At 55.7% G+C, this 57,671-nt stretch carries 47 protein-coding genes and 1 riboswitch (2 of these 48 running past the window's edge); of the genes, 19 read left to right on the forward strand and 28 right to left on the reverse strand.

What is annotated here, in order from left to right; genetic code table 11:
- The 22 genes from secA to leuO all read right to left on the reverse strand — a co-directional run.
- Positions 1 to 2,019, reverse strand: partial view of a preprotein translocase subunit SecA gene (gene secA / locus CSE01S_RS14865; protein WP_042290036.1) — the 5' portion only. 687 nt of this gene lie to the left of the window's left edge; only the first 2,019 of its 2,706 coding nucleotides appear in the window; it begins with the start codon at positions 2,017 to 2,019; its stop codon lies beyond the left edge, outside the window.
- 61 nt (positions 2,020 to 2,080) lie between these two features.
- On the reverse strand, positions 2,081 to 2,587 hold the full coding sequence (gene secM / locus CSE01S_RS14870; RefSeq protein WP_042290039.1) for a secA translation cis-regulator SecM: 507 nt from the start codon (positions 2,585 to 2,587) through the stop codon (positions 2,081 to 2,083).
- Between the two features lie 275 nt (positions 2,588 to 2,862).
- Positions 2,863 to 3,780, reverse strand: a complete 918-nt coding sequence (gene lpxC, locus CSE01S_RS14875; protein ID WP_042290041.1) for a UDP-3-O-acyl-N-acetylglucosamine deacetylase — start codon at positions 3,778 to 3,780, stop codon at positions 2,863 to 2,865.
- Between the two features lie 100 nt (positions 3,781 to 3,880).
- Complete coding sequence (gene ftsZ / locus CSE01S_RS14880) at positions 3,881 to 5,032, reverse strand: cell division protein FtsZ (RefSeq protein ID WP_042290043.1); 1,152 nt, start codon at positions 5,030 to 5,032, stop codon at positions 3,881 to 3,883.
- Between the two features lie 62 nt (positions 5,033 to 5,094).
- On the reverse strand, positions 5,095 to 6,357 hold the full coding sequence (gene ftsA, locus CSE01S_RS14885) for a cell division protein FtsA (protein ID WP_042290046.1): 1,263 nt from the start codon (positions 6,355 to 6,357) through the stop codon (positions 5,095 to 5,097).
- Positions 6,354 to 7,184, reverse strand: a complete 831-nt coding sequence (ftsQ, locus tag CSE01S_RS14890) for a cell division protein FtsQ (RefSeq protein ID WP_042290047.1) — start codon at positions 7,182 to 7,184, stop codon at positions 6,354 to 6,356. The genes ftsA and ftsQ overlap by 4 nt, the downstream gene beginning before the upstream one ends.
- 1 nt (position 7,185) lies before the next feature.
- Complete coding sequence (locus CSE01S_RS14895) at positions 7,186 to 8,106, reverse strand: D-alanine--D-alanine ligase (RefSeq protein WP_042290049.1); 921 nt, start codon at positions 8,104 to 8,106, stop codon at positions 7,186 to 7,188.
- Positions 8,099 to 9,574, reverse strand: a complete 1,476-nt coding sequence (gene murC / locus CSE01S_RS14900) for a UDP-N-acetylmuramate--L-alanine ligase (protein ID WP_042290051.1) — start codon at positions 9,572 to 9,574, stop codon at positions 8,099 to 8,101. Before murC ends, CSE01S_RS14895 begins: the two co-directional genes overlap by 8 nt.
- Before the next feature lie 57 nt (positions 9,575 to 9,631).
- On the reverse strand, positions 9,632 to 10,699 hold the full coding sequence (gene murG, locus CSE01S_RS14905; protein ID WP_042290054.1) for an undecaprenyldiphospho-muramoylpentapeptide beta-N-acetylglucosaminyltransferase: 1,068 nt from the start codon (positions 10,697 to 10,699) through the stop codon (positions 9,632 to 9,634).
- On the reverse strand, positions 10,696 to 11,940 hold the full coding sequence (ftsW, locus tag CSE01S_RS14910; protein ID WP_042290057.1) for a cell division protein FtsW: 1,245 nt from the start codon (positions 11,938 to 11,940) through the stop codon (positions 10,696 to 10,698). Before ftsW ends, murG begins: the two co-directional genes overlap by 4 nt.
- On the reverse strand, positions 11,940 to 13,256 hold the full coding sequence (gene murD / locus CSE01S_RS14915) for a UDP-N-acetylmuramoyl-L-alanine--D-glutamate ligase (protein ID WP_042290059.1): 1,317 nt from the start codon (positions 13,254 to 13,256) through the stop codon (positions 11,940 to 11,942). The genes ftsW and murD overlap by 1 nt, the downstream gene beginning before the upstream one ends.
- A gap of 2 nt (positions 13,257 to 13,258) precedes the next feature.
- Positions 13,259 to 14,341, reverse strand: coding sequence for a phospho-N-acetylmuramoyl-pentapeptide-transferase (gene mraY, locus CSE01S_RS14920; protein WP_012904478.1), 1,083 nt, complete (start codon positions 14,339 to 14,341; stop codon positions 13,259 to 13,261).
- Entirely contained in the window at positions 14,335 to 15,693 is a 1,359-nt protein-coding gene (gene murF / locus CSE01S_RS14925) for a UDP-N-acetylmuramoyl-tripeptide--D-alanyl-D-alanine ligase (RefSeq protein ID WP_042290061.1), read from the reverse strand. Before murF ends, mraY begins: the two co-directional genes overlap by 7 nt.
- Positions 15,690 to 17,177: a UDP-N-acetylmuramoyl-L-alanyl-D-glutamate--2,6-diaminopimelate ligase gene (gene murE / locus CSE01S_RS14930; protein WP_042290063.1), complete on the reverse strand. Its 1,488-nt coding sequence runs from the start codon at positions 17,175 to 17,177 to the stop codon at positions 15,690 to 15,692. Before murE ends, murF begins: the two co-directional genes overlap by 4 nt.
- Positions 17,164 to 18,918 (reverse strand): peptidoglycan glycosyltransferase FtsI, encoded by a 1,755-nt coding sequence (gene ftsI / locus CSE01S_RS14935; protein WP_042290065.1) that lies wholly within the window; start codon positions 18,916 to 18,918, stop codon positions 17,164 to 17,166. Before ftsI ends, murE begins: the two co-directional genes overlap by 14 nt.
- A 152-nt stretch (positions 18,919 to 19,070) precedes the next feature.
- Positions 19,071 to 19,436, reverse strand: coding sequence for a cell division protein FtsL (gene ftsL, locus CSE01S_RS14945; RefSeq protein ID WP_012904474.1), 366 nt, complete (start codon positions 19,434 to 19,436; stop codon positions 19,071 to 19,073).
- The gene (gene rsmH / locus CSE01S_RS14950) at positions 19,433 to 20,374 is read right to left on the reverse strand and encodes a 16S rRNA (cytosine(1402)-N(4))-methyltransferase RsmH (RefSeq protein ID WP_042290070.1); all 942 of its coding nucleotides are present in this window, start codon (positions 20,372 to 20,374) and stop codon (positions 19,433 to 19,435) included. The genes ftsL and rsmH overlap by 4 nt, the downstream gene beginning before the upstream one ends.
- 1 nt (position 20,375) lies before the next feature.
- Positions 20,376 to 20,834, reverse strand: coding sequence for a division/cell wall cluster transcriptional repressor MraZ (gene mraZ / locus CSE01S_RS14955; protein ID WP_042290072.1), 459 nt, complete (start codon positions 20,832 to 20,834; stop codon positions 20,376 to 20,378).
- Between the two features lie 613 nt (positions 20,835 to 21,447).
- Positions 21,448 to 22,452 carry a catabolite repressor/activator gene (gene cra, locus CSE01S_RS14960; RefSeq protein ID WP_042290334.1) on the reverse strand — a complete coding sequence of 335 codons (1,005 nt, stop codon included), beginning with the start codon at positions 22,450 to 22,452 and terminating at the stop codon, positions 21,448 to 21,450.
- Positions 22,453 to 22,667: 215 nt separating this feature from the next.
- Positions 22,668 to 23,159 carry an acetolactate synthase small subunit gene (gene ilvN / locus CSE01S_RS14965; protein WP_042290075.1) on the reverse strand — a complete coding sequence of 164 codons (492 nt, stop codon included), beginning with the start codon at positions 23,157 to 23,159 and terminating at the stop codon, positions 22,668 to 22,670.
- Between the two features lie 2 nt (positions 23,160 to 23,161).
- Positions 23,162 to 24,886 (reverse strand): acetolactate synthase 3 large subunit, encoded by a 1,725-nt coding sequence (gene ilvI / locus CSE01S_RS14970; protein WP_042290076.1) that lies wholly within the window; start codon positions 24,884 to 24,886, stop codon positions 23,162 to 23,164.
- A gap of 327 nt (positions 24,887 to 25,213) precedes the next feature.
- Positions 25,214 to 26,164 carry a transcriptional regulator LeuO gene (gene leuO, locus CSE01S_RS14975; RefSeq protein ID WP_042290078.1) on the reverse strand — a complete coding sequence of 317 codons (951 nt, stop codon included), beginning with the start codon at positions 26,162 to 26,164 and terminating at the stop codon, positions 25,214 to 25,216.
- A gap of 656 nt (positions 26,165 to 26,820) precedes the next feature.
- Here leuO and leuL point away from each other — a divergent pair.
- The 5 genes from leuL (at position 26,821) to leuD (ending at position 31,679) form a co-directional block, all read left to right on the forward strand.
- A complete protein-coding gene (gene leuL, locus CSE01S_RS14980; protein WP_042290080.1) occupies positions 26,821 to 26,907 on the forward strand; it encodes a leu operon leader peptide in 87 nt (28 codons plus the stop codon).
- 90 nt (positions 26,908 to 26,997) lie between these two features.
- Positions 26,998 to 28,569, forward strand: a complete 1,572-nt coding sequence (leuA, locus tag CSE01S_RS14985; protein ID WP_042290083.1) for a 2-isopropylmalate synthase — start codon at positions 26,998 to 27,000, stop codon at positions 28,567 to 28,569.
- Positions 28,569 to 29,660 (forward strand): 3-isopropylmalate dehydrogenase, encoded by a 1,092-nt coding sequence (gene leuB / locus CSE01S_RS14990; RefSeq protein ID WP_042290085.1) that lies wholly within the window; start codon positions 28,569 to 28,571, stop codon positions 29,658 to 29,660. Before leuA ends, leuB begins: the two co-directional genes overlap by 1 nt.
- Positions 29,661 to 29,662: 2 nt before the next feature.
- Complete coding sequence (gene leuC, locus CSE01S_RS14995) at positions 29,663 to 31,063, forward strand: 3-isopropylmalate dehydratase large subunit (protein WP_042290087.1); 1,401 nt, start codon at positions 29,663 to 29,665, stop codon at positions 31,061 to 31,063.
- 10 nt (positions 31,064 to 31,073) lie between these two features.
- Positions 31,074 to 31,679, forward strand: coding sequence for a 3-isopropylmalate dehydratase small subunit (leuD, locus tag CSE01S_RS15000; RefSeq protein ID WP_042290089.1), 606 nt, complete (start codon positions 31,074 to 31,076; stop codon positions 31,677 to 31,679).
- Positions 31,680 to 31,767: 88 nt separating this feature from the next.
- On the opposite strand, the gene CSE01S_RS15005 is transcribed toward leuD, so the two are convergent.
- Both CSE01S_RS15005 and sgrT read right to left on the reverse strand, forming a co-directional pair.
- On the reverse strand, positions 31,768 to 32,946 hold the full coding sequence (locus CSE01S_RS15005) for a sugar efflux transporter (RefSeq protein ID WP_042290091.1): 1,179 nt from the start codon (positions 32,944 to 32,946) through the stop codon (positions 31,768 to 31,770).
- 117 nt (positions 32,947 to 33,063) lie between these two features.
- Positions 33,064 to 33,177: a glucose uptake inhibitor SgrT gene (gene sgrT, locus CSE01S_RS15010; protein WP_042290093.1), complete on the reverse strand. Its 114-nt coding sequence runs from the start codon at positions 33,175 to 33,177 to the stop codon at positions 33,064 to 33,066.
- Positions 33,178 to 33,270: 93 nt separating this feature from the next.
- Here sgrT and sgrR point away from each other — a divergent pair, with 93 nt between their 5' ends.
- From sgrR to thiQ, 4 genes are all read left to right on the forward strand, one after another.
- A complete protein-coding gene (gene sgrR / locus CSE01S_RS15015; RefSeq protein ID WP_042290095.1) occupies positions 33,271 to 34,926 on the forward strand; it encodes an HTH-type transcriptional regulator SgrR in 1,656 nt (551 codons plus the stop codon).
- A 33-nt stretch (positions 34,927 to 34,959) separates the two neighbouring features.
- Positions 34,960 to 35,084, forward strand: a riboswitch (TPP riboswitch).
- A gap of 32 nt (positions 35,085 to 35,116) precedes the next feature.
- Positions 35,117 to 36,100: a thiamine ABC transporter substrate binding subunit gene (gene thiB, locus CSE01S_RS15020; RefSeq protein ID WP_042290098.1), complete on the forward strand. Its 984-nt coding sequence runs from the start codon at positions 35,117 to 35,119 to the stop codon at positions 36,098 to 36,100.
- Entirely contained in the window at positions 36,076 to 37,686 is a 1,611-nt protein-coding gene (gene thiP / locus CSE01S_RS15025; RefSeq protein WP_042290100.1) for a thiamine/thiamine pyrophosphate ABC transporter permease ThiP, read from the forward strand. The genes thiB and thiP overlap by 25 nt, the downstream gene beginning before the upstream one ends.
- Positions 37,670 to 38,368 (forward strand): thiamine ABC transporter ATP-binding protein ThiQ, encoded by a 699-nt coding sequence (gene thiQ / locus CSE01S_RS15030; RefSeq protein WP_042290102.1) that lies wholly within the window; start codon positions 37,670 to 37,672, stop codon positions 38,366 to 38,368. The genes thiP and thiQ overlap by 17 nt, the downstream gene beginning before the upstream one ends.
- Before the next feature lie 85 nt (positions 38,369 to 38,453).
- Here thiQ and CSE01S_RS15035 read toward each other — a convergent pair whose 3' ends face one another.
- Both CSE01S_RS15035 and araC read right to left on the reverse strand, forming a co-directional pair.
- A complete protein-coding gene (locus CSE01S_RS15035) occupies positions 38,454 to 39,221 on the reverse strand; it encodes a DedA family protein (protein WP_042290105.1) in 768 nt (255 codons plus the stop codon).
- Positions 39,222 to 39,306: 85 nt separating this feature from the next.
- Positions 39,307 to 40,185, reverse strand: a complete 879-nt coding sequence (gene araC, locus CSE01S_RS15040) for an arabinose operon transcriptional regulator AraC (RefSeq protein WP_042290107.1) — start codon at positions 40,183 to 40,185, stop codon at positions 39,307 to 39,309.
- 339 nt (positions 40,186 to 40,524) lie between these two features.
- On the opposite strand from araC, the gene araB reads away from it, so the two are divergent.
- The 3 genes from araB to araD all read left to right on the forward strand — a co-directional run bounded on the left by araB (position 40,525) and on the right by araD (position 44,536).
- Positions 40,525 to 42,234 carry a ribulokinase gene (gene araB, locus CSE01S_RS15045; RefSeq protein WP_042290110.1) on the forward strand — a complete coding sequence of 570 codons (1,710 nt, stop codon included), beginning with the start codon at positions 40,525 to 40,527 and terminating at the stop codon, positions 42,232 to 42,234.
- Between the two features lie 10 nt (positions 42,235 to 42,244).
- Positions 42,245 to 43,747, forward strand: coding sequence for an L-arabinose isomerase (gene araA, locus CSE01S_RS15050; protein ID WP_042290112.1), 1,503 nt, complete (start codon positions 42,245 to 42,247; stop codon positions 43,745 to 43,747).
- A gap of 93 nt (positions 43,748 to 43,840) precedes the next feature.
- On the forward strand, positions 43,841 to 44,536 hold the full coding sequence (araD, locus tag CSE01S_RS15055; protein WP_042290115.1) for an L-ribulose-5-phosphate 4-epimerase: 696 nt from the start codon (positions 43,841 to 43,843) through the stop codon (positions 44,534 to 44,536).
- 38 nt (positions 44,537 to 44,574) lie between these two features.
- Here araD and CSE01S_RS15060 read toward each other — a convergent pair whose 3' ends face one another.
- A complete protein-coding gene (locus CSE01S_RS15060; protein WP_042290118.1) occupies positions 44,575 to 44,958 on the reverse strand; it encodes a DUF4751 family protein in 384 nt (127 codons plus the stop codon).
- A 431-nt stretch (positions 44,959 to 45,389) separates the two neighbouring features.
- On the opposite strand from CSE01S_RS15060, the gene polB reads away from it, so the two are divergent.
- From polB to rluA, 3 genes are all read left to right on the forward strand, one after another.
- Positions 45,390 to 47,741: a DNA polymerase II gene (polB, locus tag CSE01S_RS15065; RefSeq protein ID WP_042290121.1), complete on the forward strand. Its 2,352-nt coding sequence runs from the start codon at positions 45,390 to 45,392 to the stop codon at positions 47,739 to 47,741.
- A gap of 280 nt (positions 47,742 to 48,021) precedes the next feature.
- Positions 48,022 to 50,928 (forward strand): RNA polymerase-associated protein RapA, encoded by a 2,907-nt coding sequence (gene rapA / locus CSE01S_RS15070; RefSeq protein ID WP_042290124.1) that lies wholly within the window; start codon positions 48,022 to 48,024, stop codon positions 50,926 to 50,928.
- An 11-nt stretch (positions 50,929 to 50,939) separates the two neighbouring features.
- Positions 50,940 to 51,599 carry a bifunctional tRNA pseudouridine(32) synthase/23S rRNA pseudouridine(746) synthase RluA gene (gene rluA / locus CSE01S_RS15075; RefSeq protein ID WP_042290127.1) on the forward strand — a complete coding sequence of 220 codons (660 nt, stop codon included), beginning with the start codon at positions 50,940 to 50,942 and terminating at the stop codon, positions 51,597 to 51,599.
- Between the two features lie 48 nt (positions 51,600 to 51,647).
- Here the strand turns inward: rluA and djlA are convergent, their stop codons facing one another.
- Complete coding sequence (djlA, locus tag CSE01S_RS15080; protein WP_042290130.1) at positions 51,648 to 52,460, reverse strand: co-chaperone DjlA; 813 nt, start codon at positions 52,458 to 52,460, stop codon at positions 51,648 to 51,650.
- A 255-nt stretch (positions 52,461 to 52,715) separates the two neighbouring features.
- On the opposite strand from djlA, the gene lptD reads away from it, so the two are divergent.
- The 4 genes in view from lptD to rsmA are tightly spaced (at most 52 nt apart) and all read left to right on the forward strand, a layout consistent with a single transcriptional unit that may run on beyond the window.
- Positions 52,716 to 55,055, forward strand: coding sequence for an LPS assembly protein LptD (gene lptD / locus CSE01S_RS15085; RefSeq protein ID WP_042290133.1), 2,340 nt, complete (start codon positions 52,716 to 52,718; stop codon positions 55,053 to 55,055).
- Positions 55,056 to 55,107: 52 nt separating this feature from the next.
- The gene (gene surA, locus CSE01S_RS15090) at positions 55,108 to 56,394 is read left to right on the forward strand and encodes a peptidylprolyl isomerase SurA (protein WP_042290135.1); all 1,287 of its coding nucleotides are present in this window, start codon (positions 55,108 to 55,110) and stop codon (positions 56,392 to 56,394) included.
- Entirely contained in the window at positions 56,394 to 57,383 is a 990-nt protein-coding gene (pdxA, locus tag CSE01S_RS15095) for a 4-hydroxythreonine-4-phosphate dehydrogenase PdxA (RefSeq protein ID WP_042290137.1), read from the forward strand. The genes surA and pdxA overlap by 1 nt, the downstream gene beginning before the upstream one ends.
- Positions 57,380 to 57,671, forward strand: partial view of a 16S rRNA (adenine(1518)-N(6)/adenine(1519)-N(6))-dimethyltransferase RsmA gene (gene rsmA, locus CSE01S_RS15100; protein ID WP_042290139.1) — the 5' portion only. Its footprint extends 530 nt past the window's final position; 292 of the gene's 822 nt are visible here — the first part of the coding sequence; its start codon is at positions 57,380 to 57,382; the stop codon falls past the right edge of the window. The genes pdxA and rsmA overlap by 4 nt, the downstream gene beginning before the upstream one ends.

The following is a 57,671-nucleotide window of genomic DNA, read 5'->3' on the forward strand; positions in this document are numbered from 1 at the left end:
GCTCACATCAGAGACATCCAGCAGTTCGTTACGCTGGGTGTAGATCGCGCGACGCTGATCGTTGGCGACGTCATCGTATTCCAGTAACTGTTTACGAATGTCGAAGTTACGGCTTTCCACTTTGCGCTGGGCGTTAGCAATAGCTTTGGTTACCCACGGATGCTCGATGGCTTCACCCGGTTTCATGCCGAGCTTACGCATCATGCCGGACACGCGGTCAGAGGCGAAGATACGCATCAGCGCATCTTCCATTGACAGGTAGAAACGGGAAGAACCCGCATCCCCCTGACGGCCCGAACGACCGCGCAGCTGGTTATCGATACGACGGGATTCGTGACGCTCTGTACCAATAATATGCAGACCGCCCGCAGCCAGTACGGCATCATGACGCACCTGCCAGTCTGCTTTGATCTGCGCAATTTGTTCTGGCGTCGGATTTTCCAGCGCGGCGACTTCCGCCTGCCAGCTGCCGCCCAGCATGATATCCGTACCACGACCCGCCATGTTGGTCGCGATGGTCACGGCTGCCGGATACCCCGCCTGGGCAACGATAGCCGCTTCGTTGGCGTGGAACTTGGCGTTCAGGACGTTATGTTTGATGCCCGCTTTCGTCAGTTCATTAGACACCACTTCCGATTTCTCAATCGAGATGGTTCCCACCAACACCGGCTGGCCTTTTGCGGTACGCTCTTTAATATCTTCAATGATCGCCTGAATTTTTTCCGCTTCGGTCATGTAGACCAGATCCGGCATATCTTTACGGATCATCGGACGGTTGGTCGGCACCACCACGGTGTCCAGCTTGTAAATGGAGCTGAATTCGAACGCTTCGGTATCTGCCGTACCGGTCATACCGGCCAGTTTTTCATACAGACGGAAGTAGTTCTGGAAGGTAATCGAAGCCAGCGTCTGGTTCTCGTTCTGGATGTCCACGCCTTCTTTGGCTTCAACCGCCTGGTGCAGACCATCAGACCAGCGACGCCCCTGCATAGTACGCCCGGTGTGTTCGTCAACGATAATGACTTCACCGTCTTTAACGATGTAATCAACGTCGCGGGTAAACAGCGCGTGCGCGCGCAGCGCGGCGGTAACGTGATGCATCAGCATGATGTTGCCCGGAGAGTACAGCGACTCGCCTTCATCCATAATGCCTTCTTTTACCAGCAGTTCTTCAATCAGCACCAGACCGCGTTCGGTCAGGTTAACCTGGCGCGCTTTTTCATCCACCGAGAAGTGTCCCTCACCCTGGAAGGTGTCGGAGTCCTCTTTTTCCTGACGAATCAGGTGTGGGATGATTTTGTTCACTTTCTTGTACATTTCCGAGCTGTCTTCAGCCGGACCGGAAATGATCAGCGGAGTACGCGCTTCGTCGATCAGGATGGAGTCAACCTCATCCACCAGCGCATAGTGCAGTTTGCGTTGGACGCGTTCTTCAGGGCTGAACGCCATGTTGTCACGCAGGTAGTCAAAACCGTATTCGTTATTGGTGCCGTAGGTGATGTCAGCGGCGTAGGCTTCGCGCTTGGCGGGCGCAGGCATACCCGGCAGGTTAATGCCGACGGTCATGCCGAGGAATTCAAACAGCGGACGGTTGTTTTCGGCGTCACGCTGCGCCAGATAATCGTTCACTGTCACCACGTGTACGCCCTTTCCGCTCAGCGCGTTCAGGTAGGCGGGCAGCGTTGCGGTCAGTGTTTTACCCTCGCCGGTACGCATTTCTGCGATGCAGCGATCGTTCAGAACCATACCACCGAGCAACTGCACGTCGAAGTGACGCATACCGAATACGCGCTTGCTCGCTTCACGCACCACGGCGAACGCTTCCGGGATCAAGCTTTCCACGCTAGCGCCTTTCTCGAGACGCGCACGGAACTCTCCGGTCTTGGCTTTCAGCTCTTCGTCGGTGAGTTTTTCCATTTCCGGTTCCATGGCGTTGATCACGCCGACCACTTTACGCATACGACGCAGCGTGCGATCGTTACGGCTACCGAATACTTTAGTTAACAATTTGATTAGCATATTAAAATCTCAAACGCCCCGCACAGCGGAGTCATAATTATCAGAGGAAGGTTTTCTGTTTTTAGCTGAGGCGTTGAGGACCGGCACGAATACCCTGCGCCTGGCTTATCCAGGCAGGAACGGTAAAGACGGCCAGCGGCATGAAATGGGCGTACGCGACGCGCTGCGGAGTCGCAGCGGGCGTGCCTTCCTGAGTCAGCAGCGCGCTGAGCGTGTTCAGTAAGGCTAAATGATGCGCCTGAAGCGGCGACGGCTCTTCGACCACGGGCAATGCCTGCGGCGCCATGGCGAAGGAGAGATGGCGGATAACGGTGCGGATGGCGTGCTGATGCCAGTAATCGACAGTAAAATTAGGCCGACGGTTGGAGGCTTCCAGCAAAGCAAGCTGGCTGAAATTAACGCTGACCTGTTGATCGTGGCGACTGGCCGCCGCTTTAGCTGGCGTGTTGGGTTCCGCGGCATTGCTGAGCGCAGGCAGGCCAAGACTCGCCGCGACCATCCCTAATAAGAGATGCGGCCAGAAATAGCGTCTACCTAACTGTCGCCAACGCGTCAGTATTCCACTCACGTTAAAGCCATCCCATAAATGTTATTCAAACGTTTTTTGCGCACAAATCTTATCATTAATGCTCAGGTACTACAGCAGTATTGATGAGAAGATACGGTTAAAAACGCTTAAGAAACCAGCGTTCGCACAGCATTTTAGTGCAGAATGGGTTTTGACATTGAAGAAAGTCTGTTACCCATACCGGCCCGCTCAACGAGCAAAAAAAAAACGACTGGCTTACCTGGCCGGAGAGAGTGCCAGATTTACCAGTCGAATTTATGCGACAACGCGTGTCGTTATGCCAGTACGGTCGATGGTGCTTTGAAAGCCAACGGCAGTTCTGCGTCGTCTTCGAAGGTCACATATTCCCAGGCTTCCTGTTTTGCCAGAACAGCCTGCAACAATTTGTTATTCAATGCATGACCGGACTTATAAGCGGTAAATGCACCAATAATGTTGTGACCACACATGAACAAGTCACCAATCGCGTCAAGCATTTTGTGACGAACGAATTCGTCTTCAAAACGCAGGCCGTCTTCGTTCAGTACGCGATAATCGTCAACAACGATGGCACAATCGAAGCTGCCGCCCAGGCACAGGCCGCGGGACTGCAGATATTCGATATCACGCATGAAGCCGAAAGTACGCGCGCGGCTGATCTGACGCATAAACGCGTCAGCAGAGAAGTTCATCGCATAGCGCTGCGTGCTGGAGTCGATCGCCGGATGGTTAAAGTCGATGGTGAAATCCAACGTAAAACCATTGTATGGCTTGAACTCAGCCCACTTGTCGCCATCTTCGACGCGAACGGTCTCTTTGATGCGAACAAATTTCTTCGCGCTTTTCAGTTCTTCGATACCGGCGTCAAGGAGCAGGTAGACGAACGGCGCAGCGCTGCCATCCATGATCGGGATTTCCGGAGCATCGACTTCAATAACGATGTTATCGATACCTAAACCCGCCAGCGCCGCATTCAGGTGCTCAACGGTTGAAATCCGTACATCATGCTCGTTGACCAGACACGTACAGAGCATGGTATCACGCACAGATTTGGCATCGGCCGGAAAATCTACCGGTGGATTCAAGTCGGTGCGACGATAGATGACCCCGGTGTTGGCCGGCGCAGGGCGTAAGGTCAGGGTGACTTTCTTGCCGGTATGTAAACCGACGCCAGTCGCCTGAACGATACGTTTAAGTGTCCTTTGTTTGATCATCGTATAATCTCGCCAAATTACCTATCCAACCGAAGTGTACTATACATTCGGTGGGCCAGTTTAGCACAAAGAGCCGCGAATCCCAACTTCCAGCTAATTCTTAATCAGCTTGCTTACGCAGGAAGGCAGGAATATCCAGATAATCCGGCTCTTTCGCGGTCTGCGGCGTATTGTCGTTTACCACTTTTGCGGCTGGCTTCTGCTCCTGGGTCAGCGGCGCCATGCCGTGCTGCTGGTAACGATCCAGTACCGGCTGCTGTACCTGTTTGTTGGTCACCAGCGTGATTTCCGGACGTTTGTCCATACCAATTCCGGTCGCCACGACGGTAACGCGCAGTTCGTCGTTCATATCCGGGTCCAGAGAAGTACCGATAACCACGGTCGCGTTATCCGAAGCAAACGCACGGATGGTGTTCCCCACGGTTTCGAACTCATCCAGACGCAGGTCGAAGCCCGCGGTGATGTTAACCAGCACGCCGCGCGCGCCAGACAGATCGATATCTTCCAACAGTGGAGAAGAAATCGCCATTTCAGCCGCTTCTTCCGCGCGGTCTTCACCGCTTGCCACGCCGGAGCCCATCATCGCGTAGCCCATTTCGGACATCACCGTGCGCACATCCGCAAAGTCGACGTTCATCAGACCCGGACGGGTGATCAGCTCTGCGATACCCTGCACCGCGCCTTTCAGCACATCGTTCGCCGCGCCAAACGCGTCAAGCAGAGAAATACCGCGACCCAGCACTTTCAGCAGCTTGTCGTTCGGAATGGTGATCAGCGAGTCCACATGCTTGGACAGCTCAGTGATCCCCTGCTCCGCAAAGGCCATGCGCTTTTTGCCTTCAAAGTTGAAAGGCTTGGTCACCACGGCAACGGTCAGAATGCCTAAATCTTTTGCGACTTCAGCAACCACTGGCGCGGCGCCAGTACCGGTACCGCCGCCCATGCCCGCGGCGATAAACACCATGTCTGCGCCATCCAGCGCGGCACGCAAGGCTTCACGGTCTTCATCCGCTGCGTTGCGCCCCACTTCCGGGTTTGCGCCGGCGCCCAGACCTTTGGTGATTCCGCTACCAATCTGAATGGTCTGGCCAACCGCAGTTTTACGTAACGCTTGCGCGTCAGTGTTCACTGCGAAGAATTCGACACCCTCAATGCGCTCGCGCACCATGTGCTCAACGGCATTACCACCGCCGCCACCGACGCCGATGACTTTAATCACCGCGTCGTTGGTTAATTCCATTGGTTCAAACATAATCTCTCTCTCCGTTGTGCCTGTCGCCTGAGACCGTAATTTTCGCCGGTCTCATAAAAAAATTAAAACTCTTTACGCAGCCAGCTGTTGATACGCTTGATCCACGAGCCGACCGAAGCTGTTACGCGTTTTTCTACTTCAGCTTCACCATTTAAGTGGGACTCTTTCCCGTAGTGAAGCAGCCCCACCGCCGTCGAGTAATACGGCTCCTGAGCGTAATCCGTCAGACCAGTAATATTCAGCGGCGCACCGATACGCACCTGCGTATGGAACACGCGCTGGGCGCAGGCAGCAAGACCTTCGATCTGCGCTGCGCCACCGGTTAACACAATCCCCGCCGCAAGATGATGTTTCACCCCCTGCTGGCGAAGCTGTTCCTGTAATTGCAATATTTCTTCGTTGACCAGGTTGAGCAGCTCGGTGTAGCGCGGCTCAATAACCTCCGCCAGCGTTTGTCGCTGCAGACTGCGCGGCGGACGACCGCCCACGCTCGGCACTTCAACGCTTTCGTCTTTACCGACGATGGAACCCAACGCGCAGCCATGGCGAACTTTGATCGCTTCGGCGTCGCTTGGCGGTGTACCGAAAGCGTAGGCAATGTCGCTGGTGACCACGTTACCTGCATAAGGTATCACCTTGGTATGGCGCAACGCCCCGCCAGTATAAACGGCGATATCCATTGTACCACCCCCGATATCCACGACGCAGACGCCCAGTTCACGTTCATCTTCCGTCAATACGGAATAACTGGCCGCCAGGCCGGCAAATATCAGTTGGTCAACTTTCAGGCCACAACGTTCAACGGCTTTCACAATGTTTTTTGCCATATCGTTGTGGCAGGTGATCAAATGCACTTTCGCCTGCATTCGAACCCCGGAAAGACCGACAGGATTTTTGATGCCTTCCTGATAGTCAATCGCATATTCCTGCGGAATCACGTGCAGCACACGGTGCTCATCGCGTACGCGCACCGACTTCGCGGTATGCACGACGTTTTCCACGTCTTCCTGCGTCACTTCTTCTTCGGAAATCGGCACCATGCCGATTTCATTCTGACAGCTAATGTGCTTGCCGGAAAGCGCCAGATACACAGAGGAAATCTGGCAATCCGCCATCAGTTCTGCCTGGTCGATAGCGCGCTGTACGCACTTCACTACCGACTCAAGGTCATTAACCCCGCCTTTATCCATACCGCGCGACGGGCAACTGCCCACGCCAATGATATTGACCATACCGTCGGGCAGAACTTCCCCTACTAAAGCGGCAACCTTCGCGGTGCCAATCTCCAGTCCAACTACCAGTTTTCTGTCCGTCGCCTTGATCATTGTTGTTCTGCCTGTGCCTGATTCTGTTGCTGAGTAGATTCCTCAGGCGGTAAGGGCGCCCACCCTACTGCCGCACCTGAGTCATAACGCAAATCAACGTAGCTAATCCGTTTGCCATCGGTTTGCGCCTGCTGCTGTAAAACCGGATAGAGTTCTACAAAGCGAGCCAAACGTTTCATCGTGTCGCCCCTGCCAAGGTTGAGCTTAATATCGTTATTCAGCGTCAACTGCCAGGAACGACGTGCGGTCATCGCCGCTTCCTTCAGAGTAAATCTGTCCTTCGCCAGTATCTGTCCCATCTCGCGATAGCCCTGCAACACTTCACTTGCGCTGCCTTCCGGGCCATACAGCATCGGCAGGACCTGTTTGCTGGTACGTTCTGACGGCACGCTGAAAGCATTTCCTTCGGCGTCCACCATATGCTGATCATTCCAACGCGCTATCGGCACATATTCAACCAGATGAATCTTCAATTCATCGGGCCATTGCTTTCTGACGCTGGCCTGCTTGATCCACGGCAGGCGTTCAATCTGGTTCTGAATGATATTGACATCCTGCGTCATGAAGGTGCCGGGCGCGCCCAGCGCCAGAATTGACTGCCGGATATCATCATTTTTCGTGTAGTGCCGCTCGCCGGTTAACACCAGTTTTGACAGCGGTAAACGCTGCGCGTCTTCCATCCAGCCCAACACCACCCAGCCGCTGACAAACACGGTACACAGCACCGTCAGCAGAAATAAAATTCCTGCAAGACGCGTTCCATTATTGCGACGTGATGAAGACACCTCTTCGTCACTGTTTCGCGTGTTCAGCGCCGCCTGCGACATATCAGTCCGCCAACTCCAGAATACGTACCACTAACTGCGAGAAGCTCATCCCGGCCTGTCGCGCCGCCATCGGCACCAGACTGTGACTGGTCATACCCGGTGAGGTATTCGCTTCCAGCAGATAAAACTGCCCATCGCTATCCAGCATGGCGTCAATACGCCCCCAACCTTCGCAACCTAACGTTGACCATGCTTTTTGCACTAAAGCGCGCAAATGGGTCTCCTGATCGGATTCCAGACCCGCCGGGCAGAAATATTGTGTCTCATCAGAGAGATACTTCGCCTCATAATCATAGAAGGTTCCGGCGGGTTGGATACGTATCGACGGTAAAATTTCTTCACCCAGTATCGCGACGGTAAATTCCGGTCCGCTAAGCCATTTTTCAATCAATACTTCTTCATCATGCTGAAATGCCAGCGCTAAGGCGCTATGTAAACCATCATATTCCGAAACTTTCGACATGCCGACGCTGGAACCTTCGCGGCTGGGCTTCACGATCAGCGGTAAACCGAGCGCAGAAATTTCCGTGACGACCGCCTCGCTGAGGCCTTTCTCAAACTGGGTGCGAGTCAGCGCCACCCATGGCGCAACGGGTAACCCCGCGCCCTGCCACAGCAATTTACTGCGCAATTTATCCATGGAGATGGCAGAAGCCATCACGCCGCTACCGGTATACGGCAGGCCGATCAACTCCAACAATCCCTGTAAAGTACCGTCTTCGCCCCCACGACCGTGCAGCGCGATAAAGACTTTCTGAAACCCCATCGCTTTCAGTTGCGTCACGTCGGTCTCTTTCGGATCGACAGGATGCGCATCCACGCCGCCTTCACGCAACCCGGCGAGCACCGCCGCGCCGGAATTCAGCGACACGTCACGTTCAGCGGATGTCCCCCCCAGCAGGACCGCGATTTTATCAGCCATGATGCTCGTCCTCCTGAATTTGCGGCTTCAGTTTGATTTCAGCTAAGGAACGCGCGATTTTGCCGATATTTCCCGCACCCTGCACCAGAATTAAATCATTGCCGGTTAAGACCGGCGCCAGCATTTCAGCGACCTGCGCCGGATCGGGAACCAGAATCGGGTCGATCTTACCGCGCCCGCGAATCGTGCGGCACAGCGAACGGCTGTCAGCGCCCGGAATCGGCGTTTCCCCGGCGGCATACACATCCAGCATCAACAGTGCGTCAACCTGAGTCAGCACGTTGGCAAAGTCGTCGTACAGATCGCGGGTACGCGTAAAGCGGTGCGGCTGAAACAGCATCACCAGGTTTTTATCCGGCCAGCCCGCGCGAGCGGCTTTGATAGTCGCGTCCACTTCCGTCGGGTGATGACCGTAATCATCCACCAACATCGCCGTTCCGGCCTTGCCATTTACTGGCTCAAGCGGGAATTCCCCGAGGAAGTCGAAGCGGCGACCGGTGCCCTGGAAACTTTCCAGCGCGCGTAAAATAGCGTCGTCGGCAATGCCCTCTTCCGTCGCCACCGCCACGGCAGCCGCGGCGTTCAACGCATTATGACGCCCCGGTGCGTTCAGGGTTACACGCAGCTCAGGCATCCCCTGACGCAGCAACGTAAAATGCCCCTGCGGACCGATCTGCTGATAATCTTCCACGCGAACGTCAGCATCATCGCTAAAGCCGTAAGTCGTGGTCTGACGCCCGACGCGCGGCAACAGCTCGCGGATCACCGGGTCGTCAACGCACATCACCGCACGACCATAAAACGGCAGGTTATGCAGGAAATTAATGAACGTCTGCTTTAAATTTTCGAAGTCGCCATGGTAGGTATCCATATGATCGGCTTCGATGTTAGTGACAATCGCCACCATCGGTTGCAGGTGCAGGAACGATGCGTCGCTCTCATCTGCTTCCGCAATCAGATAACGGCTATGCCCGAGACGCGCATGCACGCCCGCCGCTTTCACCAGACCGCCGTTGACAAAGGTGGGGTCCAGGCCCGCTTCCGCGTATATGCTGGAAACCATCGCGGTGGTGGTTGTTTTGCCGTGCGTCCCGGCAATTGCGATACCATGACGAAAACGCATCAGCTCCGCCAGCATCTCCGCGCGGCGGATCACCGGTATGCGCGCTTCATGCGCCGCCACGATCTCCGGGTTATCGGCGGAGATCGCGCTGGAGACCACCACCACGCTGGCGTCGAGCACGTTTTCCGGACGATGGTTAAAGTAAATCGTCGCTCCCAGATTGGTAAGCTGCTGCGTCACCGGGTTTGGCGCTAAGTCGGAACCACTGATCTGATAACCTTCGTTAGCCAGAACTTCGGCAATACCGCCCATACCGGCACCACCGATGCCGACAAAGTGAATGTGCCGAACGCGACGCATTTCGGGCACGATGGAACGCAGTTTTGCCAGTTGTTGTGTATTCATTCTTTACGCCATTAACTACTTCAAAAAATTCGTGCAGCGCAACACGCGCTGCGAGGGTTAAGCCCGGGCTGCCAGGCTGACTTCTTTCGCCACCCGTTCAGTGGCATCCGGGATGGCCGTCGCGCGCGCGCGTTGCGCCATCTCCAGTAATACGTCCCGATCCCACCCGGACAGGGTGTTCACAACGGCATCCACGGTAAACTGCGGCTGCTCAAGGATTTTAGCGGCGCCCGCTTTTTCCAGCGGTAGCGCATTCCAGTACTGCTGCCGGTCTTTGTGCTGGAACGGCACAAACAGCGCAGGTAAACCGGCTGCGGCGATCTCACTGACCGTCAGGGCGCCTGAACGACATACCACCACATCGGCCCATGCGTAAGCGGCGGCCATATCATCTATAAATTCAGTCACTTTATGCTGCGGTTGCCCGGCGCTGGCGTAAGCCTGTTTGACCGTCTGCTGCCCACCTTTTCCGCTTTGATGCCAGATGGTCACGGCATTACCGAGTTTCGCGGCAACCTGCGGCAGCGTTTGATTCAGTACGCGCGCCCCCTGGGAACCACCGACCACCAGTATGCGAATCGGGCCAACACGCCCTGAAAGGCGATCCTGCGGCAGCGGTAACGCCAGCACGTCAGTCCGAACCGGGTTCCCTACCACTTCCGCATTCGGGAACGCGCCCGGGAAAGCCTGCATAACCTTGGTGGCAATTTTCGCCAGCCATTTATTGGTTAGCCCGGCAATGCCGTTTTGTTCGTGCAGCACCACCGGAATACCCAATGACCACGCGGCAAGGCCGCCGGGGCCGGAAACATAGCCGCCCATCCCCAGCACGACGTCAGGCTTAAATGACTTCATGATCGCGCGCGCCTGACGCCACGCATTGAAAATACGCAGCGGCGCGGCCAGCAGCGCGTTGACGCCTTTCCCGCGCAGCCCGGAGATGCGGATGAAATCAATGTCAATTCCGTGCTTTGGAACTAAATCCGCTTCCATACGGTCTGCGGTGCCCAGCCAGCGAACATCCCAGCCCTGAGCCATTAAATGGTGCGCGACCGCCAGCCCCGGGAACACATGTCCGCCGGTACCGCCCGCCATCACCATCAACCGCTTCGCCTGACCCCTCATCGTAAACCTCGTGTAAACGCCTGGGCTTTTTCCAGACGTGTTTCATAATCAATTCGCAGCAACATCATGATTGCCGTCGACATAATCAACAGACTTGAGCCACCGTAGCTGATAAGCGGCAGCGTCAGACCTTTGGTTGGCAGCATCCCCGCCGCGGCCCCCACGTTAACCAGCGCCTGGAAACTAAACCAGATCCCGATAGAGCAAGCCAAAAAGCCGGAAAAGCGGTGGTCAATCTGTAACGCCTTACGGCCAATCGACATCGCGCGAAAAGCGACGAAGAATACCATTAAAAGTGCCAGTACCACACCGATATAACCCAGTTCTTCCCCAATAATGGCGAAGATGAAGTCGGTATGCGCTTCCGGCAAATACTCCAGTTTCTGTACTGAGTTACCCAGCCCTTGTCCCCAGACTTCCCCGCGACCAAACGCCATCAGAGACTGAGTGAGCTGATAACCGCTACCGAATGGGTCTTCCCACGGGTTCCAGAACGAAGTCACGCGGCGAATACGATACGGTTCTGCGAGGATCAGCAGCACGACCGCCGAAATCCCCATGCCGATGATGGCGATGAACTGCCACAGCTTCGCCCCGGCCAGAAAAAGCATCGCCAGCGTGGTGACGAACAGCACCACAACGGTGCCGAGGTCAGGCTGCGCCAGCAGCAATACCGCCAGTACGAGGATCACGCCCATCGGTTTTAAAAAGCCGCGCAGGTTGTTCCGCACTTCGTCAACCTTGCGCACCAGATAATTCGCCAGGTAACAGAACAACGACAGCTTGGTGAATTCCGCCGGCTGAATACGCAGCGGCCCGAGCGCAATCCAGCGCGATGCCCCGTTCACCGAGCTGCCGACCACCAGTACGATCAACAGCATGATGATCGAGGCGATCAGCATCGTGGTGCTGTAGCGCTGCCAGAACTCCATCGGCAGGCGTAGCGTGATCATCGCCAGACAAAATGCCAGTAAAATATAGAGCGCGTCACGTTTGGCAAACAGGAACGGATCGCCCGCCAGACGCTGGCCTACCGGCATAGATGCCGAAGTCACCATCACGAAACCGATCGCCGCCAGGCCAAAAGTCAGCCACAGCAGCATACGGTCATACATCACCAGGCTGTCGGTGTCTTTATCCCGCGAGCCCATCACCCAGCCTTTCAGCGCCGCAAAGATCCAGCCCAGGATGCCAAATCCCGGCAGGCGCGGCAGTCTCAGGCGAGGGAGAGATAAACGCATCAACCTAACTCCTTCGCCAGACGGGTAAAGACATCACCCCGTTGCTCAAAATTCTTAAACTGGTCGAGGCTGGCGCAGGCCGGAGAGAGCAGAACCATATCACCCGACTTCACGCGCGGCGCCAGCAGGCGCATTGCTTCTTCCAGGGTTTCTGTCTGTTCGGCGATCTCCGGACGCAGCGCGGCAAGCTGCGCCCCATCGCGACCAAAGCAGTACAGCCGCACGCGATCGCCGTCGAGGTAGCGCGCAAGCGACGAAAAATCCGCCGACTTGCCGTCGCCGCCCAGCAGCAGATGCAGTGTGCCATCAACGTGCAGCCCGTTCAGCGCCGCCTCGGTACTGCCCACGTTGGTGGCTTTCGAATCGTTGATCCAGCGCACCCCGTTGTGCTCCAATGCCAGCTGGAAGCGATGCGCCAGGCCGGTAAAGGTGGTCAGGGCTTTCAGGCTGCTGGCGCGCGGTAAACCTGCGGCGTCCGCCAGCGCCAGCGCCGCCAGGGCATTGGTATAATTGTGCTGCCCGCTGAGTTTCATCTCTTTCACGTTCAGCACTTTTTCGCCTTTCACCCGCAGCCAGGTTTCGCCCTGCTGGCGGTTAAGGTGGTAGTCACCCATGTTTACGCCGAAGCTGACGCAACGCGCATCGGCGCCGCGCACCGGCATGGTCAGCGCATCGTCAGCATTGACGACGCACACTTTGGCGTTCTCATAGACGCGCAGTTTCGCCGCGCGGTACTGCTGCAGACCAAACGGATAGCGATCCATATGATCTTCAGTCACGTTGAGGATCGTCGCCGCCACCGCCTGCAGACTGCAGGTGGTTTCCAGTTGGAAACTGGACAATTCCAGAACGTACAGTTCGCGCTCGGCATCCAGCAGCATCAACGCGGGCAGGCCGATATTGCCGCCGACGCCGACGTTTACGCCTGCCGCTTTCGCCATCTCGCCCACCAGCGTGGTGACCGTACTTTTGCCGTTCGAGCCAGTAATCGCCACAATCGGCGCCTGCGCTTCACGGCAGAACAGTTCAATATCGCCGACAATTTCCACGCCTGCGTCGGCGGCGGCGCTCAGCGCCGGGTGCGCCAGGGCAATACCAGGGCTGGCGACAATCAGATCCGCCGCCAGCAGCCAGTCTTCATTCAGGCTGCCAATGTGGCGCTCAACCGCTTCGGGTAGTTTATCCAGCCCCGGCGGCGTCGCCCGGGTGTCCATCACGCGAGGAGTCACGCCGCGGGCAAGAAAAAAGTCCACGCAAGAGAGTCCGGTAAGCCCCAGACCGATAATGACGACGTTTTTGCCCTGGTAATCAGCCATGATTAACGTACCTTCAGCGTTGCCAGGCCAATCAGCACCAGCATCAGCGAAATAATCCAGAAGCGCACAATCACGCGCGGTTCCGGCCAGCCTTTCAGTTCATAATGGTGATGAATCGGCGCCATGCGGAAAATACGCTGTCCGCGCAGTTTAAAGGAGCCGACCTGCAGGATAACCGACAGGGTTTCCACGACAAACACGCCGCCCATAATCACCAGCAGGAACTCCTGACGCAGCAGCACAGCAATAATCCCCAGCGCGCCGCCCAGCGCCAGCGAACCGACATCGCCCATAAAGACCTGCGCCGGGTAAGTATTGAACCACAGGAAACCTAATCCCGCGCCGACTATCGCCGTACAGACGATCACCAGTTCCCCCGCATGACGCAGATACGGAATATGCAGATAGTTGGCGAAATTCATGTTACCGGTCGCCCACGCCACCAGGGCAAATCCCGCGGCGACGAAGACGGTAGGCATAATGGCTAAGCCATCCAGACCGTCGGTCAGGTTCACCGCATTCCCCGTCCCCACAATCACGAAATACGCCAGCAGGACGTAGAACAGGCCCAACTGCGGCATGACGTCTTTAAAGAACGGCACCACCAGCTCGGTGGCAGGCGTATCTTTCCCGGCGAGATACAGGGCGAATGCCACACCCAGCGCAATCACCGACATCCAGAAATACTTCCAGCGGGCAATCAGCCCTTTGGTGTCTTTACGCACCACTTTGCGGTAGTCGTCAACAAAACCAATAATGCCGTAGCCAATCAGCACAACCAGTACACACCAGACGTACGGGTTGGACGGATAAGCCCACAGCAGCACGGAAATCACAATCGCCGTCAGGATCATAATACCGCCCATCGTCGGCGTCCCACGCTTGCTGAAGTGAGATTCCGGACCGTCGTTACGCACGACCTGACCGAAGGAGAGCTTTTGCAAACGGGCAATCATGCGCGGGCCCATCCATAAGGAGATGAACAGCGCGGTCAGCAGGCTGACGATGGCGCGAAACGTCAGATAGGAAAAGACGTTGAAGCCGGAATAATATTTGACCAAATGTTCGGCCAGCCAAACTAACATGTTCCATTCTCCTGTAATGCGCGTACTACCTCTTCCATGGCGGCACTACGTGAACCCTTCACTAAAATGGTAATGATCTGCTGCTCTGCAATCAGCGCCTTCAGACGGGCGATCAGCGCGGATTTGTCCGCGAAATGCTCGCCTGTGCCGCTGGCCTCGCTGATGGCATGGCTCAGTTTTCCTGTACTCAGTACACTGTCGATCCCCGCCGCGCGCGCGGCAGTGCCGACCTGCACATGGCACGCTTCGCTTTCTGCGCCCAGCTCCGCCATATCGCCCACCACCAGTACGCGGTAGCCCGGCATTTCGGCCAGGACCTGTACGGCGGCGGTCATTGATCCGACGTTAGCGTTGTAGGAATCATCCAGCAGCAGCTTGTTTTCTGCCAACTGAACCGGGAACAGACGTCCCGGCACCGCTTTCAGATCCGCGAGGCCGGATTTGATCGCCTCCAGCGGCGCGCCGACAGCCATCGCCAGCGACGCTGCCGCCAGCGCATTGGCGATGTTGTGACGCCCCGGCAGCGGCAACAGCACATCAATGCCCCCCACCGGCGTCTGGAGGGTGAACTCCGTACCGTGCGAGGTCACATGGATGTTGGTCGCGGTAAAATCGCTGTTGGCGGCATTCGGGGAAAAGCGCCAGACTTTACGGTCGCCAATCACGCTTTGCCAGTTCAGCCAGTCGTTGTTATCAGCGTTCATAATGGCAATGCCGTTTTCCGGCAGACCGGTATAGATTTCGCCTTTCGCCTTCGCCACGCCCGCCAGAGAGCCGAAGCCCTCAAGATGCGCGGCAGCCAGATTATTGACCAGCGCCGCTTCTGGTCGCGTCAGGCTGACGGTCCACGCAATTTCGCCCTGGTGATTGGCGCCTAATTCAATAACGGCAAAGTCATATTCTTCGGTTAACCGCAGCAGCGTCATCGGTACGCCGATATCATTATTAAGATTGCCTGCGGTGTATAAGGTTTTGCCACACTGGCTCAGAATAGCGGCGGCCATCTCTTTGACGGAGGTTTTGCCGGAGGAACCGGTCAGCGCGACTACGCGAGCCGGTACCTGCGCGCGAACCCACGCGGCCAGTTCGCCAAACGCCAGACGGGTGTCCTGAACGACAAGCTGCGGCAAGTCACAGTCCAGCGGACGGCTGACCAGCAGCGCCCCCGCTCCGCCCTCTTTCGCCTGGGCGGCAAAATCATGGGCGTCAAAGCGTTCGCCTTTCAGCGCCACAAACAGGCAGCCCGGCGTCAGTTTGCGCGTATCGGTGGTCACGGCGTCGAGGGTCAGATCGTCCCCTTTCAGTTTGCCGTTAAGGATGCCGGCAAGTTGACTGAGCGTTACGCTAATCATGCGATAACCCCCAGCAGCCGCGCTGCGGTTACGCGGTCAGAATAGTCGAGACGCTGCGTGCCGATGATTTGGTAATCTTCATGACCTTTACCCGCTACCAGCACCACGTCGTTTTCTTTCGCCTGCATAATGGCGTTCGTGACCGCCTCGGCGCGGCCTTCCATCACCCGGGCGTGTCCGGCATCCAGCATTCCCGCCAGAATGTCATCGATAATAGCGCGCGGTTCTTCGGTACGTGGATTGTCGTCGGTAACGACAACCACATCGGCAAACTCTTCCGCGATCGCCCCCATCAGCGGACGCTTACCTTTGTCGCGATCGCCGCCACAGCCAAAGACGCACCAGAGCTGACCGGTACAGTGCAGACGCGCCGCCTGTAACGCTTTTTCCAGCGCATCCGGGGTGTGGGCGTAGTCAACCACCACGGTGGTTTTACCCGGCGCGCTGAACACTTCCATGCGACCGCAAACCGGCTGCAAACGCGCGGCGGTTTTCAGCAGTTCGCTCAGCGGATAGCCCAGCGCCAGCAGCGTCGCCAGCGCCAACAGCAGATTACTGACATTAAAGGCGCCCATCAGACGGCTTTCGATTTCGCCTTCACCCCAGCTTGAAGCAAAGCGAATCGTCGCGCCGCTATCGTGATAGTTCACGTCGACTGCCTTCAGCCAACGGCCATGGCAGTTCGGGTTGATGTGGTCTTCCATCGAGACGGCAACCGCGTCCGGCAGATTTGCCAGCCAGCGGCGACCCACTTCGTCATCCGCGTTGATAATGGCCTGACCATAATGATGCGTGGAGAAAAGCAGCCATTTTGCCGCTTCGTACTGTTCCATGTCACCGTGATAGTCCAGGTGATCGCGGCTGAGATTGGTAAAGACGCTCGCGGCGAATTTCAGCGCCGCCACGCGATGCTGCACCAGACCGTGCGAAGAGACTTCCATTGCGCCAAAGGTGGCGCCTTCATCGACCAGTCCCGCCAGGACATGCTGCACATCTACCGCCGACCCGGTGGTATTTTCAGTCGGGATCACTTTCCCCAACAGGCCATTGCCGACGGTGCCCATCACCGCGCTGGTTTCGCCCAACAGTTGGCTCCACTGCGCCAGCAATTGTGTGGTGGTGGTTTTACCGTTGGTGCCGGTCACGCCAACCAGACGCATGTTTTCAGAGGGTTCGTGATAAAAGCGACCAGCCAGTGCAGATAAACGTTCGTTCAGTTGGCTCAGATAGATGACCGGTACGCCGTGCATTTCACGAACTTCGCCGTCGGTCGCCTCTTCTTTCGCTTCTGCAATAATGGCAGCCACACCTTGCGCTATCGCCTGCGGGATATATCGACGCCCGTCCGCCTGATGACCTTTCACTGCCACAAAGAGATCGCCCGAAGCAGCCACGCGGCTGTCGAGTGTCATCTCTCGCAGTTCTCTCGCAGGTAAACCTGGTACCCACGGAGCAAGAAGGTCGCGCAAATTACGATCTGCCACCTGTTCCCTCGCCTTGATTAATTACGAATTCACTTTTTTCGCCCGTGGCCAGCGCATCCGGCTCGATGTTCATGGTGCGCAGTACGCCGCCCATGATGGCACCAAAGACCGGCGCGGACACGGCGCCGCCGTAGTATTTACCCGCCTGCGGATCGTTGATAACAACAACCAGCGCAAAGCGCGGCTGACTCGCAGGCGCAACGCCCGCGGTATAAGCAATGTATTTGTTGATGTAGCGGCCATCCGGTCCGACTTTTTTCGCCGTCCCGGTTTTAATCGCGATGCGATAACCTTTAATTGCCGCTTTCACGCCGCCACCGCCCGGCAGGGCCACGCTTTCCATCATATGTACGACGGTGCGCACGATGGATTCCGGGAAGATGCGTTCTCCCGGAACAGGGGGATCAACTTTGGTGATCGACAGCGGACGGTAAACCCCGTAGCTGCCGATGGTTGCGTAGACTCGCGCTAACTGTAACGGCGTTACCATTAGCCCGTAGCCGAAAGAGAAGGTGGCCCTCTCTATGTCAGACCACCGTTGTTTTTGAGGATATAAGCCACTGCGTTCTCCGACCAACCCCAAATTGGTCGCTTTTCCCAGCCCAAAACGTGAGTAAGTGTCTACTAACGCTGAGGACGGCATCGCTAACGCCAGCTTAGAAACACCGACGTTACTCGACTTCTGTAGAACCCCGGTCAGGGTCAATTCGCTGTAGCGCGCCACGTCTTTGATTTCGTGACCGTTAATTCGATAGGGAATGGTGTTGAGCACCGTGTTCTCGTTGACGATACCCCGCTGGAGCGCCGTCATGACCACCATCGGTTTGACGGTGGAACCCGGTTCGAAAACGTCGGTAATGGTCCGGTTACGCATCGCGTCTTTCGGCGTACCGCTGAGGTTGTTCGGGTTGTAGGACGGGCTGTTCGCCATCGCCAGGACTTCGCCGGTGTTCACATCCACCAACACCGCGCTGCCGGATTCCGCTTTGTTAAACGCCACCGCGTTGTTCAGCTCGCGATAAACCAGCGCCTGCAGGCGCTCATCAATACTCAGCGCCAGGTTGTGCGCCGCCTGGCTGTCGGTGGAGGAGATATCCTCAATCACGCGGCCATAGCGGTCTTTACGCACCACACGTTCGCCAGGCTGGCCGGTCAGCCATTTGTCGAAGCTTTTTTCGACGCCTTCGATACCCTGGCTGTCAACGTTGGTGAACCCGATGAGGTGAGCGGTCACTTCGCCGGAAGGGTAGTAGCGACGTGATTCTTCACGCAAATGAATGCCCGGTAGCTTCAGCTTTTTGATGTAGTCGGCCATATCCGGGTTGAGCTGACGCGCCAGATAGATAAAGCGCCCTTTCGGGTTGGCGTTAATGCGGGCAGCCAGCTGATCGAGCGGGATATTAAGCGCGGTGGAGAGCGCTTTCCAGCGATCCCCGACGCTGACGCCACCCGCGTCGTGCACTTCTTTCGGGTCCGCCCAAATCGCTTTCACCGGCACGCTGACCGCCAGCGGACGCCCGGAACGGTCAGTGATCATACCGCGGGAAGTGGCGACTTCCTGGACGCGCAGCGAACGCATGTCGCCCTGACGCACCAGCATATCCGGGGCGATAATCTGCAACCAGGCCACGCGGCCCAGCAGAAAACCCAGCGCCAATAAAATGCAGCCGCAAAGCAACGCAAAACGCCAACTGATAAAGTTGGTTTGTTCTTCCTGGCGTTTCGCTTTTATACGCGTCATGCTTCAAGCTGCCTCTGCGTTGGCTGCGCACACGTCTCCTGGTCGCTTACGTGTGTAAGCGCCTGGAGATTCATGTGCTTGCTGCCTTGATGCATCATGAATGCTTTTGCGTAGCGTGTTTCCTGCATTGCTTTCATGCGTCGCGCTGTTCCTTATTTTTGGACTACGATATTTTCTTGTGAGGGATCAACATGCTGCATTTGCAGCTTTTCCGTTGCGATCCGTTCCACCCGGCTATGGTCGCCGAGCGCGTTTTCTTCAAGGATCAGGTTGCGCCATTCAATATCCAGCGCATCACGCTCCAGAACCAGTTGTTCACGCTGCGCGGTCAGTAACCGCGTATGGTGAGCGGTCGTTACCACCGTCACCGCCGTCACAATGATGCAAATGAACAGGCAGAGTGGCAGCTTCCCGAATCGCAAAAGATCGTCACCGATCACGCCAGGCAAGGCATGGCGCTCGTTGCTTCCTATCGATCCTTTCACTTTGCTAAGGGCTTCTGTCACTCTGCTGATCATGCGTTCGTCCTCTCTGCAATGCGCAGAACTGAACTACGGGCACGAGGATTTTCTGCGACCTCTTTTTCACCCGGCATCAACTTGCCTAACGCTCTTAACTCACGGCCGCCCAGTTTACTGAGCTGCGCTTCCGTCATCGGGATCCCGGCGGGCACTTTCGGACCGCGGCTTTGCTCGCGCATAAAGCGTTTCACAATGCGATCTTCCAGCGAGTGGAAGCTGATGACAGAAAGCCGCCCACCCGGGGCCAGCACGCTGAGCGAGCTTTTTAGCGCCTGCTCTATCTCCTCCAGTTCACTGTTTACCCAGATGCGCACCGCCTGGAAGGTACGGGTCGCGGGATGTTTGAATTTGTCCTTCACCGGTGTTGCCGCCGCGACCACCTCCGCCAGCTCTTTGGTACGGGTCATCGGCTGCTCGCGGTTACGTTCAACGATGGCGCGGGCGATGCGCTTCGCAAAACGCTCTTCGCCAAAGGTTTTCAGTACCCAGGCAATATCCGCTTCTTCCGCGGTTTGCAGCCACTCGGCGGCGGACTGGCCGCGCGTCGGGTCCATCCGCATGTCCAGCGGGCCGTCGCGCATAAAGGAAAAGCCACGTTCAGCATCGTCGAGCTGCGGTGAAGAGACGCCAAGATCGAGAAGAATCCCGTCGATCTTGCCGGTAAGATCGCGCTCGCCGACATAGTCAGCCAGCGCCGAAAAAGGTCCATGAATGATGGAGAAGCGCGGATCATTGATGGTTTGCGCAACGGCGATCGCCTGCGGATCGCGATCGATTGCCAGCAAGCGCCCTTCTTCGCCAAGCTGCGAGAGAATGAGGCGCGAGTGGCCACCGCGACCAAATGTCCCATCAATGTAGATGCCATCAGGACGAATGTTCAGGCCATTGACGGCCTCGTCGAGCAGCACCGTGGTGTGTTTAAAGTTTTCCATCATCTTATAGAGACAAGTCCTGCAGGCGTTCCGACAACGTCCCGGTAGCGCTCTGCTCTGCGTCGATATCTTCCTTGACCTGTTGATACCAGGTCGTTTCATCCCACAGTTCAAATTTGTTGAACTGTCCAACCAGCATCACTTCTTTCGTCAGACCGGCATGTTGCCGGAGAACAGGCGCTATCAGCAGGCGACCGGCGCTGTCCATCTGACATTCGCTGGCATGACCCAACAGCAGGCGCTGCACGCGGCGTTCTACCGGGTTCATGCTCGACAGACGCGATAATTTTTGCTCGATAATTTCCCATTCAGGCAGGGGGTAAAGCAGCAGGCATGGGTGATGGATGTCAATGGTGCAAACCATTTGACCGGTAGCGTTCTCGATCAGTTGATCCCGGTAACGGGTGGGCACGGCTAAGCGCCCTTTACTGTCGAGATTGACTAACGTTGCTCCCCGGAACATGCCAGCTCAACCCCTTATCACCACTTTGCCCCACAAATTCCCACTGAAAGGAGTTTACGGAGCGGAGGAAAAGCTTGTCAAGCGAGTCACAACGCTTACCAGAGTAAAAAACCCAATGTTTACGGCTAATATCAGCGTTGATTAAATTCTGTCCAACGAGCGAAGCAAATTAACGTCATGAATATTTGTAAGAAAAAATCCAAATACCCCTCCTCGTTTTTAAACGAACTTCTCTTCTCCTAAAGAAAATATAAAGTGTCAGTTTGCGACGCGAGCGGCATTTTAGGACATATTGCACTGCGAATACAGTCCCTGTTTAGCGCGGTTAACGCCGCGCGCCATCAAGCCAGCCGAGACTTTCGTAAAGAAGAAAAGGAAAGTGTCTGTTAATTCGGCAATTCGCGACAAACCTGTAACAAAAAAATACAAAACGGGCCGCGGTAAACGCTGTAATTACCCTTCGGGCCCGCACATGCGTTTAAAAAATCGTTTATTTGCCGTCGGGTGAGATAATACTAAGGAATAATCTTAATTCTGCTGGGGGTATTGTCTGAAAGGCATATTTCCCGCAGACCAGATTAACGCGAACGCCACCTGGACTGCGGTAAGGTTATCAGTTGCGGCTGAGAACGCCGCGACGGTACAAGTTACGTTTGATTCGCGTTAAGCCAGGCTTCGGTTTGCGCGGTTCGTCGAGACTCGCCAGCACGATCTCCAGCACGCGTTCCGCCACGTCGCGATGACGCTGCGCTACCGCCAGTACCGGGCACTGCAGGAAATCCAGCAGCTCATTATCGCCAAAGGTTGCAATGGCCAGATCGGAAGGCAGCTTGCCGTCGCGACGCAACGTCACATCCATCACGCCCTGCAGCAGAGCGAAGGACGTGGTGAATAGCGCCTGCGGCATCGGGTGTGTTTCCAGCCATTTTTCAAACAGCTGCGCAGCCGCTTCGCGCTCGTAGCTATTGGCGTACAGAAAGTGAACCTCACGCGGATCGTCTTTCCAGGCGCTGCGAAAACCCTGCTCCCGCAGGAAACTCACGGACAGCTCCGGCAACGCGCCGAGATAAAGTACCGTTTCAGCGGGGAATTTACGCAACTCTTGCGCCAGCATTTCCGCATCGTCCTGGTCGGCGCCGACGACACTGGTGAAATGTTCACGATCCAGCGCGCGATCCAACGCCACAATCGGGAAGGAGTCATTCGCCCAGCGTTGATAGAACGGATGCTCCGGCGGCAGCGAGGTGGACACGATGATCGCGTCAACCTGACGCTGCAAGAGATGTTCGATGCAGCGCATTTCATTGTCCGGCTGATCTTCCGAACAAGCAATCAGCAGTTGATAGCCGCGCTGACGCGCCTGGCGCTCAAGATAGTTTGCAATGCGGGTGTAGCTTGTGTTCTCAAGATCGGGGATCACCAGCCCGATTGAGCGCGTGCGTCCAGCGCGCAGCCCGGCAGCCACGGCGTTCGGGTGGTAATTATGCTCGCGTACCACTGCCATGACTTTTTCGACAGTCTTGTCGCTCACGCGGTATTGCTTTGCTTTTCCGTTTATCACGTAGCTTGCAGTCGTTCGCGAGACACCGGCCAGCCGAGCGATTTCATCCAGTTTCACAATTGCCCCTTGCATAAAAAGTACAAACCATAACCATTGTAACGGCATGGATTAGTTTCATTAACATTCAAGCGCAGAATAATGACTGCGGCAACCGCTTTTGTTCCGGGTTTCCGCTGATTTCGCAAAAAAAAGCCCAACTTTAACCGTTGGGCTTGCGGATCAAGAATAAAGGTAGAGCGGTTAAGCGTTAACGTCACGCTTCCACCCAAGCGTTAGCGCATGATTTTATCGCCGCGCGACAACCCCACGACGCCGGAGCGGGCCACCTCGACAATTTTAGCCACTTCGCGCAGCGTCGCCAGAAACGCGTCCAGCTTATCGCTGGTTCCTGCCAGTTGCACTGTGTAAAGGGTTGGCGTGACGTCAATAATCTGTCCGCGGAAGATTTCCGTGTTGCGCTTCACTTCCTCCCGGCCATAGCCGCTGGCCTGAAGCTTCACCAACATAATTTCCCGTTCAACGTGCGCCCCCTGCCCCAGTTCACTCACCCGCAGGACATCGACCAGCTTGTGCAGTTGTTTTTCGATCTGCTCCAGCACTTTTTCATCGCCTACCGTCTGGATGGTCATGCGGGAAAGCGTAGGATCGTCCGTTGGCGCAACGGTCAGGCTTTCAATGTTGTATCCGCGCTGGGCAAAGAGGCCAATAACGCGCGACAGCGCGCCGGACTCGTTTTCCAGCAGTACTGATAATATCCGGCGCATAATCAGGTTCTCTCCGTTTTGCTTAACCACATTTCGTCCATCCCGCCGCCGCGAATCTGCATCGGATAAACATGCTCGCTGCCATCGACGTTAACATCGACAAACACCAGACGGCCGCTTTGCACCTGGGCCAGCGCCTCGCTTAGCGTGTCCTCCAGCTCTTCAGGACGGGAAATCCGAATTCCGACATGCCCGTAGGCTTCCGCCAGACGGACAAAATCGGGTAGCGACTGCATATAAGACTGAGAATGGCGACCGGAGTAAATCATGTCCTGCCACTGTTTCACCATTCCCAGATAGCGGTTATTCAGGTTGAGCACCAGCACCGGAAGTTCATACTGAAGCGCGGTCGACAGTTCCTGGATATTCATCTGGATACTGCCGTCGCCGGTAACGCACACAACCGTTTCGTCCGGCAGCGCCATTTTTACGCCCAGCGCGGCTGGCAGTCCAAAGCCCATCGTGCCGAGGCCGCCAGAGTTGATCCAGCGACGCGGTTTGTCGAAAGGATAATACAGGGCGGCGAACATCTGGTGTTGGCCGACATCAGAAGTAACGAACGCATCGCCACGGGTCAGACGCCAGATAGCCTCAATGACCGCCTGCGGCTTGATGCTTTCGCTGTGGGTATCATATTTCAGGCACTGGCGGGCGCGCCAGCGCTCAATCTGCTGCCACCAGTCACGAATATCATCCAGCGGTTGTTGCGCGGTTTCCTGAGGCAGGAGTTCCAGCATCTGCTCCAGCACCAGACGCGCATCCCCCACGATAGGAATGTCTGCCGTCACCGTCTTGGAGATAGACGTCGGGTCGATATCGATGTGCAATACCGTTGCATTCGGGCAATATTTCGCCAGATTATTGGTGGTGCGATCGTCGAAACGGACGCCAACGGCAAAAATCACATCGGCATTATGCATCGTCATGTTGGCTTCGTAAGTGCCATGCATGCCGAGCATCCCCAGCGCCTGACGATGGGTCGCCGGGAAAGCGCCCAGCCCCATTAATGAGGAAACGACCGGCAGATTGAGTGTTTCGACAGCCTGACGAAGCGGCGCATAGCAGCCCGCCGTCACCGCCCCGCCGCCGACATACACCACCGGTTTTTTCGCCGCGACGAGCGTTTGCAGCGCGCGTTTGATCTGTCCTTTATGGCCGCCGGTGGTGGGGTTATAAGAACGCATACTGACCGAATCAGGCCAGCTATACGGCAGTTTATTTGCCGGATTGAGAATGTCTTTGGGTAAGTCGACCACCACTGGCCCTGGTCGGCCGCTCGCTGCCAGCCAGAAGGCTTTTTTCAGCACCTGAGGGATATCTTCTGTCTGCTTAACCAAAAAGCTGTGCTTCACTACCGGGCGGGAGATCCCCACCATGTCGCACTCCTGGAAGGCGTCGTAGCCGATTAGCGAGGTCGCCACCTGGCCGGAAAGAATGACCAACGGAATGGAATCCATATAGGCCGTGGCGATGCCGGTAATGGCATTGGTGACGCCCGGACCTGAGGTCACCAGTACGACTCCCACTTCTCCCGTCGCCCGCGCCAGACCATCAGCCATATGCACGGCAGCCTGTTCATGGCGGACCAGCACGTGATCGATGCCGCCAACCGTATGCAATGCATCATAAATATCGAGGACTGCGCCCCCGGGATAACCGAATACCTGCTTAACGCCCTGATCGATGAGCGATCGGACGACCATCTCGGCTCCAGACAACATCTCCATGGCCTGCCTCACTGAATGACGAATAACGCGTGTTATTAAGTACAAAACACATTAACCGCTCGTTACTGCGCAGGCAATTCACTATCGGTTTTCTGACAGAAGGGAAATAAGAACAAACGAAAGGAAAGCGCCAAAGAAACGGGAAATTACACCAAATATGATTCTTTCGTTAATGAATAATCGCTTAAACCGGAAGGCTTACAGAGAATCATCAATTTTTTGATCGATATGCCACCGCGCGCGCCAATCAATTCAGCATATAATTTCACAAAGAATGAAATAAAAAGAATAAACCGGATGTTCACACCCGGTTTATTTTGCCTACGCTTAGCGCTTGCAAACAGACGCCAGCAGTTCTTCCATCCATTGATGGCCCTTGTCCCGGCCTGCCGCTTCATGCCAGGAGAGATAACAGGTTCGACTATTGAGTTTTAACGGCAGCGGCAGCACTTGCAGATCCAGCGATTCAGCAAACTCATCCGCCAGCCAGCGCGGCGCAATCGCCACTAACTGAGTCTGCGAAACCACATTAAGCACGCTAATTAATGCCATTCCCTGATAGGCAATGCAGGATTGTTTATCCGCAGTGTCATACCACGGCTGGCTGAACGAGGCAAAACGGTCCAGAGACACAACGGCATGCTGTTCATTATAAACATCGCTTTCCAGTAGTGGACCGCTAATACGCGGGTGCTTACGGCTGGCGACGAGAACCATTTCATCTTTAAACAGAGGGATACTGGTAAATTCAGGGCGACGGAATTCCTCATAGCTAATAACGAATTCGGTTTCCTGATAACGTAATTGATGCTCTGTATTTTGATTTAATGAAGATTTGAAAACGACATGAATATTCGGCGCAATCTGCTCAACACGATTATAAATCAGGGAGGTAAGCACATTGTCCAGCGGGCTGCAGACGCAAAGATTAAACACGCGTTCACTGCTGGCCGGTTCGAAACCGGAACCCGGTAATTCATTTTGCACTAATTGCAACGCCTGGCGAACCGCGCCAAAAAGCTGGAAGGCGCGTGCGGTCGGTTGGATCCCACGACCATAGCGCACAAACAGTTCGTCGTTGAACATCACTTTCAGACGCGCAACCGCGTTGCTTACCGCGGGCTGCGACATCCCAAGGGCATGAGCGGCCCGCGTAATATTTTGTTCCTGCATCACCGCATCGAAGACTGTCAACAGATTAAGATCAACCATACGAAGCTGCGGCTTTTCCATCTCTATAAGAGGTGTATGAGGTTTATCATTTTTTACTTCTGGCATACTTAACTCCACTGTCACGCTTACTCCCTTTTCCAGCCGGAATGCAGAGAAATAATCTCAGAAAATATGATTTACCATGCATATAAAATAAGAAAAAGGGTACGGATAAAAATTAGGAAAACATAAAGATGCAAAAACAAAACACGAATAAACAGCGCAGGCGCGATGTGGCATCCTTCACGACACGACGAATCAATAATTTTTAATGACGCGTGCAATATAAACATAAGCCAGACAAATAAACAATCATGTGTTTTATGAATAATACTTTAAGTATTAATTAAATGTTTATATTACTCTGTCGTTAATTCTTAACATTAGCTTATCAATAAACGGTTTTCAGTAAATGTTAATTTATTCATTGCCGTTATAACAGCCTAAAAATCATAGAGATAACCAATCTTTTTCGAACGGCGCACATCCCGTATTTCTCTCACTAATTGAAAAAAAATATGCTTAAGTATGACAAAAGGTGAAAATTATGTACGCGCGCTACGCGTTTATTCCGGAAGAGGGGCAAAAGTTCAGCACAATTAGCTAAAGCAACGGGTGAGATTTCTCCTCGCCGTGGCGGCCTTTTTGGCAAACGGGGTTGACATCAGCAGCGGTATCCAGTACCACTAAAAGCATATCGCATTCGCCTGGAGTTAAACTTAATGATACGTATCGCCCGCTTTAACGGTCTACTACTACTAAACGCATTTTCGTTGCGCGGTAGACTGGTGAGCGGCATTCAGCATTAAGTCAGCATCCAGTTAGATAAAAAACCCGCGCCGTTGCGCGGGTTTTTTTATGCTCGAAGCAAGGCGCCCTCAAGACCAAGGACCTAAACCATGAGCCAGCAAGTCATTATTTTCGATACCACTTTACGCGACGGAGAACAGGCGTTACAGGCAAGCCTGAGTGTGAAAGAAAAACTGCAGATTGCGCTGGCCCTCGAGCGCATGGGCGTAGACGTAATGGAAGTTGGCTTCCCGGTTTCCTCACCGGGCGACTTTGAGTCTGTGCAAACCATCGCCCGCCAGGTGAAGAACAGTCGGGTTTGCGCCTTAGCCCGCTGTGTGGAAAAGGACATCGACGTTGCGGCAGAGTCGCTGAAAGTGGCCGATGCCTTCCGGATCCATACCTTTATCGCCACCTCGCCAATGCATATCGCCACCAAGCTGCGCAGTACGCTGGATGAGGTGATCGAACGCGCGGTGTACATGGTGAAACGCGCACGTAATTACACCGACGACGTTGAGTTCTCCTGTGAAGACGCGGGCCGTACGCCTGTCGCCGATCTGGCGCGGGTGGTGGAAGCCGCCATCAACGCAGGCGCCAGAACCATCAATATTCCCGACACCGTTGGCTATACCATGCCCTTCGAGTTTGCCAACATTATTTCCGGTCTGTATGAACGCGTGCCCAATATCGATAAAGCCATTATCTCCGTCCATACTCACGACGATTTAGGTTTAGGGGTTGGCAACGCGCTGGCCGCCGTGCATGCGGGCGCTCGCCAGGTGGAAGGCGCAATGAACGGCATTGGTGAACGCGCCGGCAACTGCTCTTTGGAAGAAGTGATCATGGCGATCAAAGTGCGCAAGGATATTCTGAACGTCCACACCCGCATTAATCATCAGGAGATCTGGCGCACCAGCCAGTTGGTCAGTCAAATCTGCAATATGCCCATCCCGGCGAACAAAGCGATTGTCGGTAGCGGCGCCTTCGCCCACTCCTCCGGTATTCACCAGGACGGCGTACTGAAAAATCGTGAAAACTACGAAATCATGACGCCGGAATCGATCGGCCTGAATCAGGTGCAGTTGAACCTGACGTCCCGTTCCGGACGCGCGGCGGTAAAACACCGCATGGATGAGATGGGATATAAAGAAAGCGAGTACAGCCTGGACGATCTGTACGACGCGTTCCTGAAACTGGCGGATAAAAAAGGCCAGGTATTCGATTACGACCTGGAAGCGCTGGCATTCATCAATAAACAGCAGGAAGAACCTGAACATTTCCGCCTGGACTACTTCAGCGTGCAGTCTGGCTCAAACGATATCGCGACCGCCTCGGTGAAACTGGCTTGCGGTAATACTTTAAAAGCTGAAGCGGCAAACGGTAACGGCCCGGTCGACGCTATTTACCAGGCGATCAACCGTATTACCGATTACCACATTGAACTGGTGAAATACGGCCTGTCCGCTAAAGGTCACGGTAAAGACGCGCTGGGCCAGGTGGATATCGTCGCTCACTATAACGGTCGCCGCTTCCATGGCGTCGGTCTGGCGACAGACATCGTTGAATCCTCCGCCAAGGCGATGGTGCACGTACTGAATAATATCTGGCGCGCCGCTGAAGTCGAAAAAGAATTGCAACGCAAAGCTCAGAACAACGAGAACAACAAGGAAACCGTGTGATGTCGAAGAATTACCATATTGCTGTTTTGCCGGGTGACGGAATTGGCCCGGAAGTGATGGCGCAAGCCCTGAAAGTCCTGGAAGCGGTTCGCGGCCGGTTTGATATGCGTATTACCACCAGTCACTACGATGTCGGCGGAGCCGCCATTGATAACCACGGTCAACCGCTGCCGAAAGCGACCGTAGAAGGCTGCGAGCAGGCCGACGCCGTGTTGTTCGGCTCCGTGGGTGGCCCAAAATGGGAACATTTGCCGCCAGATCAACAGCCGGAGCGCGGCGCCCTGCTGCCGTTGCGTAAACACTTCAAATTATTCAGCAATCTGCGTCCGGCGAAACTGTATCAGGGGCTGGAAGCGTTCTGCCCTCTGCGCGCCGACATCGCGGCAAATGGCTTTGACATCCTGTGCGTACGTGAACTGACTGGCGGCATTTACTTCGGCCAGCCGAAAGGCCGCGAAGGTAGCGGTCAGCATGAAAAAGCGTTCGATACCGAGGTGTATCACCGTTTTGAAATTGAGCGTATTGCGCGCATCGCCTTTGAATCCGCCCGCAAGCGCCGCCGTAAGGTAACGTCTGTTGACAAAGCCAACGTCCTGCAAACGTCTATTTTGTGGCGCGAAATCGTCAACGACGTCGCTAAAGCGTATCCGGACGTTGAGTTGGCGCACATGTATATTGATAACGCCACCATGCAGTTGATTAAAGACCCGTCTCAGTTCGACGTATTGCTGTGTTCCAACCTGTTTGGCGACATCCTGTCTGACGAGTGCGCAATGATCACCGGCTCCATGGGGATGTTGCCGTCCGCCAGCCTGAACGAGCAGGGCTTTGGTCTGTATGAGCCAGCAGGCGGCTCCGCGCCGGATATCGCCGGGAAAAATATCGCGAACCCTATCGCGCAGATTTTGTCGCTGGCGCTGCTGCTGCGCTACAGCCTGGATGCGGATGAGGCGGCAACCGCCATTGAACGCGCTATCAACCGCGCATTAGAAGAAGGCATCCGCACCGGCGATTTAGCCCGTGGCGCCGCTGCCGTTGGTACCGATGAGATGGGCGACATCATTGCACGCTATGTCGCGGAAGGGGTGTAATCATGGCTAAAACGTTATACGAAAAATTATTTGATGCGCACGTGGTGTACGAGGCGCAAAACGAAACCCCGCTGTTATACATCGACCGCCATCTGGTGCATGAAGTAACCTCCCCGCAGGCGTTCGATGGCCTGCGCGCGCATGGTCGTCCGGTTCGTCAACCGGGTAAAACCTTCGCGACGATGGACCATAACGTCTCGACGCAGACGAAAGACATCAACGCCTCCGGTGAAATGGCCCGTATCCAGATGCAGGAGCTGATCAAAAACTGCAACGAGTTCGGCGTTGAGCTGTACGATCTGAATCACCCGTATCAGGGCATCGTTCATGTGATGGGGCCGGAACAGGGTGTTACCTTACCGGGCATGACCATCGTCTGCGGCGACTCCCATACCGCCACGCACGGCGCGTTTGGCGCGCTGGCGTTCGGCATCGGCACCTCGGAAGTTGAACACGTACTGGCGACGCAGACCCTGAAGCAGGGGCGCGCGAAAACCATGAAGATTGAGGTCAAGGGCCGCGCGGCGCCGGGTATCACGGCGAAAGACATCGTGCTGGCGATTATCGGTAAAACTGGCAGCGCAGGCGGCACCGGCCACGTCGTGGAGTTCTGCGGCGACGCGATCCGCGCCCTGAGCATGGAAGGCCGTATGACCTTGTGCAACATGGCGATTGAGATGGGCGCGAAAGCGGGTTTGGTCGCCCCGGATGAAACCACCTTCAACTATGTGAAAGGCCGTTTGCACGCCCCGAAAGGCAAGGATTTTGATGATGCGGTTGCGTACTGGAAAACGCTGCAAACCGATCCGGACGCCCGCTTCGATACAGTTATCACCTTACAGGCTGAAGAGATTGCGCCACAGGTCACCTGGGGCACCAATCCGGGCCAGGTGATGTCGGTAACCGACATGATCCCCGATCCGGCTTCTTTCGCCGATCCGGTTGAGCGGGCAAGCGCAGAAAAGGCGTTGGCCTATATGGGGCTGAAGCCTGGCGTGCCGTTAACGGAAGTGGCGATCGATAAAGTATTTATCGGCTCCTGTACCAATTCACGTATTGAAGATTTACGCGCCGCCGCGGAAGTGGCGAAAGGACGGAAAGTGGCGCCAGGCGTTCAGGCGCTGGTGGTGCCAGGGTCCGGTCCGGTAAAAGCGCAGGCGGAAGCGGAAGGTCTGGATAAGATCTTCATTGAAGCGGGCTTTGAGTGGCGTTTACCGGGCTGCTCAATGTGTCTGGCGATGAACAATGACCGTCTGAATCCGGGCGAGCGCTGCGCCTCAACCAGCAACCGTAACTTTGAAGGCCGTCAGGGCCGCGGCGGACGTACCCATCTGGTCAGCCCGGCAATGGCCGCCGCTGCCGCCGTCACCGGCCATTTCGCCGACATTCGCAGCATTAAATAAGGAGACCACCATGGCAGAGAAATTTACCCAACATACCGGCCTGGTTGTCCCGCTGGATGCCGCCAACGTCGATACCGACGCCATCATTCCTAAACAGTTCTTACAGAAGGTTACCCGCACCGGTTTTGGCGCGCACCTGTTTAACGACTGGCGCTTTCTGGATGACAAAGGCGAGCAGCCGAATCCGGCGTTTGTGCTCAACTTCCCGGAATATCAGGGCGCGTCTATTCTGCTGGCGCGGGAAAACTTCGGCTGCGGTTCATCCCGTGAACACGCCCCGTGGGCGCTGACCGACTATGGCTTCAAAGTGGTGATCGCACCGAGCTTCGCCGATATCTTTTACGGCAACAGCTTTAACAACCAGCTGCTGCCGGTGAAGCTGAGCGATGAAGAGGTCGATGAGCTGTTCACACTGGTGCAGGCGAATCCGGGGATTTATTTTGAGGTGGATCTGGAAGCGCAGGTCGTTAAGGCGGGCGAAAAGCGCTACAGCTTTACTCTTGATGCCTTCCGCCGTCACTGCATGCTGAACGGTCTGGACAGCATCGGTCTGACGTTACAGCACGAGACGGCTATCGCCGCTTACGAAGACAAGCAGCCCGCGTTTATGCGCTGATTGTCCTCCTGCGATGCGCTTTTAATTCACAGCGGCTTCGCGCTATCCAGCCCACAAACGCCCTTCCTGTGGGCCGGATACTCTCTCCTCAGACATCCTTCACCTGGCTGGTCATATACAGCGTTACCACAGAGATCGCCGCAATCACCCAGTAAACGGCATAATGCCCGACGCTCTGCGCCACCGCCCCCTGAATCACTCCCGCGAGGATCACGCCGGTTGAGATGCTGTTGGTGAAGAGCGTCGTCGCCGACCCCGCCCTGCCCGGCATCAGATCCTGAAACCAGAGCATCCCAATTCCGGCGACGATCCCGATGAACACCGCGTTGAACACCTGGAGAATCAATAGCGCCGCGTGGCTGTGAAAGACAATCAGACCGAGATAAAACAGCACGCCCGCCGCGACTGCAGTCACCATCATCCGGCGCTTGCCAAAGCGTTTGACATAAAAACCAGCGAGGATCATCGCGGGAATTTCCAGCCCTGCCGCGGTCCCCATCAGGATCCCGGCAAGCTTATCCGGCAACCCCAGCTCAGCGCTGATCCATAGCGGCATATCAATGATGTACATGGTGTTGCAGGTCCACATTAGCGTGGAGGCGATAAACAGCATGCGAACGTTGTTGTCCTGCCAGCCGCTAACCCGGGTGACAGGTACATCGGCCGGTTGTTCAACCCGCGCCACCGATGGCAGCATAAAGGCGATCAGGACAAAGCTCAGCGCAAAAATTCCGGCAGCAATAGAAAACATCACCGTAAAGCCGTAGTTAAGCGCCAGCATAAACGCCAGCGGCGGGCCGATCACCCAGGCCAGGGAAAGCTGCGCACGCATCACCGAACTGAACATCACCACTTCCCGCGCCGAGCTGTCGGCGTATTCCCGCGCCAACGCAAACAGCTGCGGCATCGCGGTATTCGCCAGCGACGCCAGCAATACGCCGCAGGTGATCAGCGTCAGGTAATGACGGTTAAAAGCAAACAACAGGGCGTTGCCAATGGCCATCAGGCAACAAAACAGAATCAGTCTGCGCCGGTCGCCCTGGCTGTCGGAGCGCTTTGCCAGCGCGAGACTGACGCCAATCCCGGCGATGGCGTTGACGGTGTAAAACAGCCCCACCCAGAACGGCTGCGCCCCCACTTCACGGCTCAGGAAAAGGCTCAACGTCGGCGCCTGTAGCGCGCCCGCGATGCCCATCATAAAGGCGACCAGCATAAATGCCGCATAAACACCGTTGAGACGTCGTCCCATCGTCATGATCCAGAGCATAAACCTTTCCTTAGCGCGCAGCGGAAACGAAAAAAGCCAGCAGATAATACCTGCTGGCGGGGTGAATAACACCAATACTCAGTCACACATGATGTCTGCCAATCCGGGGTCGCGATGTCACTCCCACTGCATCAGTTCTTCCAGCATCTTTAAGCGCTGCGGTGCGCTCAGGCAAGCCAACCAGGACAACTTTTCTGTCGCGGAAAAATACTTCAGATAGAACTGGCGCATTGTTGACCCCTTCATCGTGCTTCATCGGGATTCATTATTGGCCTAATATAGGGATAATAAAATTGCTGAGTTTTTCGCTGGAGTTCCCCTTTTATGTCTTCTGGTCGTCTGCAACAACAATTTATCCGTTTGTGGCAATGCTGCGACGGCAAAACCCAGGACACCACGCTCAACGAGCTGGCGGAACTGCTGAACTGCTCGCGTCGCCATATGCGCACTCTGCTGAACACGATGCAGGCGCGCGGCTGGCTGACGTGGGAAGCGGAAGTGGGCCGTGGCAAACGCTCTCGTCTGACGTTCCTCTACACCGGACTTGCGCTCCAGCAGCAGCGCGCGGAAGATCTGCTGGAACAGGATCGGATCGATCAACTGGTGCAACTGGTGGGCGACAAAACCGCCGTTCGCCAGATGCTGGTGTCACATCTTGGACGCAGCTTCCGCCAGGGGCGTCACATCCTGCGCGTCCTGTATTATCGTCCTTTGCAAAACCTGCTGCCGGGTACGGCGCTGCGGCGCTCAGAAACGCATATCGCCCGTCAAATCTTTAGCGCCTTAACCCGGGTAAATGAGGAAAATGGGGAACTGGAAGCCGATATTGCGCATCACTGGCAGCAAATTTCCCCGTTACACTGGCGTTTTTTTCTGCGTCCGGGCATTCATTTTCACCACGGTCGCGAACTGGAAATGGACGACGTGATCGCTTCGCTCACACGAATTAACACCTTGCCACTGTACTCGCACATTTCCCGCATCAATTCGCCAACGCCGTGGACGCTGGATATTCACCTGTCGCAGCCTGACCGCTGGCTTCCCTTACTGCTGGCGCAGGTGCCCGCGATGATCCTGCCGCGCGAATGGGAAACGCTGAACCATTTCGCCAGTCATCCTATTGGCACCGGCCCCTATGCGGTAATGCGCAACACGCGTAATCAGTTAAAAATTCATGCTTTTGATGATTTCTTTGGCTATCGGGCGCTAATCGATGAAGTTAACGTCTGGGTGCTGCCGGATATCGGCGATGAACCGACCGGCGCGCTGACGCTGGAAGGCCCCACTAACGATGAAAAGGCCATTGAAAGCCGGCTGGAAGAAGGCTGCTATTACCTGCTGTTTGACGCCCGCACCCACCGTGGAGCAAATCAGGAGGTCCGGGAGTGGGTCAGTCGCGTCCTGTCGCCGAGTAATCTGCTCTACTATGCCGACGAGCACTATCAGCGCCACTGGTTTCCCGCTTATGGCCTGCTACCTCGCTGGCATCATGCCCGTCCGGGCCACGGCGAAAAACCTGCCGGGCTGGAATCCCTCACCCTGACCTATTACCACGATCATATCGAACACCGGGTCATTGCGCAGATCATGAGCCAACTGCTGGCGGCACATCAGGTAAAGCTGAATATACAGGAGATCGACTACGATCAGTGGCACGCCGGAGACATTGAAAGCGATATCTGGCTAAACAGCGCCAACTTCACCCTTCCACTCGACTTTTCGCTGTTCGCGTATCTCTGTGAAGTTCCGCTGTTGCAGCACTGCATTCCGCTGGACTGGGAGGCGGACGCCGCCCGTTGGCGCACCGGTGAGATGAACCTGGCGGCCTGGTGTCAGCAACTGTTAGCCAGTAAAGCGATCGTCCCGTTGATTCACCACTGGCTGATCATCCAGGGACAGCGCAGTATGCGCGGTTTACGTATGAACACGCTTGGCTGGTTCGACTTTAAATCGGCATGGTTTGCGCCACCAGACCCGTGATTGCTGCATAGCAACAAAATCATTACACTAACGGCGTTCTCAACGGGGTGCTGATAAACATACACAACGTCATTCAGGATGAGGTGTACAGGCTGAGAAAATACCCGTCGAACCTGATCCGGATAACGCCGGCGAAGGGATTTGAGGCTACCGCTCAAAATCCTTTGCCACCCATCTATTGAGGTGCAAAGTGCTTAAAAAATGTCTTCCTCTGCTGCTTCTGTGCGCAGCGCCCGTGTTCGCCAAACCTGTGCTTACCGTTTATACCTATGATTCGTTTGCCGCCGACTGGGGTCCCGGCCCGGCGGTCAAAAAAGCGTTCGAGGCTCACTGTGATTGCGAACTGAAATACGTGGCGCTGGAAGATGGCGTATCGCTGCTCAATCGCCTGCGTATGGAAGGGAAAAACAGCAAAGCCGACGTGGTGTTGGGGCTGGACAACAACCTGCTGGAAGCCGCCACGCAGACCGGGCTGTTCGCTAAAACACCGATCCATACCGATGCCGTAAACGTCCCTTTCACCTGGAATAACGACACGTTTATTCCTTACGATTACGGTTGGTTTGCCTTCGTCTATAACAAGACAACGCTAAAAAATCCGCCAAAAAGTTTGAAAGAGTTGGTAGAAAGTCCGGAAAAATGGCGTGTGATCTATGAAGACCCCCGCACCAGCACGCCGGGTCTTGGCCTGTTGCTGTGGATGCAGAAAGTGTATGGCGATAAAGCGCCGGAAGCCTGGCAAAAGCTGGCGGCGAAAACGGTCACCGTCACCAAAGGCTGGAGCGAAGCGTACGGTCTGTTCCTGAAGGGAGAAAGCGATTTGGTGCTGAGCTATACCACCTCTCCCGCGTATCACCTCATCGAAGAGAAAAAGGATAACTACGCGGCGGCAAATTTCAGCGAAGGGCATTACGTGCAGGTGGAAGTGGCGGCGCGCACCGTCGCCAGCAAGCAGCCTGAGCTGGCGACGACGTTCCTGCGCTTCATTCTCACGCCCGCCTTCCAGAGCGCCATCCCGACCGGCAACTGGATGTATCCGGTTACCACCACCCCACTGCCCGCCGGGTTTGAGACGTTAACCAAACCAACCACCACGCTGGAATTCACGCCAACTGAAGTGGCAAACCACCGTCAGGCCTGGATTAGCGAATGGCAACGCGCCGTCAGCCGCTAATTCCCGGCTGGCTGCTGCCCGGTCTTAGCGCCGCCACGCTGATGGTGGCGGTCGCGCTGGCCGCATTTCTGGCGCTGTGGCTTAACGCGCCGCAGGGGGAATGGTCCTCGCTCTGGCAGGACAGTTATCTGTGGCACGTGGTGCGTTTTTCCTTCTGGCAGGCGTTTTTGTCAGCTGTGCTGTCGGTCTTCCCGGCGATATGGCTTGCCCGCGCGCTCTACCGGCGTCGTTTTCCCGGCCGTCTGGCGCTGCTGCGCCTGTGCGCGATGACCCTGATCCTCCCGGTGCTGGTGGCGGTATTTGGTATCCTTAGCGTCTATGGACGACAGGGTTGGCTGGCTTCGCTCTGGCAGACGTTCGGGCTGGAATGGACCTTCTCTCCTTACGGTTTGCAAGGTATCCTGCTGGCCCACGTTTTTTTCAATATGCCTATGGCAAGCCGACTTCTGCTGCAGTCACTGGAAAATATTCCCGGCGAACAGCGTCAGCTCGCCGCCCAACTTGGTCTTCGCGGCTGGCATTTTTTTCGTTTCGTCGAGTGGCCGTGGTTGCGCCGTCAAATCCCGCCCGTCGCCGCCCTTATCTTTATGCTCTGTTTCGCCAGCTTTGCCACCGTGCTATCGCTCGGCGGCGGGCCACAGGCGACCACTATCGAGCTGGCGATTTATCAGGCGCTGAGCTATGACTACGATCCGGCGCGCGCGGCGATGCTGGCGTTGATCCAGATGGTCTGCTGCCTGGCGTTGGTGCTGCTGAGCCAGCGCTTAAGTAAAGCCATCGTTCCCGGAACCACGCTGGTGCAGGGGTGGCGCGATCCGGACGACCGCCTGCACAGTCGGATTAGCGATACGCTGCTTATTCTCCTCGCGTTACTGTTGTTACTGCCGCCGCTGCTGGCGGTGATTGTTGATGGCCTCAACCGCCATCTGTGGGACGTACTGGCGCAACAGATCCTGTGGCAGGCAATGTGGACCTCGCTGCGCATCGCCCTGGCGGCAGGCCTGCTGTGCGTGATCCTCACCATGATGCTCCTGTGGAGTAGCCGCGAACTGCGGGCCCGTCAGCATGTGCTGGCAGGGCAAACGCTGGAACTGAGCGGAATGCTGATCCTCGCCATGCCCGGCATTGTGCTGGCGACCGGTTTCTTTTTGCTACTCAATAACAGCATTGGTCTGCCGGCGTCGGCGGACGGCATCGTGATCTTCACCAATGCGCTGATGGCGATCCCTTATGCGTTAAAGGTGCTGGAAAACCCCATGCGTGACGCCGCCTCCCGCTACTCAATGCTGTGCCAGTCGCTGGGGATTGAAGGCTGGCGGCGGCTCAAGGTCGTGGAGTTACGCGCTCTGAAACGCCCGCTTGCCCAGGCGCTGGCTTTCGCCTGTGTGCTTTCCATCGGTGATTTTGGCGTGGTGGCGCTGTTCGGTAATGACGATTTTCGGACGCTGCCGTTTTATCTGTACCAACAAATCGGCTCGTACCGCAGTCAGGACGGCGCCGTGACCGCACTGTTACTGCTGTTGCTGTGCTTTATGCTTTTTACCGCTATCGAGAAATTACCAGGACGACATGCTAAAACTGACTGATATAACCTGGCTTTATCATCATTTGCCGATGCGCTTTACGCTTTCCGTGGCCCGGGGCGAGCAGGTAGCCGTTCTGGGGCCTAGCGGGGCGGGGAAAAGTACGCTGCTGAACCTGATCGCCGGTTTTCTTACTCCTGCCAGCGGCACGTTGATGATTGAGGGCGACGATCATACCGCTACTCCCCCTTCTCGTCGTCCGGTGTCGATGCTATTTCAGGAAAATAACCTGTTCAGCCATTTGAACGTGCAGCAAAACATTGGGCTGGGGCTGGATCCGGGGTTGAAGCTCAGCGCCCTACAGCGCGAGAAACTGATGCATATCGCGCGGCAAATGGGCATCGACAACCTGATGCGCCGCCTGCCCGGCGAACTGTCCGGCGGTCAACGTCAGCGCGTTGCGCTGGCGCGCTGTCTGGTACGCGATCAGCCCGTGCTGCTCCTTGATGAGCCGTTTTCCGCTCTCGACCCCGCCCTGCGTCAGGAGATGCTGGCATTAGTCAGCGATGTCTGTCACAACCGACAGTTAACGCTGCTGATGGTTTCACACAGTGTGGAGGACGCCGCCCGTATCGCCCCCCGCTCCGTTGTCGTGGCCGATGGGCGAATCGCCTGGCAAGGCAAAACCGATGAACTGGTCAGTGGGAAAGCCAGCGCCTCGGCATTGCTGGGAATTAAAGGGTGATGGTTGTCATGGACGCTTCGCTTTCCCGGCCTACAGTGAAACACGTCTGTAGGCCAGATAACGCGCAGCCATCCTTCAGCCAGAATCAGACGCCGACCACCTTCAGCAGGATATCCACATAGACTGGCATTAGCGGATGACGAATCAGCATCACCAGCGCAACAATCCCCAGCGCCAGTACGCCAGGCGCGAGCCACAGCAAACGCGCTTTCGGGAGAAACGCAGTTAACCGGTCGGTTGCCGCCTTTCCACTTCGCCACAGGCGCCAACACAGCCAGCCGCCAACCCATAACAGGAGCGCCGTTGCCAGCAGCAGCCATTTAAACTCGCCGCTCTGCATTCCCGCAGGAATATCGATCGCCGCCCCCGCCAGTATCCCCGGCAGAAAGTAAAACGGCGGCCAGAGCAGACAGCCGATGATATTGGGGGTGATAAATTTCGAGACCGGCAGATCCAGCATTCCTGCCACCATCGGCACCAGCGGACGCGTCGGCCCGACAAACCGTCCGACCAGGATCGTAAACATACTATGTTGATGCAGCGCATGTTCGGTTTTATCCAGCAGCGCCTTGTTTTTCTTAAGGAATGACCAGCGATGCAGCGGCTTTTTAAAGCGCCATCCCAGCCAGAATGAGATCCAGTCGCCGAGCAGGCAACCCACAATCCCCGCCAGCCACGCGTGCCAGAAATTAAGCTCGCCGCTACCGATTAGCGCGCCCAGTCCGGCCATCAGTACGGTGCCGGGTAAAATCAGACCGACCAGCGCCAGCGATTCCAGAAAGGCCACCAACACCACGGCTATCAAAGCGTACATGGCGGACTGCAGAATGAAGTGTTCCAGAAATGCTTGCATAGTTCGTCCGTCAGTTTTACGAAACAGGGATTCTGCAAACCCCTCGCTGCTTCGTCAAGCCATCAATTGTCTGAATAGTTACAGCTTATGACACCTTCACTGACACATCATTCACTTTTTCCTCACATCCCGCGCGGAACTCACTCGGGCTGGCGCCGGTGCATTTTTTAAAGACCCGGGAGAAATAAAGCTGGTCGTCAAAACCTACGTTACGTCCGACGGTGGCTATTGGCATACGCGTAGTGCTGAGCAGCAGTTTCGCCTGGCTGATACGCTGGTCCTCACGCCAGCTCAGCACGCTGATCCCCAACTGCTGGCGGAACAGATGCGAGAGACGCGACGGCGACAGGCAAACATGCTGGGCAACGCTGGCGATATCAAAATGGCTGTCGGCGAGATGGTCGCTAATATACTGGCAGGCGTCGCGCACGCGGTTGTCCATTGGCGGATGCAGCGAGGCGTTTATCGCCTCCATACGGCGTAACAGGAGCTGTTCCAGCAGGTTAATCGCCAACAGTTCGGAATAGCGTCCTTCCCCCTGCCCGGCGCTGATGATCTGACCGAACAGTTCATTGAAGTGTGGCTGATGGGCTTCGTCCGGGCGGAAAAAACCGGTCTGGGCGAAAATCGGCGGCCAGGCCAGCCATTCTTGCCAGTAGGCGCGCGGACGGAAGTAAACCCACTGGTGATACCACTGGCTGGCATCCGGGTGACGTCCATAGTGATGAATTTCACCCGGTGGAAACAACAAAATATCGCCGGGGCGGCAAACAAACTGCTTCCCCTGATTATTAATCACACCCTCTCCACGAATGGTGAGATTGAGAATATAGCCTTTCATCCCCAGCGGGCGATCGATAAAGAAATCGAGATAGCCGTTGGCGTCGATGGGCGTTAACCCCGCCACCAGATGCGCGTTAAACGAGTAGCCGGGCAGGAGGGGATCATTTTGCGGTTCAGCCATAATTTCACGACTCCCGAAGTTCGGTGAGGAAACAAATTGTCCATATTGCGTAAAAGGGTGTTATCTGCGCCCTGCTTTGCCCTGGCGTTGTTGCTGGCAGAGCATCAACTCCGCTTTTTCACAGCATTTTGTAACAAAACTGCGCGGTCAGAGCGATAAAAACTGATAACAAAAGTGTCTATAACTACGGCAGAAATGTCCACATTGAATATTTGCACGGCGTCACACTTTGCAATGCTATAGCATTTTTATCCATAAGATTAGCGGATCCTGCCTGACGGTTTTTATCCCCACTCACTACTGTTTCTCCATACCCGTATTTCTGGATGGAGTAAGACGATGGCGATTGCAATAGGCCTCGATTTTGGCAGTGATTCAGTGCGAGCGCTGGCGGTGGATTGCGCCACCGGCAGCGAAGTGGCAACCAGCGTTGAGTGGTATCCCCGCTGGCAAGAAGGGCGCTACTGCGATGGCCCGAACAACCGGTTTCGCCATCATCCGCGTGACTACATCGAATCAATGGAAGCAGCGCTAAAAAGCGTTCTCGCTGAACTGAGCGCCGCGCAACGCGCAGAGGTGGTCGGAATTGGCGTCGACAGCACAGGTTCCACCCCTGCGCCGATTGACGCCGACGGCAACGTCCTGGCCCTACGTCCGGAGTTTGCTGAAAACCCAAACGCGATGTTCGTTTTGTGGAAGGACCACACCGCGGTGGAAGAGGCGGAGGCCATTACCCGTCTGTGCCATACGCCGGGCAAAGCGGACTATTCCCGTTATATCGGCGGTATTTATTCCAGCGAATGGTTCTGGGCGAAAATCCTCCACGTCACCCGCGAGGACAGTGCCGTCGCACAGGCCGCCGTGTCGTGGATAGAGCTTTGCGACTGGGTGCCCGCCCTGCTTTCTGGCACTACCCGTCCGCAGGATATCCGCCGCGGGCGCTGTAGCGCCGGACATAAATCGCTGTGGCATGAAAGCTGGGGCGGCCTGCCGCCCGCCAGCTTCTTTGACGAGCTTGATCCCCTCATTAACCAGCATTTGCCCTACCCGTTATTCAGCGAAACCTTCACAGCCGATCTGCCGGTTGGCACGCTGTGCGCGGAATGGGCGCAGCGTCTCGGCCTGCCGCAGAGCGTGGTGATCTCCGGCGGCGCGTTCGATTGCCATATGGGCGCTGTGGGCGCAGGCGCGCAGCCGAACGCGCTGGTAAAAGTGATCGGCACGTCAACCTGCGACATTCTGATTGCCGATAAGCAAAGCGTGGGCGATCGCGCGGTGAAAGGGATCTGTGGTCAGGTTGACGGCAGCGTCGTCCCCAATTTCATCGGGCTCGAAGCCGGACAGTCCGCCTTTGGCGATATCTATGCCTGGTTTGGCCGCATTCTCGGCTGGCCGCTTGAGCAGCTTGCCGCCCAGCATCCTGAGCTAAAAACGCAGATCAAAGCCAGCCAGAAGCAACTGCTGCCCGCGCTCACCGAAGCGTGGGCCAACAATCCTTCACTCGATCACCTGCCGGTGGTACTCGACTGGTTCAATGGACGCCGTACGCCAAACGCCAATCAGCGTCTGAAAGGGGTCATTAGCGACCTGAATCTGGCGACGGACGCCCCGGCGCTGTTCGGCGGTCTGATTGCCGCCACCGCCTTCGGCGCGCGCGCCATTATGGAGTGCTTCACTGAACAAGGCATTGCGGTGAATAACGTCATGGCGCTGGGCGGTATCGCCCGTAAAAACAAGGTCATTATGCAGGCCTGCTGCGACGTCCTGAATCGCCCGTTGCAGATCGTCGCCTCCGATCAGTGCTGCGCGCTGGGCGCGGCGATCTTTGCCGCCGTGGCGGCAAAGGTGCATGCCGACATCCCTGCCGCTCAACAAAAGATGGCGAGTGCGGTGGAAAACACGCTGCAACCCCGCCCTGAACAGGCGCAGCGCTTCGAACAGCTTTATCGCCGCTACCAGCAGTGGGCGGTGAGCGCCGAGCAACATTATCTTCCGACTGCCGCCCCGGTCATCAACGCACCGGCTCACCAGGCAACCCTGACTCATTAAGGACACGACAATGACAATTTTTGATAACTATGAAGTGTGGTTTGTAATCGGTAGCCAGCACCTTTACGGGCCAGAAACGCTGCGTCAGGTCACTCAGCACGCCGAACACGTCGTTAATGCTTTGAACAGCGAAGCCAAACTGCCGTGCAAACTGGTATTGAAGCCGCTGGGCACCACGCCGGATGAGATCACCGCCATTTGCCGCGATGCAAATTACGACGATCGCTGCGCGGGTTTGGTGGTCTGGCTGCATACGTTCTCTCCTGCGAAAATGTGGATCAATGGACTGACGACGCTTAATAAGCCGCTGCTTCAGTTCCACACTCAGTTCAACGCCGCCCTGCCGTGGGACAGTATTGATATGGACTTTATGAACCTGAACCAGACCGCACACGGCGGTCGCGAGTTCGGTTTCATCGGCGCGCGTATGCGTCAGCAGCATGCCGTAGTCACCGGTCACTGGCAGGATAAGACGGCACAGGATCGTATCGGCTCGTGGATGCGTCACGCGGTCTCAAAACAGGATACGCGTCATCTGAAGGTCTGCCGTTTCGGCGATAACATGCGCGAAGTGGCGGTCACTGACGGCGATAAAGTCGCCGCACAGATCAAGTTCGGCTTCTCGGTGAACACCTGGGCGGTGGGCGATCTGGTGCAGGTGGTTAATTCCATCAGCGACGGCGATATCAACGCGCTGATCGACGAGTATGAAAACCGCTATACCCTGACGCCTGCTACGCAGATCCACGGCGAAAAACGGCAGAACGTGCTGGAAGCGGCGCGCATCGAGCTGGGAATGAAGCGTTTCCTCGAACAGGGCGGCTTTCACGCGTTTACCACCACTTTTGAAGATTTGCACGGCCTGAAACAGCTTCCTGGTCTGGCCGTACAGCGTCTGATGCAGCAGGGCTACGGCTTTGCGGGCGAAGGCGACTGGAAAACCGCCGCTCTGCTTCGCATCATGAAGGTGATGTCAACCGGTCTGCAGGGCGGCACCTCATTTATGGAGGACTACACCTACCACTTCGAGAAAGGCAACGATCTGGTGCTTGGCTCGCACATGCTGGAAGTGTGTCCGACCATCGCGGTGGAAGAAAAACCGATCCTCGACGTGCAGCATCTCGGCATTGGCGGTAAAGACGATCCCGCGCGTCTGATCTTCAACACCCAAACCGGTCCGGCGATTGTCGCCAGCCTGATCGACCTGGGCGATCGCTACCGCCTGCTGGTGAACTGCATCGACACCGTCAAAACGCCGCACTCGCTGCCGAAACTGCCGGTCGCCAATGCGCTGTGGAAAGCGCAGCCGGACCTGCCTACCGCCTCTGAAGCGTGGATCCTGGCGGGCGGCGCCCACCATACCGTCTTCAGCCACGCGCTGGATCTGAACGATATGCGCCAGTTTGCTGAAATGCACGATATCGAAATCGCCGTTATTGATAACGAAACCCGCCTGCCCGCCTTTAAAGACGCGCTGCGCTGGAATGAAGTGTATTACGGATTCAAACGTTAACCAGGTAATTGCCTGATACGCCTCACTTATCCGGCCTGCTCAAGGTATAGGCCGGATAAGGCGTTTACGCCGCCATCAGGCAAGGAGACAAACATGTTAGACGATCTTAAACGCCAGGTGCTGGAAGCGAATCTGGCTTTGCCGCAGCATAATCTGGTGACGCTCACCTGGGGGAATGTCAGCGCCGTTGACCGCGAGCGCGGCGTGTTCATCATCAAACCGTCCGGCGTTGAATACAACGCGATGACCGCCGGGGATATGGTGGTGGTCAGCCTTGCGACAGGTGAAGTCGTGGAAGGAACGAAAAAACCGTCTTCCGATACCCCCACACACCGCCTGTTGTATCAGGCTTTTCCATCAATTGGCGGTATCGTACACACGCATTCCCGCCACGCAACCATCTGGGCACAGGCCGGACAGCCGATCCCTGCCACCGGTACCACCCACGCCGACTATTTCTACGGTACGATCCCCTGCACGCGTAAAATGACCGATGCGGAAATTAACGGCGCGTATGAATGGGAAACCGGCAATGTGATCGTGGAAACCTTCGAAAAACAGGGCATTGATGCCGCCCAGATGCCGGGCGTACTGGTACATTCTCACGGCCCCTTCGCCTGGGGTAAGAATGCTGAAGATGCGGTGCATAACGCCATAGTGCTGGAAGAGGTCGCCTACATGGGGATTTTCTGTCGCCAGCTTGCCCCGCAGCTACCCGATATGCAACAAACCCTGCTTGATAAACATTATCTGCGCAAGCATGGCGCAAAAGCCTATTACGGCCAGTAACACGCCGTTGCGCGTCCAGACAGAGACGCGCAACTTATTTATTCGGGAAGATATTCGGCGAATCGACTTTTGAATAAACAATTATTCGCGCTGATATATTCTATCGCATTATCAAAATAACCGCGTATTTCCTCCCCTTCCAGAGAATGAAAAAAGACGTAATCAACGATCGTTGACTGCCACCGTTGCCCGTGTAAAAAATAATTAATCACCGTATCGCGATGGCCATTTCGACGATCGTGACCTTGCCAATGGAAAAACGCATTTCCATCTTCAATAGTTTCAGTACGCCAAATCTGCCCTGTCCATGTTTTATACTCAATATATTTACTGACGGTGTTCACCGACGGCCTTGAAACCAGCGTATTTACAAAAACATAGTTATGATAATTATTCTGATGTATTCGAGTAAATTCATTCATATACCCACTCCATGAAAAAGAAAACGCCCGTTCCCTAAGCTGAACAATAATCATCCACTTAAAACAAAATGATAACAGAGAGATATTCCCGACGAAATCGAACCGCATCCTTTTTATTTAGCAATAGATAAATTTAAATATATATTATATTTTATCGATAGGTTACCCAAATATATATTATATTCAGTCAAAGCAAGCGGGCGTTTCAAAAGAAAGTTTTACACTTACGTTTAATGAAAACAAATAAAAATTGCTAAATTTTGCTATTCCGAGAAACAAGTAACAAAATCAAACAGGCACTAATCCGAATTATATATAATGTCCTCATTCAGACTTTATAAAGGTTGCATTCGTCAATTACTGTACAAAATAACAGTATTCTTTTTCAAACCAGGTTATACTGAAGACACATAAGCGAACAGGTATACAGCGTGGCGCAGGCAGGTTTTATTTTAACCCGACACTGGCGGGATACGTCGCAGGGAACAGAGGTCTCATTCTGGCTGGCTACAGACAGCGGACCTTTGCAGGTGACGCTTGCCCCTCAGGAATCCGTCGCCTTTTTCCCAGAACAGCAGACGCCACGGGTAAAATCACTTCTGGCCGCCGAAAACGGCTATCGCCTGGCGCCGCTTCGTCTCAGAGATTTTCATCGCCAACCGGTGTCTGGGCTTTATTGCCGTTCGCACCGACAGCTAATGCGTCTGGAAAAGCTGCTGCGGGAAAATGGCGTCACGGTGTACGAAGGCGATGTGCGTCCGCCAGAGCGTTACCTGATGGAACGGTTTATCACCTCCCCGGTGTGGGTAGAAGGCGAAGCGCGTCACGGCGCAATCGTCAATGCGCGGATAAAGCCGCATCCTGACTATCGTCCGCCGCTGAAATGGCTCTCACTGGATATCGAAACTACCCGCCACGGCGAACTGTATTGTATTGGCCTGGAAGGCTGCGGCCAGCGCACCGTGTATATGCTTGGCCCGGCGAACGGCGACGCTTCCACGCTCGACTTCCAGCTTGAGTACGTCGCCAGCCGCCCACTGCTTCTGGAAAAGTTGAATGAATGGATTGCCCGCTATGACCCGGACGTTATCATCGGCTGGAATGTCGTGCAGTTCGATCTGCGCATGCTGCAAAAGCACGCCGAGCGCTACCGCGTTCCGCTGCGCTTTGGCCGCGACAACAGCGAACTGGAATGGCGCGAGCACGGGTTTAAAAATGGCGTATTCTTCGCTCAGGCCAGAGGTCGACTCATTATCGATGGCATAGAAGCGCTGAAGTCAGCCTTCTGGAACTTCTCGTCATTTTCCCTTGAGGCCGTCTCGCAGGAATTACTCGGCGAAGGCAAGTCGATTGATAACCCGTGGGATCGTATGGATGAAATCGACCGCCGGTTCGCTGAAGACAAACCCGCGCTCGCCACCTACAACCTGAAAGACTGCGAGCTGGTCACCCGGATCTTCCATAAAACCGAGATTATGCCGTTTCTGTTGGAACGCGCCACGGTCAATGGTTTACCTGCCGATCGCCACGGCGGTTCGGTCGCTGCCTTTGGACACCTCTATTTCCCGCGAATGCATCGGGCAGGTTATGTTGCGCCCAATCTCGGCGAGGTTCCCCCGCACGCCAGTCCAGGCGGCTACGTGATGGATTCACGCCCCGGGTTGTACGACTCTGTGCTGGTGCTGGATTACAAAAGCCTGTATCCGTCAATTATCCGCACCTTTTTGATCGACCCGGTGGGTCTGGTCGAAGGGATGGCGCACCCGGATCCCGTGCACAGCACCGAAGGTTTCCTTGATGCCTGGTTTTCACGGGAAAAACACTGTCTGCCAGAGATCGTGACAACGATCTGGCAAGGTCGCGACGAAGCCAAACGTCAGGGGAATAAACCGCTTTCCCAGGCGCTCAAAATCATTATGAATGCCTTTTACGGCGTGCTCGGCACCACCGCCTGTCGATTCTTCGATCCCCGGCTGGCCTCGTCAATTACCATGCGTGGTCATGCGATCATGCGCCAGACCAAAGCGCTGATTGAAGCGCAAGGTTATGATGTGATCTATGGCGACACAGACTCCACGTTTGTCTGGCTGAAACGCGCCCACAGTGAAGCAGACGCGGCGGAAATTGGCCGCTCGCTGGTTGATCACGTCAACGCCTGGTGGAAGCAGGAACTGCAACGGCAAAACCTCAACAGCGCGCTTGAGCTGGAGTATGAGACGCATTTTTGCCGCTTTTTGATGCCGACCATTCGTGGTGCGGATACCGGCAGTAAAAAGCGCTATGCCGGGCTTATCCAGGAAGGCGATGCGCAACGGATGGTCTTTAAAGGGCTGGAGACCGTACGTACCGACTGGACGCCGCTCGCGCAGCAGTTCCAGCAGGATCTGTACCTGCGAATTTTCCGACATGAACCCTATCAGGACTACGTGCGGGAAACGATCGCTAAACTGATGGCCGGTGAGCTTGACGATCGGCTGGTTTACCGCAAGCGGCTGCGTCGTCCGCTAAGCGAATACCAGCGCAACGTTCCGCCGCATGTCCGCGCGGCGCGGCTGGCGGATGAAGAAAACCTGAAGCGGGGTCGTCCAGCGCAATACCAGAACCGTGGCACCATAAAGTACGTCTGGACGATTAACGGCCCGGAGCCGCACGATTACCAACGTTCGCCGCTGGATTACGAGCATTACCTGACGCGCCAGCTGCAGCCCGTCGCTGAAGGTATCCTGCCTTTCATCGACGATAATTTTGCTACACTACTGACAGGACAATTAGGGTTATTTTGACGCGTGACGAATCCGCCGCCATCCATTACCATAGCGCCCTTTCCATTCCTGGACCCAAATAATCTTGCTGCCCACTTAGCGACTATCCCGATAGGCGCCAGGCATGGCGGCAGGGTCGTTATACTCACCATAATTCGAGTGACGGGCTGGCGACGACGCCGCAAAACCGCAGACGCTTCCTGAGGGTAAGTGACGGGAGTGAGCGAGTCGCGCCAACGCATCTGCAGCCTGAAGTATGTCGAGTATTGCCTGCAATTAAAGATATAGAGCCGAACAAAATATGCCTTTTACACTTGGTCAACGCTGGATCAGCGATACAGAAAGCGAACTGGGACTTGGAACCGTTGTCGCCATGGATGCGCGTACCGTCACCCTGCTTTTCCCTTCTACCGGCGAAAACCGTTTGTATGCGCGCAGTGACTCCCCTGTAACCCGCGTGATGTTCAACCCTGGCGATACCATTACCAGCCACGAAGGCTGGCAGCTGCAAATCGATGAAGTAAAAGAAGAAAACGGTTTGCTCGCCTACATTGGCACCCGTCTGGACACCGAAGAAAGCGGCGTAATGCTGCGCGAAGTCCTGCTGGACAGCAAACTGGTGTTCAGTAAACCCCAGGATCGCCTGTTTGCCGGACAAATCGATCGCATGGACCGCTTTGCGTTGCGCTACCGCGCGCGTAAATTTCAGAGCGAGCAGTACCGCATGCCGTGGAGCGGCCTGCGCGGCCAGCGTACCAGCCTGATTCCACACCAGCTAAACATCGCCCATGACGTGGGTCGCCGCCATGCGCCACGCGTTCTGCTGGCGGATGAAGTCGGTTTAGGCAAAACCATTGAAGCCGGCATGATCCTTCATCAACAACTGCTGTCCGGCGCGGCGGAGCGCGTACTTATTATCGTACCCGAAACCTTACAGCATCAGTGGCTGGTTGAGATGCTGCGCCGTTTCAACCTGCGCTTCGCCCTGTTCGATGATGAGCGTTACGCCGAAGCGCAACACGATGCTTACAACCCGTTTGAAACGGAACAGTTAGTGATCTGCTCGCTCGATTTCGCCCGCCGTAACAAACAGCGCCTGGAGCATCTGTGCGACGCCGAATGGGATCTCATGGTCGTTGACGAAGCGCACCATCTGGTCTGGAGCGAAGACGCGCCAAGCCGCGAGTATCTGGCGATTGAGCAACTGGCAGAACGCGTGCCTGGCGTTCTGCTGCTGACCGCCACCCCGGAGCAACTGGGGATGGAAAGCCACTTTGCCCGTTTACGTTTACTCGATCCGAGCCGCTTCCACGACTTCGCCCAATTTGTCGAAGAACAGAAGAACTACCGCCCGGTCGCCGACGCCGTCGCCATGCTGCTGGCAGGTAACAAACTCAGCAATGACGAACTGAATATGTTGGGCGAGCTTATCGGCGAGCAGGATATTGAGCCGCTGCTGCAAACGGCAAACAGCGACCGCGACGGCGCGCAAAGTGCCCGACAGGAACTGGTCTCCATGCTGATGGACCGCCACGGCACCAGCCGCGTCCTGTTCCGTAACACCCGTAACGGCGTGAAAGGCTTTCCGAAACGCGAGCTGCATACCATTAAGTTGCCGCTGCCGACGCAGTATCAGACGGCGATTAAAGTGTCCGGCATCATGGGCGCCCGCAAAAACGCGGAAGACAGAGCGCGCGACATGCTGTATCCGGAACAAATTTATCAGGAGTTTGAAGGCGATACCGGCACCTGGTGGAACTTCGACCCGCGCGTTGAATGGCTGATGGGCTATCTGACCAGCCATCGCTCGCAAAAAGTACTGGTCATCTGCGCCAAAGCGACCACCGCTCTGCAACTGGAACAGGTGCTGCGTGAACGCGAAGGCATCCGCGCCGCCGTGTTCCACGAAGGCATGTCGATTATTGAACGCGACCGCGCCGCCGCCTGGTTTGGCGAAGAAGACAGCGGCGCCCAGGTGCTGCTGTGCTCTGAAATCGGTTCTGAAGGTCGTAACTTCCAGTTTGCCAGCAACCTGGTGATGTTTGATCTACCGTTTAACCCGGACCTGCTGGAGCAGCGTATTGGTCGTCTCGACCGTATTGGTCAGGCCCACGATATTCAGATCCACGTGCCTTTCCTGGAAAAAACCGCCCAGTCGGTGCTGGTACGCTGGTATCACGAAGGACTGGACGCGTTTGAACATACCTGCCCGACCGGCCGCGCCATTTACGATGCGGTCTACAACAACCTGATTGGTTACCTGGCGGCGCCGGAAGAGACGGACGGATTCGACGATCTGATCAAAACCTGCCGTGAGCAGCATGAGGCGCTAAAAGCACAGCTGGAACAGGGGCGCGACCGCCTGCTGGAGATCCATTCCAACGGTGGCGAGAAAGCGCAGCAACTTGCCGAAAGCATTGAAGAGCAGGATGACGACACCAGTCTGATCGCCTTTGCCATGAACCTGTTTGATATCGTCGGCATTAACCAGGACGATCGCGGTGAAAACCTGATTGTGCTGACGCCGTCCGACCATATGCTGGTGCCGGACTTCCCGGGCCTACCGGAAGATGGCTGCACCATCACCTTTGAACGTGATGTGGCGCTGTCGCGGGAAGACGCGCAGTTTATAACCTGGGAGCATCCGCTGATTCGTAACGGCCTGGATCTGATCCTCTCCGGCGATACCGGCAGCAGCACCATTTCGCTGCTGAAGAACAAGGCGCTGCCGGTCGGCACGCTGTTGCTGGAACTGGTATACGTCGTCGAGGCGCAGGCACCGAAGCAGCTTCAGCTTAACCGCTTCCTGCCGCCGACGCCGGTGCGCCTGTTGCTGGATAAAAACGGTAATAACCTGGCCGCGCAGGTGGAGTTCGAAACCTTCAACCGTCAGTTGAGCGCCGTTAACCGTCACACCGGCAGCAAACTGGTTAATGCGGTGCAGCAGGATGTGCATGCGATTCTGCAACAGGGCGAAGCGCAGGTTGAGAAATCTGCCCGTGCGCTGATTGACGCCGCGCGTCATGAAGCTGATGAAAAACTGTCGGCAGAACTTTCGCGTCTGGAAGCGCTGCGCGCCGTCAATCCAAACATCCGCGACGATGAGCTGGCGGCGATTGAGAGCAACCGTCAGCAGGTGCTGGAAAGCCTGAACCAGGCCGGATGGCGACTTGATGCGTTACGTCTGATTGTCGTTACGCATCAGTAACGGAGCTGAAGATGGGAATGGAGAACTACAATCCGCCGCAGGATCCCTGGCTGGTGATTCTGTACCAGGATGAACACATTATGGTGGTCAACAAGCCGAGCGGCTTGTTGTCCGTGCCGGGGCGTCTTGACGAGCATAAAGACAGCATCATGACCCGCATCCAGCGCGACTATCCACAGGCAGAGTCGGTGCACCGACTGGATATGGCCACCAGCGGCGTGATTGTCGTTGCGTTAACCAAAGCGGCGGAACGTGAACTGAAGCGCCAGTTTCGCGAGCGCGAGCCAAAAAAACAGTACGTCGCGCGGGTGTGGGGACATCCTCAGCCCGCCGAGGGGCTGATTGATCTACCGCTTATTTGTGACTGGCCAAACCGGCCAAAGCAGAAGGTCTGCTACGAGACAGGTAAAGCGGCGCAGACCGGGTATGAAGTGGTGGACTATGCGGCGGATAACAGCGCCCGCGTGGTGCTCAAACCCATCACCGGACGCTCGCATCAGCTTCGTGTCCATATGCTGGCGCTCGGTCATCCGATCCTCGGCGATCGCTTTTACGCCACCCCGGAAGCGCTGGCAATGGCGCCGCGACTGCTGTTGCACGCCGAAACGCTCACCATTACCCATCCCGCTTACGGCAACAGCATGACGTTTAAAGCGCCTGCCGATTTTTAACTGTGCTTATGTGCTTACCGGATGGCGCTGCGCCATCCGGTAAACGACTCACTTAAATCCTTTCTGGTCTTTGATTAATTCATATGCTTTCTGAATTTCCTGCGCTTTCTGCTTCGCCATCTCCATCATTTCTGGCGGTAACCCTTTAGCGACCAGTTTGTCCGGGTGATGTTCGCTCATGAGCTTACGGTAAGCGCGTTTGATGGTGGTTGCATCATCAGAGGGCTTCACCCCCAGCACGTTACAGGCGTCCTCCAGCGTCGGACCGCGCTGCGTCTGCTGCCAGCCACCGCCGGATTGCTGCTGGTAACCACCGCCAAACTGCGCGCCGCCCTGCATCATACGCAGGAATTGCTCAAACTGAACGCGGGAAATGCCCAGCTCTTCGGCAATCACATACAGCACTTCGCGTTCGTTCGGGTGCAGCGAGCCGTCGGCAAATGCCGCCTGGATTTGAATCTCCAGAAACATACGAATCAGGTCGAAACGACCAAAACAGACGCTACGAAACTGCCGCATTTTTTCACGCAGTGGGTAATTGTCTGATTTTCCGACGCGGAACGCGTTTTGCGCCGCAGATCGCGATTCGCCATGTAAATTCATTCGATCCATAAGCACATTTGCCACATGGATATCCGCTTCGGTCACCCGTCCTTTTGATTTCGTTAAGTGCCCCATCACCTCAAAGGTAGTGGCAAAAAACAGCGCCTGACGTTCACGCTGGTTGGCAAACCACGCCATTTTTCGGCTGCGTGCTTTGTCAAACATATGGCCGATTAACAGCCCGAGAACCACGCCCCAGAAGCCGCCGCCCATCATCAGAGCCACGGCCACGCCAATAATTTTTCCCCAGTACTGCATAAACTCCCCAATTTGTCTCACGCCTGGTGAGGTTATGTCCCGCAAAATAAGCCGCTTTTTACCGTTTCACGGCAACGGTCAATTGTGGGACATCGCCTATAATTTGCATTATCATACCTGTCATTCACAGCCGTGACTAACACCACAGACGCTATCCCGGCAGGATTAACACTAGCACTACGAACATGAGTAAGTTAGGCTGTGGCGGTTTGTCACGCGCGACGCTACTGATGATGGAACAATAAAATACAACGTATGAAAAAACGTATTCCCACCCTCCTGGCCACCATGATTGCCACCGCCCTGTACAGTCAGCAGGGTCTGGCAGCCAGCCTCGCCTCACAATGTATGTTGGGCGTGCCAAGCTATGACCGTCCTCTGGTACAGGGCGAGACGAATGAACTCCCTGTCACCATTAATGCCGATCATGCGAAAGGAAATTATCCCGATGACGCGGTGTTTAGCGGCAATGTGGACATCATGCAGGGCAACAGCCGTCTGCAGGCCGATGAGGTGCAGTTGCATCAGAAAGCCGCGCCAGGCCAGCCTGAGCCAGTACGCACCGTCGATGCGCTCGGTAACGTCCATTACGACGACAACCAGGTGATCCTCAAAGGGCCGAAGGGCTGGGCAAACCTGAACACGAAAGATACCAACGTCTGGGAAGGTGATTACCAGATGGTGGGCCGTCAGGGCCGCGGTAAAGCCGACCTGATGAAACAGCGCGGTGAAAACCGCTATACCATCCTTGAGAACGGCAGCTTCACCTCCTGTCTGCCGGGTTCTGATACCTGGAGCGTGGTCGGTAGCGAAGTGATCCACGACCGTGAAGAACAGGTTGCGGAAATCTGGAACGCCCGCTTTAAAGTGGGTCCGGTTCCGATTTTTTACAGCCCGTACCTGCAATTGCCGGTGGGGGATAAGCGTCGCTCAGGTTTCCTGATCCCGAACGCGAAGTACACGTCGAAAAACTATTTCGAGTTCTATCTTCCTTATTACTGGAACATCGCGCCGAATATGGACGCGACCATCACGCCGCACTACATGCACCGTCGCGGCGGGATAATGTGGGAGAACGAATTCCGCTATCTGACGCAAGCGGGCGCAGGCCTGATGGAGTTCGACTATCTGAACTCTGACCGCGTCTATGACGATGAGCATCCCAAAGACGATAACTCGCGCCGCTGGCTGTTTTACTGGCAGCATTCCGGGGTGATGGATCAGGTGTGGCGCTTCAATGTCGACTACACCAAAGTCAGCGACTCCAGCTACTTTAACGATTTCGACAATAAGTACGGTTCCAGTACCGACGGTTACGCCACGCAGAAATTCAGCGTCGGTTACGCGGTAGAAAACTTCGACGCCACCGTGTCGACCAAGCAGTTCCAGGTCTTTAGCGATCAAAATAACAGTAGTTACTCCGCAGAGCCTCAGCTGGACGTTAACTACTATAAGAATGACGTCGGTCCGTTTGACACCCGTATCTACGGCCAGGCTGTGCATTTTGTCAACACCAAAGACAACATGCCGGAAGCGACGCGTTTGCACCTGGAGCCCACCATCAATCTGCCGCTGTCAAACAAGTGGGGAAGCCTCAACACCGAAGCGAAACTGATGGCGACACACTACCAGCAAAAGAACCTCGAGAATTATCCGCAATATGATGATTCGGTGAACCGCGTTATGCCGCAGTTCAAGGTTGACGGCAAAATGGTATTCGAACGTGATATGAACATGCTCGCGCCGGGATACACCCAGACGCTGGAGCCGCGCGCGCAGTATCTGTACGTACCGTATCGCGATCAGAGCAAAATTTACAACTATGACTCCTCTTTGCTGCAGTCTGACTATACCGGTCTGTTCCGCGATCGCACCTATGGCGGCCTGGACCGTATCGCTTCGGCGAATCAGGTCACGACCGGCGTCACATCCCGCGTATATGATGACGCGGCGGTTGAACGTTTTAACGTTTCTGTTGGTCAAATCTACTATTTCACCGAGTCTCGCACCGGCGATGACAACATTAAGTGGGAGAATGATGACCAAAAAGGCTCTCTGGTATGGGCAGGCGACACATACTGGCGTATTTCTGAGCGCTGGGGACTGCGTGGCGGTATTCAGTACGATACCCGTCTGGACAGCGTCGCGACCAGCAGTTCCAGTATCGAATACCGTCGCGACGAAGACCGCCTGGTACAGTTGAACTACCGTTACGCCAGCCCGGAGTATATCCAGGCTACGCTGCCGAGTTACTACTCGACGGCTGAGCAGTACAAAAACGGTATCAACCAGGTGGGCGCTGTCGCCAGTTGGCCGATCGCCGACCGCTGGTCTGTCGTTGGCGCTTACTACTACGATACCAACGTGAATAAACCTGCCGACCAGATGTTAGGTCTGCAATATAACTCCTGCTGTTACGCGATCCGCGTCGGTTACGAGCGTAAGCTGAACGGCTGGGAAAACGAAAAAGAACACGCGGTATATGACAATATCATTGGATTCAACATCGAACTTCGCGGTCTGAGCTCCAACTACGGTCTCGGCACGAAAGAGATGCTGCGCTCCAACATATTGCCGTATCAAAGCACTCTGTAATAGATTGATTTACCACGTAATCCGCAGTGCGGTTAATTGAAATGGAAAAAGTATGAAGAACTGGAAAACGCTGCTTCTCGGTATCGCCATGATCGCGAATACCAGTTTCGCTGCCCCGCAGGTGGTCGATAAAGTCGCAGCCGTTGTAAATAACGGTGTGGTGCTGGAAAGCGACGTTGATGGCTTAATGCAGTCTGTCAAACTGAACGCGAGTCAGGCCGGTCAACAGCTTCCGGACGACGCCACGCTGCGTCACCAGATCCTGGAACGTCTGATTATGGACCAGATCGTCCTGCAGATGGGTCAGAAGATGGGCGTAAAAATCTCTGATGAGCAGCTTGATCAGGCGATTGCCAATATCGCCAAACAGAACAACATGACGCTGGATCAAATGCGTAGCCGCCTGGCCTACGACGGGTTGAACTATTCGACCTACCGTAACCAGATCCGTAAAGAGATGATCATTTCTGAAGTGCGCAACAACGAAGTGCGCCGTCGTGTCACTATTCTGCCGCAGGAAGTCGAGGCGCTGGCGCAGCAGGTGGGCAACCAGAACGATGCCAACACCGAGCTGAACCTCAGCCATATCCTGATCCCGCTGCCGGAAAATCCGACCTCTGACCAGGTGAATGAAGCGGAAGCGCAGGCGCGCTCGATTGTCGATCAGGCGCGTAACGGCAATGACTTCGGCAAACTGGCGATTACCTACTCTGCTGACCAGCAGGCGCTGAAAGGCGGCCAGATGGGCTGGGGTCGTATTCAGGAACTGCCAGGCATTTTCGCTCAGGCGCTGAGCACTGCGAAGAAAGGCGACGTGGTTGGCCCGATTCGCTCCGGGGTAGGTTTCCACATCCTGAAAGTGAACGATATGCGTGGTCAGAACCAGAGCATTTCGGTGACCGAAGTTCATGCCCGTCACATTCTGCTGAAGCCGTCGCCAATCATGACCGATCAGCAGGCTCGCCAGAAACTTGAGCAGATTGCGGCAGACATTAAGAGCGGGAAAACCACCTTTGCCGCCGCAGCGAAAGAGTTCTCCCAGGATCCGGGTTCCGCCAACCAGGGCGGCGATTTGGGCTGGGCTGCGGCAGATATTTTCGATCCGGCCTTCCGCGATGCGTTAACCCGTCTGAACAAAGGCCAGATGAGCACGCCGGTACACTCTTCCTTCGGCTGGCATCTGATCGAACTGCTGGACACGCGTAACGTCGATAAAACCGACGCCGCGCAAAAAGATCGCGCTTACCGCATGCTGATGAACCGTAAGTTCTCGGAAGAAGCGGCAACCTGGATGCAGGAACAGCGCGCCAGCGCCTACGTTAAAATCCTGAGCAATTAATGACGGTTGCTCAACGCGTTGTCATTACTCCCGGCGAACCCGCCGGGATCGGCCCGGATCTGGTGGTTCAACTGGCGCAACGCGACTGGCCGGTTGAACTGGTCGTTTGCGCCGACGCCGCGATGTTAACAGACCGGGCAAACCAGCTCGGTCTACCGCTTTCCCTCCTCCCTTATTCTCCCGATACGCCAGCCAAAGCTCAGACCGCCGGTACGCTGACATTGCTGCCGGTGGCGTTGCGCGCGCCGGTCATCGCAGGACAGCTCACCGTGGAAAACGGTGAATATGTCGTGCAGACGTTGGCGCGCGCCTGTGACGGCTGCCTGGAGGGAGAATTCGCCGCGCTGATTACCGGCCCGGTGCACAAGGGCGTTATTAACGATGCGGGCATCCCGTTTACCGGGCACACCGAGTTTTTTGAAGCACGTTCGCAGACACAAAAAGTCGTGATGATGCTGGCCACTGAAGCGCTGCGCGTCGCGCTGGCAACCACGCATTTGCCGCTTCGTGACGTCGCCGATGCCATTACGCCTGCGCTGCTTCATGAAGTGATCGGCATTTTGCATCACGATTTACGCACCAAATTCGGTGTCGCCGAGCCGCGGATCCTGGTCTGTGGCCTGAATCCACATGCCGGTGAAGGCGGCCACATGGGAACCGAAGAGATCGACACGATCGTTCCGGTGCTGGATACGCTGCGCGCTCAGGGGATGAAACTGACCGGCCCGTTGCCCGCAGATACGCTGTTTCAGCCGAAATATCTGCAACATGCGGACGCGGTGCTGGCAATGTACCACGATCAGGGTCTCCCCGTGCTAAAATACCAGGGATTTGGCCGCGGGGTGAATATCACGCTGGGCCTGCCCTTTATCCGTACGTCGGTAGACCACGGCACTGCCCTTGAACTGGCGGGCCGGGGCGACGCTGACGTCGGCAGTTTTATTACGGCGCTTAATCTCGCCATCAAAATGATTGTTAATACCCAATGAATAATCGAGTCCATCAGGGCCACTTAGCCCGTAAACGCTTCGGGCAAAACTTTCTCAACGATCAGTTTGTGATCGACAGCATTGTTTCCGCCATCAACCCGCAAAAGGGTCAGGCGATGGTTGAAATCGGCCCCGGTCTGGCCGCGCTGACGGAGCCGGTTGGCGAACGTCTTGACCAACTGACGGTTATTGAACTTGACCGCGATCTGGCAGCGCGTCTGCAAACCCATCCGTTTCTGGGACCAAAGCTGACCATTTATCAGCAGGATGCCATGACGATGAACTTCG

Source organism: Citrobacter sedlakii NBRC 105722 (assembly GCF_000759835.1).
GTDB classification, from domain to species: Bacteria; Pseudomonadota; Gammaproteobacteria; order Enterobacterales; family Enterobacteriaceae; genus Citrobacter_A; species Citrobacter_A sedlakii.

Excerpts from the sequence above, each read along its gene's own strand:
- leuA (WP_042290083.1), top strand. The coding sequence starts at position 26,998 with ATGAGCCAGCAAGTCATTATTTTCGATACCACTTTACGCGACGGAGAA.
- ilvN (WP_042290075.1), bottom strand. The coding sequence starts at position 23,159 with ATGCGCCGGATATTATCAGTACTGCTGGAAAACGAGTCCGGCGCGCTG.
- CSE01S_RS15005 (WP_042290091.1), bottom strand. The coding sequence starts at position 32,946 with ATGCTCTGGATCATGACGATGGGACGACGTCTCAACGGTGTTTATGCG.
- leuO (WP_042290078.1), bottom strand. The coding sequence starts at position 26,164 with ATGCCAGAAGTAAAAAATGATAAACCTCATACACCTCTTATAGAGATG.
- murC (WP_042290051.1), bottom strand. The coding sequence starts at position 9,574 with ATGAATACACAACAACTGGCAAAACTGCGTTCCATCGTGCCCGAAATG.
- rsmH (WP_042290070.1), bottom strand. The coding sequence starts at position 20,374 with ATGATGGAAAACTTTAAACACACCACGGTGCTGCTCGACGAGGCCGTC.
- djlA (WP_042290130.1), bottom strand. The coding sequence starts at position 52,460 with ATGCAGTACTGGGGAAAAATTATTGGCGTGGCCGTGGCTCTGATGATG.
- lptD (WP_042290133.1), top strand. The coding sequence starts at position 52,716 with ATGAAAAAACGTATTCCCACCCTCCTGGCCACCATGATTGCCACCGCC.
- leuD (WP_042290089.1), top strand. The coding sequence starts at position 31,074 with ATGGCAGAGAAATTTACCCAACATACCGGCCTGGTTGTCCCGCTGGAT.
- CSE01S_RS15035 (WP_042290105.1), bottom strand. The coding sequence starts at position 39,221 with ATGCAAGCATTTCTGGAACACTTCATTCTGCAGTCCGCCATGTACGCT.
- murF (WP_042290061.1), bottom strand. The coding sequence starts at position 15,693 with ATGATTAGCGTAACGCTCAGTCAACTTGCCGGCATCCTTAACGGCAAA.
- araA (WP_042290112.1), top strand. The coding sequence starts at position 42,245 with ATGACAATTTTTGATAACTATGAAGTGTGGTTTGTAATCGGTAGCCAG.
- rluA (WP_042290127.1), top strand. The coding sequence starts at position 50,940 with ATGGGAATGGAGAACTACAATCCGCCGCAGGATCCCTGGCTGGTGATT.
- leuB (WP_042290085.1), top strand. The coding sequence starts at position 28,569 with ATGTCGAAGAATTACCATATTGCTGTTTTGCCGGGTGACGGAATTGGC.
- leuL (WP_042290080.1), top strand. The coding sequence starts at position 26,821 with ATGATACGTATCGCCCGCTTTAACGGTCTACTACTACTAAACGCATTT.
- thiP (WP_042290100.1), top strand. The coding sequence starts at position 36,076 with ATGGCAACGCGCCGTCAGCCGCTAATTCCCGGCTGGCTGCTGCCCGGT.
- ftsA (WP_042290046.1), bottom strand. The coding sequence starts at position 6,357 with ATGATCAAGGCGACGGACAGAAAACTGGTAGTTGGACTGGAGATTGGC.
- CSE01S_RS14895 (WP_042290049.1), bottom strand. The coding sequence starts at position 8,106 with ATGGCTGATAAAATCGCGGTCCTGCTGGGGGGGACATCCGCTGAACGT.
- mraZ (WP_042290072.1), bottom strand. The coding sequence starts at position 20,834 with ATGTTCCGGGGAGCAACGTTAGTCAATCTCGACAGTAAAGGGCGCTTA.
- ftsZ (WP_042290043.1), bottom strand. The coding sequence starts at position 5,032 with ATGTTTGAACCAATGGAATTAACCAACGACGCGGTGATTAAAGTCATC.
- araB (WP_042290110.1), top strand. The coding sequence starts at position 40,525 with ATGGCGATTGCAATAGGCCTCGATTTTGGCAGTGATTCAGTGCGAGCG.
- ftsL (WP_012904474.1), bottom strand. The coding sequence starts at position 19,436 with ATGATCAGCAGAGTGACAGAAGCCCTTAGCAAAGTGAAAGGATCGATA.
- ftsI (WP_042290065.1), bottom strand. The coding sequence starts at position 18,918 with ATGACGCGTATAAAAGCGAAACGCCAGGAAGAACAAACCAACTTTATC.
- ftsQ (WP_042290047.1), bottom strand. The coding sequence starts at position 7,184 with ATGTCGCAGGCGGCGCTGAACACGCGAAACAGTGACGAAGAGGTGTCT.
- surA (WP_042290135.1), top strand. The coding sequence starts at position 55,108 with ATGAAGAACTGGAAAACGCTGCTTCTCGGTATCGCCATGATCGCGAAT.
- leuC (WP_042290087.1), top strand. The coding sequence starts at position 29,663 with ATGGCTAAAACGTTATACGAAAAATTATTTGATGCGCACGTGGTGTAC.
- araD (WP_042290115.1), top strand. The coding sequence starts at position 43,841 with ATGTTAGACGATCTTAAACGCCAGGTGCTGGAAGCGAATCTGGCTTTG.
- ilvI (WP_042290076.1), bottom strand. The coding sequence starts at position 24,886 with ATGGAGATGTTGTCTGGAGCCGAGATGGTCGTCCGATCGCTCATCGAT.
- murG (WP_042290054.1), bottom strand. The coding sequence starts at position 10,699 with ATGAGGGGTCAGGCGAAGCGGTTGATGGTGATGGCGGGCGGTACCGGC.
- rapA (WP_042290124.1), top strand. The coding sequence starts at position 48,022 with ATGCCTTTTACACTTGGTCAACGCTGGATCAGCGATACAGAAAGCGAA.
- ftsW (WP_042290057.1), bottom strand. The coding sequence starts at position 11,940 with ATGCGTTTATCTCTCCCTCGCCTGAGACTGCCGCGCCTGCCGGGATTT.
- mraY (WP_012904478.1), bottom strand. The coding sequence starts at position 14,341 with ATGTTAGTTTGGCTGGCCGAACATTTGGTCAAATATTATTCCGGCTTC.
- araC (WP_042290107.1), bottom strand. The coding sequence starts at position 40,185 with ATGGCTGAACCGCAAAATGATCCCCTCCTGCCCGGCTACTCGTTTAAC.
- sgrR (WP_042290095.1), top strand. The coding sequence starts at position 33,271 with ATGTCTTCTGGTCGTCTGCAACAACAATTTATCCGTTTGTGGCAATGC.
- murD (WP_042290059.1), bottom strand. The coding sequence starts at position 13,256 with ATGGCTGATTACCAGGGCAAAAACGTCGTCATTATCGGTCTGGGGCTT.
- pdxA (WP_042290137.1), top strand. The coding sequence starts at position 56,394 with ATGACGGTTGCTCAACGCGTTGTCATTACTCCCGGCGAACCCGCCGGG.
- lpxC (WP_042290041.1), bottom strand. The coding sequence starts at position 3,780 with ATGATCAAACAAAGGACACTTAAACGTATCGTTCAGGCGACTGGCGTC.
- thiQ (WP_042290102.1), top strand. The coding sequence starts at position 37,670 with ATGCTAAAACTGACTGATATAACCTGGCTTTATCATCATTTGCCGATG.
- CSE01S_RS15060 (WP_042290118.1), bottom strand. The coding sequence starts at position 44,958 with ATGAATGAATTTACTCGAATACATCAGAATAATTATCATAACTATGTT.
- sgrT (WP_042290093.1), bottom strand. The coding sequence starts at position 33,177 with ATGCGCCAGTTCTATCTGAAGTATTTTTCCGCGACAGAAAAGTTGTCC.